Here is a 56286-nt window from a genome sequence, read left to right on the forward strand (position 1 = left end):
GGGAAGCTGGAGTGGGCGCGCGAGGAGTTCGCGGCCGTGCTCAACACCCCGCCGCCGGTGCCGCGGTCCGACCCGTGGCGGCGTACGTCGGGCACCGCGCGCTCCGGCCGCCCGATCCCCGGCGTCCCGTCCTACGACCAGTACACCTACGCCCGGGTACGGGCCGCCGAGCTGGACGCGGCGCTCGCCAAACTGCACGCGGCCGCCCTGGACCTGTCCGAACGCCGGCTGCGCGCCCAGTACGCCCGCACGGCCGGCCCCGGCGCGCCCCCCTTCGAGCAGGTACGCGACAACCTCAGGCGGCAGCTCGTCATCGACGGCTACGAACGGGCCCTCCAGGCGAGAGCCGCGTCATGAAGGCCCACACGGGGGACATACAACGCTCTTCCGGCTCGTACCATCGACTTCGAAGGTCATGGGGAACTGGTTCCAGAGCAACATCGTCGCCACGGGACGGCTGCCGCTGTTCTGCTACTTCGTCATGCTCATCGTGGCCTTCATCGCCACCCGCATCAACGTCCGCCTGATCAGGGCCAAGCTCGGCTGGTTCCGCAACGTCAACGTGGGCGAGATGCACATCCACCACGTCGTGTTCGGCGTCGTGCTCATGCTCGTCGGGGGCGTGGCGGGGCTCATCGTCAACGGCGCCTCGCAGGCCGGGCAGGTGGTCGCCGCCTGCGTGTTCGGCGTCGGCTCGGCCCTGGTGCTCGACGAGTTCGCGCTGATCCTGCACCTGCACGACGTCTACTGGGAGGAGGAAGGGCGCACCTCGGTGGACGCCGTCTTCATCGCCGTCGCCGTGACCGGCCTGCTCCTCATCGGCCTGCGCCCCCTGACCTGGGACTACGGCACGCCCGTCAACCCGGCGGTGCTGATCGTGGGCAACCTCGCGCTGGCGGTGATCACGCTGCTCAAGGGCAAGATCTGGACCGGGATGGCGGGGCTGTTCCTGCCCTTGCTGCTCCTGGTGGGCGCCGTCCGCCTGGCGCGACCCGGCTCCCCGTGGGCCCGCTGGTTCTTCCGCGGCGGACGCTCGCCCCGCAAGCTCGCCACCGCCGTCCACCGTGAGGAACGCTGGCGGCGGCCGGTCATCAGGGCCAAGATCGCGTTCCAGGAGTTCCTGTCGGGGCGGCACGACCTGCCCTCCACCCGGCGCGGCCGTCGGCATACTTGATCCATGACACCGCGTGCGCCCCGGACTCCGCTCTGATGCGTTTACCGCCGTTCCCCGAGCGCCTGCTGCGGGCCCTGTCGCCGGCCGGCGAGCGGCACGGGCTGCTGCTCGCGGGCGGCCACGCCCTGCGCGCCCTCGGCTTCACCGACCGCCTGGTCGAGCGGATCGAGCTGGTGACCGCCGCCGGACATCCGCTCCCGGCCGTCGCCGACGACGTCGTGGCCGCGCTGCGCGCCGGCGGCCTGCTCGCGGAGGTCGCCGAGAGCACCCCGTGGGCGGCCCGCCTGACCGTCGAGGACGCCTCCACCGGCCGGAACGGCGAGATCGTCCTCACCCGCGAGGCGCTGCGCGAGCCCCCGGTCGTGTGCGACGGCCTGCCGGTGGCGGGCGCGGCGGACGTGATCGGGCTGCGGGTGCGCGACCTGCACGAGAGAGGGCTCCCGGCCGACGTCGCCGACGCGGCGGCGGCGGCACAGGAGTTCTCCTTCCGCGACCTCGAACGCCTGGCCGCCGCCCACCTCGACGACTTCTCCCCTCGGGAGCTGCTCATGCGGCTGGAGTTCGTCGAGCTCATGAGCGACGAACGCTTCGAGGCCCACGGCCTGGACGAACGGCACATCGCCGACGTCCGTGCCTGCTCGCGGGCATGGGCCGAGGACATCAAGCTGCGCAGGGCCGACGACGGCGACGCCGACTACGACGACCCCGACCTGCCCGAGATCGACTGATCCGGCACGGGCGCGAGCCCCGGACGCTTGCACACCCGGCCGTCGCCCGACGAACGCCCCCGCATCCGCCGGGCGATCCACGGGCCCGCGAACGAGCCCAGCCAGCGCACCTCCGCCGCCGCCGTGCGCAGCCGGCCGGGCGTGGGCAGCACGGGGAGCGGAAGGTTCCAGGTGTCGTCGCTGCCGGGCAGCTCCAGCGCGTACGCCACCGCCGCGGCGAACCTGGCGTGCCCGGCCGGGCTGGCGTGCAGCCGGTCGGAGCTCCACAGCCGCGCGTCGGTCACCGCCGTGTCGGGGAAGGTGTCCACCAGCGTCACGCCGTGCCGGGCGGCGGCCTCGCGGACACGGGCGTTGAGGTCGAGCACGCGCGGCAGCAGCGGCCTGGCCAAGGGCGCGATCCTGCCGATGTCGGGGAACGTCACCGTCACCACCCGGGCGCCCGCCCCGGTCAGCGCCGCGAACATGTGCTCCAGGTCGGCCGCGACGCGGGTAGCGTCGAAACCGGGACGGATGACGTCGTTCATGCCCGCCATGACCGTGGCCAGATCGGGACGGAGCTCCAGCGCGACGGGGAGTTGCTCGGCCCGGATCTGGGCGGCCACCCGGCCGCGCACGGCGAGGTTGGCGTAGAGCAGGGCGGGATTGTCGCGGGCCAGGTGCTCGGCGAGCCGGTCGGCCCAGCCGCGATGGCCGAGGACGTCGTCGCCGTCGCCGAGGCCCTCGGTCTGGCTGTCGCCGAGCGCGACATAACGGGTGTAGGTCACGGCATCTCCTCTGTGGTGCGGGCGGCGCGCTCGCCGAGCGTCCTGGCGGTGCTCAGGCACCAGTCGCGCATCTCCCGCTCCAGGCGGCAGCCGCCCAGGCAGGACAGGTACGGGCCGACGTGCTCGCCCTCGCGCAGAAACGACTCCTCGTCCAGGTCGCCGCGCAGGCGCAGCAGGGTCTTCTCGAAGAACGCGAGCTTGGCGGCGGCCTCCTCGGCGCGGTCGAGGAGCTGGGCGATCAGCGGCGCCGGGTCGAGCCGGTCGGCCGCGTGGACCTTGACGGCCAGCTCGTCGCGGAGGAGCAACGGCTTGGCCGGGGACGCGGCGAAGGCGGCCAGCTCGTCGAGGCCCGCCTGCGTGACCGAGAACAGGCGTTTGTTCGGACGGCCGCGCTGGACCACCTCCCGGCCGGTGACCAGGCCGTCGGACTCCAGCTTCGTCAGCTCGGCGTAGAGCTGCTGGGGGGCGGCGTACCAGAAGTTGGAGACGCCCACGTCGAAGACCTTGGTGAGCTGGTAGCCGCTGTACTCGCCGTCGAGCAGCGCCGCCAGCACGGCGTGCCGCAGCGCCATCAGGAATGCTCAAGACGATGACTACTCATGGACATGACTATAGAGCTGCCCGGCCGCCGACGCCAGAGGAGGACGAACGGCCGCAAGGCGGCCCAGGGTTCATCCGGCGCCGAACAACCGCCGAACGAGCCCGGCCCCCACCAAGCCGCCATGCCGCCGGACAACCCCGGGCCTCGTTCTGTGGAGGTCGGGTTCTTCTCCTTCTCAAGGAGGAGGCGTCAACGAAAGTTGACATACTTAGGTCGTCAATCTAAGTTGACCCTGTCGCGGCGGTGCGGATTGCGTCGTCCCGTTCGTTGGGAAATTTCGAGAAATGTCGTGAGGGGAGTTGGGGTGCTCAAGGAGCTGCTGGCCTACCTTCGGCCGCACCGGAAAGTCCTGGTCGCGGGCGGCCTGCTCGGGTTGATCGGCTCGGTGGCGGGGCTCGCGATGCCCCTGCTGGCCAAGTACGTCGTGGACGCCTTCGGCGAGGACCAGTCGCTGGCCGCGCCGCTGTTAGGCCTGACCGTGGCGGTGCTGGTCGGGGCCGTCGTCTCGGCCGGGGGCACCTACCTGATGGAACGCACCGGCGAGGGCGTCGTCCTCGGGGCCCGGCGCAGGCTCGTCGACCGGATGCTCCGGCTCAGGGTGGCCGACGTCGACCGGCTCAAGCCCGGCGACCTGATGTCGCGGGTGACGAGCGACACCACGCTGCTGCGCGCGGTGCTGACCAACGGGATCGTGGAGTCGGTCAGCGCGGTGTTCATGCTGGTCGGCGCGATCATCATGATGGCCACCATGGACGGCGTGCTGCTGCTGGTCACGCTGCTCGTCGTGGTGGTGATCGGCGGCCTGGTCGCGCTCATCATGCCGAAGATCCAGCGGGCGCAGACGCAGGCACAGGAGGCCGTCGGCGAGATGGGGGCCGTGCTGGACCGGGCGCTTCAGGCGTACCGGACGGTCAAGGCCAGCGGCGCGGAGGAACGGGAGATCGCCGTCGTCGGCGAGGCGGCCGAGCGCGCCCGCGACCGCGGGCTCCAGGTGGCCGGATGGACGTCGCTGGCCGGCGTGGCGACCTGGATGGCCGTGCAGATCGCCTTCCTGTGCGTGCTGGCCGTCGGCGGGTCGCGGGTCGCGTCGGGCGTGCTGGAGGTCTCGTCCCTGATCGCGTTCCTGCTCTACCTGTTCTACCTGGTGCCGCCGATCGGGCAGCTCGTCCAGGGCGCGGTCCAGCTCCAGAACGGGCTGGCCGCCATGCGGCGCATCAAGGAGATCGAGGACCTGCCCGGCGAGCCGGTCGGCGTCACCGTCCCGGCCGACAGCACGCCGGTGGGGGTCCGCTTCGAGGACGTCGTCTTCCGGTACGGCGACGACCGTCCCACCGTGCACGACGGCGTCACCTTCGACGTTCCCGCGGGCGGGCTGACGGCGCTGGTCGGGCCGTCGGGCGCGGGCAAGTCCACAGTGTTCGCCCTGCTCGAACGCTTCTACGAGCACCAGGACGGCCTGATCGCGATCGGCGGCCGCGACATCCGCGACTGGCCGCTCGGCGAGCTGCGGGCCGCGCTCGGCTACGTCGAGCAGGACGCCCCCGTCCTGGCCGGCACGCTGCGGGAGAACCTGCTCTTCGCCGCCCAGGACGCCACCGAGGACGAGCTGCGCCGCGCCATCACCCGCACCCGGCTCGACGACCTGGTCGCCCGGCTGCCCGAAGGGCTCGACACGGCGGTGGGCCACCGCGGCGTGCTGCTGTCCGGCGGCGAGCGGCAGCGGGTCGCCATCGCCAGGGCGCTGCTGCGCAGGCCCAGGCTGCTGCTGCTCGACGAGGCCACCTCGCAGCTCGACGCGGTCAACGAGCTGCGGCTGCGCGAGGTCATCGCCGAGGTGGCGGCCGAGACGACGGTGCTGGTCATCGCCCACCGGCTGTCCACCGTGACGAACGCCGACCGGATCGTGGTGATGGAGGCGGGCGGCGTACGGGCGATCGGCACCCACGCAGAACTGGTGGCAGGCGACGACCTCTACCGCGAACTCGCCGCCACCCAGTTCCTCGTGAGCTAGGGGTACGCGCAAAGTCCGCTGCCTGCGGTGGACCGCTGGACGGAGGGACCGTAGGCGCAGACTCCGCTGCCTGCGGTGGACCGCTGGACGCGGTCCACCGTAGTCTTCGGGTGACAAAGGTGAATGTGTTCATTCAGGAGGGTCACCATGAGCCGCAGCGTGCGCGCACCGCGAGGCACCACGATCACCGCGAAGGGGTGGCCGCAGGAGGCGGCGCTCCGCATGCTCCAGAACAACCTGGACCCCGAGGTCGCCGAGCACCCCGAGCAGCTGGTCGTCTACGGCGGCTCGGGCAGGGCCGCCCGCGACTGGCCCTCCTTCGACGCGATGGTCAGGACCCTGACCACCCTGGAGGGCGACGAGACGCTGCTGGTCCAGTCGGGCCGCCCGGTAGGCGTGTTCCGCACCCACGAATGGGCCCCCCGGGTGCTCATCGCCAACTCCAACCTGGTCCCCGACTGGGCCAACTGGGAGGAGTTCCGCCGCCTGGAGGCCGCCGGCCTCACCATGTACGGCCAGATGACCGCCGGTTCGTGGATCTACATCGGCACCCAGGGCATCCTCCAGGGCACGTACGAGACGTTCGCCGCGGTGGCCGCGAAGCGGTTCGGCGGCACGCTGGCCGGCACGATCACCCTCACGGCCGGCCTCGGCGGCATGGGCGGCGCCCAGCCGCTGGCCGTCACCATGAACGGCGGCGTCGCGATCTGCATCGACTGCGACCCCCGCTCGGTCACCCGCCGCATCGAGCACCGCTACCTCGACGTGCAGGCCGACAGCCTGGAGGAGGCGCTGCGACTGGCCTACGAGGCCCGCGACGCGCGCCGCCCGCTGTCCATCGGCGTCGTGGCCAACGCCGCCGAGGCGCTGCCCGAGCTGCTGGCCGCGGGCGCCGAGATCGACATCGTCACCGACCAGACGTCCGCGCACGACCCGCTGATGTACCTGCCGCTCGGCGTCGCCTTCGAGGACATGTCCGCCGAACGGGACAAGGACCCGGCCGGTTTCACCGAGCGGGCGCGCACGTCGATGGCCCGGCACGTCGAGGCCATGGTCGGCTTCAAGGACGCCGGCGCCGAGGTGTTCGACTACGGCAACTCCATCCGCGGCGAGGCCCAGCTCGCCGGCTACTCGCGGGCCTTCGACTTCCCCGGGTTCGTGCCGGCGTACATCAGGCCGCTGTTCTGCGAGGGCAAGGGGCCGTTCCGGTGGGCCGCGCTGAGCGGCGACCCGGCCGACATCGCCGCCACCGACCGCGCGATCCTGGAGCTGTTCCCCGACAACGAGCCGCTGGCCAGGTGGATCGCGCAGGCCGGCGAGAAGGTGCACTTCCAGGGGCTGCCCGCGCGCATCTGCTGGCTCGGCTACGGCGAGCGCAACGTCGCGGGCGAGCGGTTCAACGACATGGTGGCCTCCGGTGAGCTCCAGGCGCCGATCGTGATCGGCCGCGACCACCTCGACAGCGGGTCGGTGGCCTCGCCGTACCGGGAGACCGAGGCCATGGCCGACGGCTCGGACGCGATCGCCGACTGGCCGCTGCTCAACGCCATGCTCAACACCGCCTCCGGCGCGGCCTGGGTGTCCATCCACCACGGCGGCGGCGTGGGGATCGGGCGTTCCATCCACGCCGGTCAGGTCACGGTCGCCGACGGCACCGCGCTGGCCGGGGAGAAGCTCAACCGCGTGCTCACCAACGACCCCGGCACGGGCGTGATGCGGCACGTGGACGCGGGCTACGACGAGGCCGCCCAGGTGGCCGAGGCCCGCGGCGTGCGCATCCCGATGCGCGAGTCCTGACGGCCCGCCGTCCCGTCCCCCATGGGGTACGGGGGATGAGAATGCGGGTCGGGGAACGTTGGAGGTGGCGTGGCTGACGGATATCACGGTGGGCTCGGCGTGCTGCTCGACGGCCGGAGGTTGTCGCCGGTGCAGCGCAGGATCGCCCATTACCTGGGCGAGCACCTCGACGAGGCCATCTTCCTGTCCAGCGTCGAGCTGGCCGAGCGGGCCGGGGTCAGCCAGCCGTCGGTGACCAGGTTCGCCATGGTGCTCGGCTTCGCCGGCTACCCCGAGCTGCGTCAGGCGCTGCGCCCGCTGGTGCTCGGCGGCGGCGTGGTCGCGCCGCAGGAGAGCCTGCTGCGGAACGCGATCGACAGCGAGATCCGCAACCTCGCCGTGGTGCGCGAGCGGCTGGCCGCGCTCCCGCTCAAGGAGCTGGGCGAGCAGCTCGCCGCCACCGAGCCGCTGCCGGTACTGGGCCTGCGGGTCTCCTGCGGCCTGGCCACCACCTTCGCCTACTACGCCAGGCGCATCCACCCCGACGTGCGCCTGCTCACCCATGGCGGCTCGGAGCTGGTCGAGGGGCTGCACGCGGCGCGGCGGGCGGGCGCGGAGTGGGTGGTGGCCGTGGTGCTCCCGCGCTATCCGGCCGAGGTCGTCCAGGCGCTGGAGTACGCGGAGAAGCTCGGCCTGCGCGTCGCCGCGATCACCGACAAGCCGGGCTTCCCGGCCGAGGTGGTGCTCGACGGCCCGGTCGGCGACCGTCTGGTGTTCGACTCCCACGCGGCCCCTCTGGCGCTGGCCATGGCCCTGGTGGAGGCCATGGCCGACGCCGCGCCGCTGCGTACCCGGGCCAGGCTGGAGGAGTACGAGCGGATGACCGACGAGGCCGGCACCTTCCTACCCGGCGATCCTGCGTAGCGACCGCATCGACCAGATCGTCGTGAGCACCGCGAGCACGATGAACAGCGCGAACGCGATCGGGATCGACGGGTCGCCGAGCCGCCCGGCGAACAATGCCCGCCCGGCCTCGACCGCGTGGTACAGCGGGTTGACCGGCGCGATCGCCCGCATCCAGCCGGGTGCGAACGAGATCGGGATGAACAGCCCGGCCAGCAGCATGATCGGCAGCATGAACAGGTTGAGCGTCTGCGACATGCCGTTCTCGTCGCGTACGGTCAGCGCCAGCCCCTGCGACAGCCCGGAGGCGAACAGCCCCGTGGCCGCCATGAGCGCCAGCACCAGCACCAGCTCGACGCCGCCGATCCGCACGCCCATGGCCACGGCCACGACCAGCACCAGGATGGCCTGGCAGACCAGCACGACCATGTCCTTGGCCACCCGTCCGAGCACGATGGCCGGCCGCCAGGCGGGGCTGACGGCGTACCGTTCGAGCGAGCCGTTGCGCAGCTCGGCGATCAGGCCGAACCCCGAGAACAGCGAGCCGAACACGGCGATCATCATCATCGACGCGGGCGTGAACATGCGCAGGGCGTCGACCGTGCTGCCGCCCGGCGTCAGGTCCTTGAGCAGCGGCGCGAACATCAGCAGGTAGAGCACCGGCTGCAGGATGCCGAACAGCGGCCAGACCGGGTTGCTGAAGGACTTCTTCAGCTCGTAGCCGGTGAACAGGACGAGGTGGCGGATCATGCGGCGGCTCCCGTGTCGCGGAGGGATCGGCCGGTCTTGGCCAGGAAGACGTCGTCGAGCGTGGAGCGGTCGAGCGCGATCGAGCGCAGGGCGATGCCGTGCTCCTCAAGCAGGCGCAGCAGCGCGGGCAGCGTGTGCTCGCCGTCGTCGACGTAGACGCGCAGGGCGTCCTCGTCCACGCGGACCTCGCGGGCCAGGGGCCTGAGCGCCTCGGCGGCCCGCTCGGGCTCGTCCAGCCGCAGCGTGACGACGTCGCCGGAGACCTCGCGCTTGAGCTCGCCGGGCGTGCCCTCGGCCACGATCCGCCCGTGGTCCACGATCACCAGCCGGTCGCAGAGCACGTCGGCCTCGTCGAGGTAGTGGGTGCTGAGCAGCACGCTCGTGCCGGCCTCGCGGAGCTGCCTGATGCGGTCCCAGAGGTTCGCGTGGTTCTGCGGGTCGAGGCCGGTGGTGGGTTCGTCGAGGAAGAGCAGCGGCGGCGCGTGCACCAGCCCGAGCGCGATGGCCACCCGCCGCTTCTGGCCGCCGGAGAGCGTGCGGCCGGGCCGGTCGGCCATCTCGGTGAGGTCGAAACGTTCGAGGACGTCGGCCGTGGCCTGCCTTGGGTCGGCCACGTCGTGGATCCTGGCGGCCATCATGATCTGGGCGCGGGCGCTCGTGGTGTCCTCCACGCCGCCCGCCTGGCTGACGTAGCCGAGCTTGCGGCGCACGGCCCCGGGCTCCGCGCGCAGGTCGTGCCCGGCGATGACGGCGGTGCCGGAGTCGGGCGTGATCAGCGTGGCCAGCATGCGGATCGTCGTGGTCTTGCCGGCGCCGTTGGGGCCGAGGACGCCGAAGATCTCGCCTTTTTCGACGTCGAGGTCGATGCCGCGCACGGCCTCGACGGTCTGGGAGCCCTTGCGGCTCCTGGTGGTGAACGTCTTGCGTAACTCGCGTGCTTCTATGATCACCGTTCTCCTCAGGGCAGTTCGTCCTTCTCGACCCGTGTGATCGCGCCTTCGACCCAGTCGAGCTGGGCCTGGAGCACGGCCTGGGTCAGGCGGAGGTTCTCGTCGAGGTGCCTGGGCTCGCCGTAGCGCTGCTTGGTGCCGTACGCGTGGTCGATCGTCTCGATGTTCAGTCGCAGTTGTCGGATCCTGCCATGCAGGGCGTCGAGAATCTCCTGCTTTTCCAGCCGGTTCATGAACGTCAGCGCGACCTGGAAGGGGTCCACGACGGGCCGCACCTCCGACCAGCTCTGCATGAGCAGCCGGTGGAACTCGTAGCGGCCGGCGTCGGTCAGCTCGTAGACGACCTTGCCGCCCTTCCCGGCCTCGACGACCGCGAGCAGACCCTCGTCGGCCATCTTGCCCAGGCCGTGGTAGATCGAGCCGAAGGCGACGTTCGCCCAGGCGTCGGCGCCCATCATCTCCAGCCGGCGGCGGACGCCGTAGCCGTTCATGGGGGCGTCGAGCAGGGAACCGAGGATCAGGATGCGCGTTGACACCGACATGACTCAATTTTGTACTCAAATTTGAGGGATCGTCAAGGTCATAAACTCGGCGGCATGACTGAACGACCGATCGCGCTGGTCACCGGCGCTTCCCGTGGTGTGGGCGAGGCCGTGGCGCGGGCTCTGGGCCCCACGCATCACCTCATCCTCGGCGGCAGGGACGAGTCCGCGCTCGCGAAGCTGGCCGCCGAACTGCCCGACGCGCGGCCCTGGCCCGTCGAGCTGACCCGGCTCACCGAGGCCGACGTCGCCGACGTCGAGCGGCTCGACGTGCTCGTGCACAGCGCCGGGGTCGCGATGCTCGGCCGGATCGCCGACCAGCCGGCCGACAACTGGCGCACGACGATGGAGCTCAACGTCGTGGCGGTCGCCGAGCTGACCCGGCTGCTGCTGCCCGCGCTGCGCCGCGCCCGGGGGCACGTCGTCTGCGTGAACTCCGGGTCGGGGCAGCGGGCCAACCCCGAATGGGCCTCGTACGCGGCCAGCAAGTTCGCCCTGCGCGCCTTCGCCGACGCGCTGCGCCTGGAGGAGCCCGAGCTGCGGGTCACCACCGTCTACCCGGGCCGGGTGGCCACCGACATGCAGCGCGGCGTACGCGCCCAGGAAGGCGGCGCGTACGAACCGGACAAGTACCTCACCCCGGAGAGCGTGGCGCGGGCCGTGCTCGCCACGATCAACGCCGGACCCGACGCCCACCTCACCGAACTGACCATCAGACCGAGCGCGGGCCCGGTCAACTGACATCTGAATGAATCCATTCACTACAGTGGACCCATGCTTGAACCACTCGCGCACATAGGACGAGATCCCCGCTCCGGCGGATACGTGAGAGACGCCTGGTCGGCCGCCGACATGGAGCTACGCGGGTGGTTCGCGGGCGAGGCCGCGCGCCGCGGGCTCGACCTGCGGGAAGACCGCAACGGCAACCTCTGGGCCTGGTGGGGCGACCCGTCGGGCCGTCCGGGCGTCGTCACCGGCAGCCACCTCGACTCGGTGCGTCACGGCGGCGCCTTCGACGGCCCGCTCGGCGTGGTGTCCGCCTTCGCCGCCCTCGACCTGCTGCGCGAACGGCAGGTCACCCCGGGCAGGCCGGTCGGCGTCGCCTGCTTCACCGACGAGGAGGGGGCCAGGTTCGGCATGCCGTGCATGGGCTCCCGGCTGCTCACCGGCGCGCTCACGCCGGAACGCGCGCTCGCGCTCACCGACGACGAGGGTGACACGCTGGCCGACGTCATGGCGCGGGCCGGCCGCAAGCCGGAGGCCATCGGGCGCGACGCCGAGACCCTGGCCACCGTCGGCACGTTCGTCGAGCTCCACGTCGAGCAGGGCCGCGGCCTGGTGCACGAGGGCCGGCCGGTGGGCGTGGCCAGCGCCATCTGGCCGCACGGCCGGTGGCGCTTCGACTTCCACGGCAGGGCCGACCACGCGGGCACCACCCGGCTGGCCGACCGCGACGACCCGATGCTGCCCTTCGCCCGCCTGGTGCTGGCCGCCCGCGAGGCGGCCGAGCGGCACGACGTGGTGGCCACGGTCGGCAAGACCCGCGTCTCGCCCGGCAACGCGAACGCCGTCCCCGGCCTGGTCTCGGCCTGGCTGGACGCCCGCGGTCCGGCGGAGCCCGCGGTCCGCGCCCTGGTCGAGGAGCTTTCCGCGGCGGCCGGGGCGGACGTGCGCGAGGAGTCGTGGACCCCCGAGGTCGCCTTCGGCGCCGCGCTGAGGGACCGGCTGGCCCGCGTGGCCGGCGGCGACACGCCCGCGCCGATCCTGCCGACCGGAGCGGGTCACGACGCCGGGATCCTCGCCACGGCGGGCGTCCCGAGCGCGATGTTGTTCGTACGCAACCCCACCGGCGTGTCCCATTCACCCGAGGAGCACGCCGACCAGGCAGACTGCCATGCGGGAGTGGTGGCACTCGCGGACGTGCTGGAGGATCTGTGTCGCTGACCTACTGGTGCGAGCAGGCCTGGTTGCCCGACGGGGTCGCCCATGGCGTCCTCATCGAGGTCGAGGGCACCCGGATCGCCCGGATCGCCCGCGGCGAGCCCGGCTCGGCCGAGCGGCTGCCGGGCCTGACCATCCCCGGCCTGGCCAACGCCCATTCCCACGCCTTCCACCGGGCCCTGCGCGGCGCCACCCAGCGCGGCAAGGGCGACTTCTGGACCTGGCGCGACCAGATGTACGAGGTCGCGGGCAAGCTCGACCCCGACACCTACTTCCAGCTCGCCAGGGCGGTCTACGCCGAGATGGCGCTGGCCGGGGTGACCTGCGTGGGCGAGTTCCACTACCTGCACCACGCCCCCGACGGCCGCCCGTACGAGGACAGGAACGTGATGAGCCACGCGCTCATCCAGGCCGCCCGCGAGGCCGGGCTGCGCATCACGCTGCTCGACACCTGCTACCTGTCGGGCGGCATCGGCGTGCCGCTGTCGGGCACCCAGCTGCGCTTCAGCGACGGCAGCGCCCACGGCTGGGCCGCCCGCGCCGACGAGCTGGCCGCCGCCTACGAAGGGCAGCACGACGTCGAGATCGGGGCCGCCGTCCACTCGGTGCGCGCGGTGCCGCCCGACCAGATGCCGGTGGTGGCCGAGTTCTCCCACCGGCACGCCGCCCCGCTGCACGCGCACGTCTCCGAGCAGCGCGCCGAGAACGCGGCCTGCGCCGAGACGTACGCCGCCACGCCGGTCCAGATCCTGCACGAGCGCGGCGTGCTCGGCCCTCGCTCGACCGCCGTGCACGCCACCCATCTGACCGACTCCGACGTGGAGCTGCTCGGCCAGTCGGGCACGTACATCTGCATGTGCCCCACCACCGAGCGCGACCTGGCCGACGGCGTCGGCCCGGCCAGGGCGGCGGCCGACCGGGGCACGCAGATCACGCTCGGCTCCGACGGCCACGCCGTGATCGACCTGTTCGAGGAGGCCCGCGCGGTCGAGCTCGACGAGCGGCTGACCAGCGAGCGGCGCGGCCACTGGAGCGCCGCCGACCTGCTCACCGCCGCCACCGGCACCGGGCACACCTCGCTCGGCTTCGCCGACGCGGGCCGGCTCATCCCCGGGGCGTGGGCCGACCTGGTGTCGGTCCGGCTCGACTCGGTGCGCACGGCGGGCGCCGGCGGGCTGGAGGCGGTGGTGTTCGCGGCCACGGCCTCCGACGTGCACTCGGTGGTCTCCGGCGGCCGCAGGGTGGTCGCGCAGGGCCGCCACGAACTGGGCGACGTCGGACACATGCTCTCCGAGGCGATAGGAAAAGTGCGATGACCACACCGACCACACCGACCACGCTGACCACGCTGATCGACGGGATCGGGCTGCTCTACACCGGCGACCCCGAGCGCGAGGAGATCACCGACGCGGCGCTGGTCGTCGAGGACGGCGTGGTGGCCTGGCTGGGCCCCGCCGCCCAGGCGCCCGACGCCGACGAGCGCGTGCACGTCGGCGGCCGGGCCGTGCTGCCCGGGTTCGTGGACAGTCACGCCCACCTGATCTTCGCCGGCGACCGCACGGCCGAGTTCCAGGCCCGCATGTCGGGGCAGCCGTACACCGGCGGGGGCATCAGGACGACCGTCGCCGCCACCCGCGCGGCGAGCGACGCCGACCTGGCCACGCACGCCCGCGCCCTGGTGGAGGAGATGCTCGCCCAGGGCACCACCACCGTGGAGATCAAGAGCGGCTACGGCCTGTCCGCCGAGCACGAGCGCCGCTCCCTGGAGATCGCCACCACCCTCACCGACGAGACCACCTACCTCGGCGCGCACGTCGTGCCCGAGGGCGCCGACGCCGACGACTACGTCCGCCTGGTGACGGGCGAGATGCTCGACGCCTGCGCCCCCTACGCCAAATGGGTGGACGTCTTCTGCGAGCGCGGCGCGTTCGACGGCGACCAGACCAGGGAGATCCTGAACGCCGGGATCAAGGCCGGGCTCCAGGCCCGCGTGCACGCCAACCAGCTCACCGAGGGGCCCGGCGTGCGCATCGCCTGCGAGCTGGGCGCGGCCTCGGCCGACCACTGCACCCACCTGTCGGCGGCCGACGTCGACGCGCTGGCCTCCAGCGGGACGGTCGCGACGCTGCTGCCGGGGGCCGAGTTCTCCACGCGGTCGCCGTACCCGGACGCGCGGCGGCTCATCGACGCGGGCGTCACGGTCGCGCTGGCCACCGACTGCAACCCGGGCTCGTCGTTCACCTCGTCGATGCCGTTCTGCGTGGCGCTGGCCGTACGGGAGATGGGGATGACGCCGTTGGAGGCGGTGCGGGCGGCCACGTACGGCGGGGCCCGCGCGCTGCGCCGCACGGACGTAGGGTGGTTGCGTCAGGGAGCCCGCGCGGACCTCGTCGTGCTCGACGCCCCCTCCTATGTCCACCTGGCGTACCGACCCGGCGTTCCCCTTGTCCACCAGGTGTTTCAGGCCGGTCTCCTCCTTTAGGAGGACGTCCAAGACCCTCCCTCTGGCGTAGCTGTTTAGGGAATCTTTGCTTCCGGCCGGACGTTGGCGGGATATAGGAAGCAGCTGCGGAACGAGGTGCCAGGGGATGGCAAGGCCTACGGGGAGTCGCACGCAGGAGCAGCACGTCGCTGACCGCGACCTGCTGGGGACGTATCTGGCCGAGATAGGCCGGGTCCCGCTGCTCACGGCGGAGGAAGAGGTGGAGCTCGCCAAGAGGATCGAGGCGGGCCTGTTCGCCGAGCAGCTTCTTGACAGCGGAGGCTCCGAGCCGCGGATCGGGGACGCGGCCGACGAGGAGCTGGAACGCCTGGCCGTCTCGGGCCAGCGGGCGAAGGACGAGTTCATCCAGGCCAACCTGCGGCTGGTGGTGGCGGTGGCCCGGAAGTACTCGGGTCGGGGGATGCCGCTCATCGACCTGGTCCAGGAGGGGAACCTGGGCCTGGTGCGAGCGGTCGAGAAGTTCGACTACCGGCGGGGGTACAAGTTCTCCACCTACGCCACGTGGTGGATCAGGCAGTCGGTCGGACGGGCCATCCACGAGCAGGCCCGTCCGGTCCGTCTGCCGACGCACGCCGGCGAGCAGATGACCAGGCTGATGCGGGTGCGCCGCGACATGCTGGCCGAGTACGACACCGAGCCGACCGACGGCGACCTCGCCGAGATCCTCGACCTGCCGATCGAGCGGGTGCGCGAGCTGCGCCGCTGGGCCTCCGACCCGGTGTCGCTGCAGCTCGGCGTGGGCGACGAGGACGAGACCGAGCTGGGTGACATGATCGCCGACGAGACGTGGGCCGATCCCGAGCAGCAGGCCATCGACATCCTTGAGCGCGAGCGGCTCGACCAGTGGCTCACCGACCTGGAGGGCGACACCAGCGAGATGCTGCGGTGGCGCTACGGGCTGGTCGACGGGCGCGAGCACACGCTGACCGAGGTGGGGGAGCGCTACGGCATCGGCCGCGACCGAGCCCGCCGCATCGAGCGCGACGCGCTGGCCCGCCTGCGCCGCATGGCCAACGCCGCCGCCTGACCTTCTTCGCGGCTTCCGCCCTTCTGGGCGTCTTCGGCGCCGCCGCCCGCATCCGGGCGGCGGCGCCGCCGCATCCGGACGCCTCCGGCGTCCCAGGGGCCCGCGGTGTGACGAAGGCCCACGGGCGGCGACCCGTTCCAGGGGCCTGTGACGTCACCAGGGCCCGCTCGTTCCAGGGCTGTGGTTGTTCTGAGGCCCGCTTGTTCCAGGGGGCCTGTCACGGTCTGAGGACGCGGCGCAGGAACTCCTCGACGGCGGACTCCGCCGTGGCCGTGTCGCCGCCTCTGGCGACCAGCAGGGCGCTCTCGTTGATGGCGGCCAGCAGCATGTGGGCGTGCAGGTCGACGAACTCGTCGGGCACCGCCCCGGTCGCCTGGAGGGCCGCCTTCAGCATGCCGAACGAGTAACGCTCCTCCATCGCCCGCCAGCTCTCCCACCCGAGCACGGCGGGCGCGTCGATGAGCACGATGCGCCGGATCACCGGATCGCCCGCGAGCCTCACCCAGGCCAGCGCCCCCGCCCGCAGCGCCGCCGCGGGGTCGTCGATGCCGCGCACCGCCTTGGCGATCTTGACGCCGACGGCCGACTCCGTGGCCTCCAGCACCGCCTCGAACAGCGCGTCCTTGCCCGCGTAGTGGTGGTAGAGCGCCCCGCGGCTCAGCCCCGACTCCTGCAGCACGGTCTCGATCGACGTGTCGTCGTAGCCCCGCTCGGCGAACAGCCGCGTGGCGATGGCGAGGACCTTGTCGCGGGTGGCCGCGCCGCGCTCCGCCTTGAGGTTCATGCCCCCACTCTAGACAGACCGACCGACGGTCGGTAATTTTCTAGACCGACAGTCGGTCTGTAATCCCAAGGAGTGGACGTGGACGGCATCACCTACATGGACGTCGGCCGGGGCCCGGTCGCCTTGTTCGTGCACGGCGTGGGCACCAGCTCGTACCTGTGGCGCAACGTCGTCGCCGAGCTGCGCGACGAACGCCGCTGCGTGGCCATCGACCTGCCCCTGCACGGCGGCAGCGACCCGCGCGACGACCTGTCCATCCCCGCGCTGGCAGAGGCCGTGGAGGAGCTGTGCGCCGGGCTCGGCCTGGAGGAGGTGGACCTCGTGGCCAACGACACCGGCGGCGCCGTGGCCCAGGTGTTCGCGGTGCGCCACCCCGCGCGGCTGCGCTCGCTCACCCTCACCAACTGCGACGTGCACACCAACACCCCGCCCGAGGCGTTCAAGGACACCGTCGCGCTGGCCGTCAGGGGCGAGCTGGCCGGGCTCGTGGCCGCCGTGCTGGACCATCCCGAGCTGCTGGCCCGGACCGCCCTGGGCGCCGGCTACGAGCGCATCGACGACCCCGCCGCGCTGGTCGACGCCTACCTGCGCCCGATCCTGGCCAAGCCCGGCGGCGGCCGCGCCTTCGAACGCCTGCTGGCCTCGATCGACGCCGCGGACCTGGTCGACATCGAGCCCCAGCTCACCGTGCTCACCGTGCCGACGCTGGTCGTGTGGGGCACCGGCGACACGTTCTTCGACGTGAGCTGGGCCCACTGGCTGCGCGACACGATCCCAGGCGTGAAGGAGGTCGTCGAGATCGAGGGCGGGCGGCTGTTCTTCCCCGACGAGCGGGCCGCCGAGCTGGTCCCCCACCTGCGCCGTTTCTGGGGCCGGCCGTAGGCTCCGGATCATGTACGTCGAAACGTTGCGCCGCTACCCGGTCAAGTCGATGCTGGGCGAGGAGATCGCCGAGAGCGAGGTGACCGAGCGCGGCCTGACCGGCGACCGGGCCAGGGCGGTGCTCGACGTCGCCACGGGGAAGATCGCCAGTGCCAAGAACCCCAGGCTGTGGCGCGACCTGCTGACCGTCGAAGGCGCCCGCGCGCCGGGCGACGAGGAGCTGTCGAAGCTGCTCGGCCGCGAGGTGCGGCTGATCGACGTGCCGCCGGAGGGGGCCGAGCTGGAGCGGTCGGTGCCCGAGCGGGTGCTGGCCGTGGGCATCGAGGCGGAGGTGCCGTACACGGTGGGCACGCTGGGCGGGGCCTCGCCGGAGGGCACGTTCTTCGACTTCGCGCCCCTGCACCTGATCTCCACCGCGACGATCGACCGCATCGGCGAGCTGAGCCCGCGCGGGCATGTCGAAGCCCTCCGCTACCGGCCCAACCTGATCATCAGGACCGACGTGGAGGGCTTCGCCGAGAACGACTGGGTGGGGCGCGAGCTGCACGTCGGGCACGAGGTCGTGCTCCAGGTCATCGTGGCCAGCCCGCGCTGCGCGGTGCCGACGCTGGCCCACGGCGCGCTCGGCCGCGACACCGAGGCGCTGCGCGTGGTCGCCCGGCACAACCGGGTCCCGGTGCTCGACGCCGGGCTCCAGGCGTGCGCGGGCGTCTACGCGCGGGTGCTGCGCCCCGGCCGGATCGTCCAGGGCGACCCGGTCAGGCCAGCGGGCTGAGGTACTTCTCCAGGTCGTCGAGGATCTTGCCGGCGGCGGTGACGCCGATGCCGGTCATCCAGATCTCGTCGTCCACGTCGTGCGCGTGGCCGGCCTTGACCGCGGCCAGGTTCTTCCACAGCAGGCCGCCGGTCACCGTGGCCTGCGACTTGGCGGCGGCCTCGCCGTAGGCGCTGTAGAAGATCGCGTCGCCGTCGGCCTTGGCGATGTTCTCCTGGCTCAGCTTGCCGAAGCGCTTGTCGTCCTGGTCGGCCAGGCGCTGGACCTCCGGCCGCTGGACGCCGGCGTCGCCGACCACGATGCCGCTGAACGACTCGGGGCCGTACATGCGGATCTCGGTGGGCATGAAGCGCACGATGCTCACCGAGAGCTTCGAGAACTTCGCGCCCACCTCCTTGGCCCGCTGCTCGTAGGACGACAGCAGCCCGGACGCCTGCTCCTTCCTGCCCAGGGCCTCGGCGTCCAGCAGGAAGTTCTCCTTCCAGGTGATGCCCACCTTCTCCGTGAACACGGTCGGAGCGATCTTGCTGAGCTTGTCGTAGAAGGCGGCCTGGCGGAACTTCGTGCCGAGGATGAGGTCCGGCTTGAGCGCCATGATCGCCTCGATGTTGGGCTGCTGGAGCGTGCCGACCGGCTTGGTGGCCGACAACGCCGAGCCGAGGTACTCCGGCCAGGTCTGGTTCTCGCCCGCCTGGGCCGCGCCGACGGGGGCCATCCCGAGGGAGACCATCGTGTCCAGCTTGTCGGTGTCGAGCACGACCACCCGCTTGGGGGTCATCGGAACTTTGCTCTCGCCCATGGCGTGCTTGACCGTCCTGGTGGGGCCGGCGTCCTGCGTGCCGGTCGAGGTGCCGCAGGCGGCCAGGGCGAGGACGGGGAGCAGGGCCAGAAGCCGGAGACGCATGAGGGATTCCTTGATCTATTAGGTTAGGCAATCCTAAGTATCTCATGGCCGGTTCGAAGCATGTGAAGGGGCCGAAACGTACCCGAAACACCGTGCCGACGAGATTCACGAACGCGAAACACTCCAGGTCGAGCCACGAAACCCCGGCCGAACACGCTGTGGCGACACGTCACATGTAAGGAGGGTCGCGTCGTGAAGATCGATAGCGGCACCACAGCCTGGATGCTCGCGGCCACCGCGCTGGTGTTGCTGATGACTCCGGGCCTCGCGTTCTTCTACGGGGGCATGACCAGGGCCAAGAGCGTCCTGAACATGATGATGATGTCGTTCGGCGCCATCATCACGGTCACCGTGGCCTGGGTGCTGTTCGGGCACTCGATCGCGTTCACCGACAACGGCAGCACGGTGCTCAACAACATCGTCGGCGGCTTCGACGCCCTGGGCCTGCAGAGCCTGGTCGACACGGCCACCAAGGACGACGGCACCGGCATGCCGAGCCTGGTCTTCTCGGCCTTCCAGCTGACGTTCGCCATCATCACCGTCGCCCTGATCAGCGGCGCGATCGCGGACCGGGCGAAGTTCGGCGCGTGGATCCTGTTCACCGTCGTCTGGGCCACCGTGGTCTACTTCCCGGTCGCCCACTGGGTGTGGGGCACCGGCTGGCTCAACACCATGGGCATCGAGGACTTCGCCGGCGGAACCGTCGTCCACATCAACGCCGGCGCCGCGGCGCTGGCCCTGGCCCTGGTGATCGGCAAGCGCAAGGGCTGGCGCAAGGAGCCGATGCGGCCGCACAACCTCACGCTGGTGCTGCTCGGCGCGGGCCTGCTGTGGTTCGGCTGGTTCGGCTTCAACGCCGGCTCGGAACTGGCCGTGGATGGCACCGCCGGGCTCGCGTTCATGAACACCCAGATCGCCACCGCGGTCGCCGCCGGGGCCTGGCTCGTCGTGGAGAAGCTGCGCGACGGCCACGCCACCAGCCTCGGCGTCGCCTCCGGCGCGGTCGCCGGCCTGGTCGCCATCACGCCGGCCTGCGGTTTCGTGGACCCGTGGGCCGCGATGGTCATCGGGCTGGTGGCCGGGGCCGTCTGCGCCTACGCCGTGGGCCTGAAGTACCGGCTGGGCTTCGACGACTCGCTCGACGTGGTCGGCGTGCACCTGGTCGGCGGGGTCATCGGCGCCGTCTCGCTCGGCTTCCTGGCCGCCTATCCCTTCCTCGACCAGCAGAGCAAGGGCCTGTTCTACGGCGGCGGCCTCGGCCAGCTCGGGCTCCAGGTGCTCGGCCCGGTCGCGATCGGCGGCTACTCGTTCGTCGCCACCTGGATCGTCGGGAAGATCATCGACAGGACGATGGGCTTCCGCATCTCCGCCGAGGACGAGCTCACCGGCATCGACGTCACCACGCACGCCGAGACCGGGTACGACCTGGGCACGGTCTACGCGTCCGGCGTGACCACCCCGAACGGTCCGCTCACCCCGGCCCCGGCTTCGGCTCCGGCTCCCAAGAAGGTGGAGGCATGAGGCTCATCACCGCGATCATCAAGCCGTTCAAGCTCGACGACGTCAAGGCGGCGCTGGAGCAGTTCGGCGTCAAGGGCATGACGGTCAGCGAGGCCAGCGGCTACGGCCGCCAGCGCGGCCACACCGAGGTCTACCGCGGCGCCGAGTACCAGGTGGACCTGGTGCCGAAGGTGCGCCTGGAGGTGCTGGCCGAGGAGGACGACGCCGAGGATGTCCTCGACGTCATCGTCAAGGCGGCCCACACCGGCAAGATCGGCGACGGCAAGGTCTGGTCCGTGCCCGTCGACACGGTCGTGCGCGTACGCACCGGAGAGCGAGGGCCGGAGGCCCTGTGAGAGGAGAGGCGCGCTCGTACGCCGCGGCCCGCAAGGAGCGGACCGCGGACACCGACCGCTGGCTCAAGGACCTCTTCAGGACGGCGAGCGACGGCGACCAGGTCTCCCTGGTCGCCGTCGGCAGCCTCGGGCGCGGCGAGCCGGCCCCGGGCAGCGACCTGGACCTGGTCCTGCTGCACGACGGGCGGGCCGACGTGGCGCGGATCGCCGACCGTATCTGGTACCCCATCTGGGACTCCGCCGTCGGCCTCGACCACTCCGTGCGGACCGTGGCGGAGGCCGTGGCCGTGGCCAGGCAGGACCTCAAGGCCGTGCTCGGACTCATCCAGGCCAGGCACGTCGCCGGCGACCCCGACCTGACCAGGAAGGCCAGGGAGGCGGTGCTGGCCGAGTGGCGGGCCGACTCGCGGCGCAGGCTGGGCGAGCTGCGCGCGTCGGCCGACCACCGGGCGCAGGTCAGCGGCGAGCTGGCCTTCCTCCTCGAACCCGACCTCAAGGACGGCCGCGGCGGGCTCCGCGACGTCCAGGCGATGCAGGCCGTGGCAGCGGCGTGGGTGGCCTCGGCGCCGGGACCGCGGGCGCGCGAGGCGCACGAGTTCATCCTCGACGTGCGGCACGCGCTGCACGTCGTCACCGCGCGCGGCGCCGACCGGCTGGTGCTCCAGGAGCAGGACGCGGTGGCCGGGCTGCTCGGCCTGCTCGACGCCGAGGCCCTCATGCGCAGGCTCGCCGAGGCGGGCCGGACCGTCTCCCACGCCTTCGACGCCACCTGGCGGACGGTTGACAAGCTGCTGTCAGGGCCGGTGCCGCGGGGGCGCCGTCCGCTGGCCGACGGTGTGGTCGAGCACGGTGGGGAGGTGGTGCTCGCCAGGGGCGTCGACCCGCGCAGGGACCCCGTTCTGGTGCTGCGGGCGGCTGCCGCCGCGGCCGGTTCGGGGCTGCCGCTGGCGCCCGCGACGGTGTCCGTCCTGGCCGCTCAGTCGGCTTCGATGCCGGTGCCGTGGCCCGAGGAGGCGCGCGACGCGCTGGTGTCGATCCTCGGCGCCGGACGGGCCGCCGTGCCCGTGTGGGAGGAGCTCGACCAGGCCGGCGTCATTGTCAAGCTGCTTCCTGACTGGGAGCGCGTACGGCATCGTCCGCAGCGCAATCCCATCCACCGCTTCACCGTGGACCGGCACCTGATCGAGGCCGCCGCGAACGCCGCCGGCCTCGCCCGCGAGGTCTCCCGTCCCGACCTGCTGCTGATCGGCGCGCTCCTGCACGACATCGGCAAGGGCTGGCCGGGCGACCACTCGGCGACGGGCGAGGTCGTGGTCCGCGACCTCGCCCGCCGCATGGGGCTGCCCGCGCGCGACGTCGAGACGCTGGCCACCGTCGTACGCCACCACCTGCTGCTGCCCGAGACCGCCACCCGCAGGGACCTGGACGACCCGGTCACGATCGAGAAGGTCGCCGCCACGGTCGGCTCCCGCGAGGTGCTCGACCTGCTGGCCGCGCTGGCCGTCGCCGACGGCAACGCGACCGGGCCCGCCGCCTGGAATACCTGGAAGGCCGGCCTGGTCGCCGACCTCGTCCGCCGGGTCAGGTCCGTGCTGTCGGGCTCGCCGCCGCCCAGGGCGCCCTCGATCTCGCCCGAGCAGGCCGCGCTGGCCCGGCACGGCGGCGGGGCGGTCCGGGTCAACGGCGGGGCGGTCACGGTCGTCGCCCCCGACCGGGCCGGGCTGCTGTGGAGCGCCGCCGGGGTGCTGGCCGCCCACCGGATGGTCGTGCGCTCGGCGTCGGCCGCGTCGGCGGGCGGCACGGCGGTGATCGAGTTCGCCGTCGTGCCCGAGTACGGCTCCCCGCCCGACCCGGCCACGCTGGAGGCCGATCTGCGGCTCGTCCTTGCCGGCCGTCTTGACATCGAGCAGCGGCTGGCCCGCCGCGCCAGGTCCGTACGGCCGCCCCGGGTACCTGTGGCTCCACCTCGCGTGACACTGGTCGACGACGCCTCCGCGACGGCCACCGTGGTGGAAGTCAGGGCCCATGACAGGCCGGGGCTCCTGTGGCGCATCGGACGGGCGTTCGGGGAGTGTGGTCTTGACGTGAGAGCCGCCCGCGTGGAGACTCTCGGCGCGGAGGCGGTGGACGTCTTCTATGTCGTGGACCGCGCCGGTCGCACCCTCAGCGACGGCGCGCAGCGAGTTCAAGTTCACGATCAGGTGCTGGCCGCACTGCGATAACCAACAGTGAACAACTGTCGGTCACATATGTAACGATTGTGTCCGAAATGCCTGTTAAGTCGGATACTGCGGATACCTTGTGGACGGCTTGAACACCCGTCGTTGAACGGGACGATTGAGGGGTAGCGAAAGCAGTGATCACGGGGAATTCCGACAGCGGCCATGCCGCGAGGCGGGACCGCGGGAAGCGGTCGCTGCCTCGCCTGGGCCTGCGCAACTGGCGCGTGAGATGGCGTCTGACGGCGCTCATCCTCGTGCCCACCATCGCCGGCGTCGTGCTCGGGGGAGCACGTGTGGTCGGCTCGGTCCAGAGCATCGGCGACTACGACCGCACGGCCACCGCGGCCGAGCAGGCGGGCCGGATCAGGGACCTGGTGCAGGCACTCGGCCTGGAGCGTGACACGGGGGGCTGGATCGGGGCCTATCCCAAGCTGCGCAAGTCGAAGGCAGGCGAGCTCAACGAGTACAAGGGCGCCGTCGACAAGCTGGTCACGAGCGTCCGCGAGGACCTCGACGCCATCGACGACTCCTACGGCGAACGCGTCGTCAAGGCCGCCGGCCAGGCCAAGTACGACCTCAACCGGCTGGCCAAGATCCGCGCCGAGGGCCAGGCCGACACGATTCGGTACGACTTCCTGACCGACACCCTGCTCAAGCTGCACGACGAGCTGGCCCTGCTGTCGGACGACTCCCAGATCATCGGCCACTTCCGGGCCCTGAGCGCGCTCGCGCAGGCCAAGGAGGAGATGTCCCGCCAGCGCGTGCAGCTGCTGAAGAACTCCTATAACGTCGACGGCGTCGACGCCAAGGAGGTCGAGCGGTTCATCGCCTCCAACGCCCGCGAGCAGAGCGACATCGCCACCGTGGGCGCCGAGGCCGGTGTCGAGATCGGCCTGCAGCTGTCGAAGCTGCTGACCGGCAAGAACGAGTACGTCAACGTCCAGCTCACCAAGGCCCGCGCGGTCACCCTGGCCAGCGGCCGGGCCCCGGGCGTGCGCATCGCCGACAACCTGATCTCCTCCCGGTCCAACGCCCGCGAGCAGTGGTTCGGCGACAACAAGGTCGCGATCGGCGTCCTGCACGAGATCGAGAAGGACCTCGCCGACAAGGTGAACCTGCGCAGCCAGGAGCTGCGCGAGGCCGAGATCCGCAACGCCATCATCGCCGGTGTCCTGATCCTGGCGCTGCTGCTGGTCGTCCTGCTGCTCACCGTGGCCATCGCCCGTTCGATGGTCGGCCCGCTGCGCCGGCTGCGCACGGAGGCCCTGGAGATCGCCGGCTTCCGGCTTCCCGACGTGGTGCGCCAGCTCCGCGTCTCGGGCGAGGCCAGCACCGACGTGCGTCCGATCGAGGTCGAGGGCCAGGACGAGATCGGTGAGGTCGCGCGGGCGTTCGACCAGGTCCACCGGCAGGCCGTGCGCCTGGCGGGCGAGGAGGCCGAGCTCCGCAGCAACATCAGCTCGATGTTCGTCAACCTCTCGCGCCGTACCCAGACGCTGGTCGAGCGGCAGATCTCGCTGATCGACGGCCTGGAGAAGGGCGAGCAGGACGGCGGCCGGCTGTCCGACCTGTTCAAGCTCGACCACCTGGCCACCCGCATGCGGCGCAACTCCGAGAACCTCCTGGTCCTCGCCGGCCACGAGGCCACCCGCCGGCGCAGCCAGCCGGCCAAACTGGTCGACGTCGTGCGCGCCGCGCTGTCGGAGGTCGAGGGCTACGAGCGGGTCCAGGTCAAGGTCCACCGGGCCACGTCCGTCCAGGGCAGCGCCGCCAACGACCTCGTCCACCTGGTGGCCGAGCTGGTGGAGAACGCGATCCAGTTCTCCCCGAGCAACTCCCAGGTCCTGGTCTCCAGCAGTCTCATCGAGGGCGGCGGCGCGCTGCTGTCGGTGAGCGACTCCGGCATCAGCATGACCGAGGAGGAGCTGGCCGAGGCCAACCGCCGCCTGGCCGAGCCGCCGGTCGTGGACGTGTCGGTCTCCCGCCGCATGGGCCTGTTCGTGGTCGGCCGGCTGGCGCTGCGCCACGGCATCCGGGTGCAGCTCAGGAAGGGCGACGGCGCCGGCCTGATCGCCATGGTGCTGCTGCCGCCCACCCTGATCGCCGACGGCACGCAGCAGCCGCTGCCGCAGCGTCCGGCGTTCGGCGGCGGGACGGTGACGCCGCCCTCGCAGAACGGCTCGTTCCGGTCGTTCGGCAGCTTCGACTCGGTCGAGGCGAACGGCTCGCGGCCGGGTCCCGGCGATCCGGCCAGGTTCGGCCCGGGGCCGTCGGGGGCCTTCGGCGGCGCCCCGTCCGGGCCACCCGGGCCCTTCGACAGCGCGCCTTCAGGGCAGCCCGGGCCTTTCGACAGCGCGTCTTCAGGGCCGTCCGGGCCTTTCGACGTGCCTTCCGGGCCGTCGTCCTTCGACAGCCCGGCGCCGAGGCAGGGGCCCGGGGCGTTCAACTCCGACCCGGGCCGCAACGGGTTCAACTCCGACCCGGGCCGTCCGGTCAACGGGTTCACCGCCGACACCGACGGTGGCTCCTACCGGCGGCAGTCGTCGCCGTTCGACTCGGGGGCCTACCCGTCGTTGTCGTCGGGCAACGGCTCGTTCCCGTCGTACCCGGCGAACGGAGGGGCGTTCCCGACGCCGCCGCCGTACGCGACGAACTACGGGACGAACGACGTGCGCCGTCCCGACCCGGCTCCCTCGGTGGACGTCTCGCCGATGGAACCGGAGCAGGAGGAGTTTCTGCCGATCTTCGCGTCGGTGGAGTCCGCGTGGTTCCGCAGGCCGCCGGGGGAGTCGGCGCCCGAGGCGCCCTCGTCCGGCGAAAGCGGCGGTGAGGCGAGGCCCGCGCAAGCCGTACCCTCTGGGGAGGAAGCGTGGCAGACGGCCGCGGACGCCGGTTGGCGTGCGGCGGCCAAAGCCAGCGAGCCCAGCCTCGGCGGCGTGACCGCCGCGGGGCTCCCCAAGCGCACCCCCAAGGCCAATCTGGTCCCCGGCACGGCGAGCCAGCCCGCTCAGCAGCAGGCTCAGCAGTCGCAGCCGCCGGCGCCCCCGGTCTCAGCCGACCGGATGCGCAGCCGCATGGCCAGCTACCAAAAGGGTGTGCGACGGGGCCGCCAGGAAGTACGTGGACAGGAGGAACAGAGTGAGTAAGCGTCCCGCTGGGGAGGATGCGTGACCATGCTGAGCCATGAGGCGAACCGCTTCGACTGGCTGATCACCGACTTCGTGCGCAACACTCCGGGGGTCGCGCACGCCGTGGTCGTCTCCGCCGACGGCCTGTGCCTGGCGGCCTCCGAGGGCTTCCCGCCGGACCGGGCCGACCAGCTCGCGGCGGTCTCCGCCGGCCTGCTGAGCCTGACCGTGGGCGCGTCCAGGGTGTTCGAGGGCGGCTCGGTGTCGCAGACCGTCGTCGAGATGCAGCGCGGGCTGCTCCTGGTCATGGCGATCAGCGACGGCTCCGTGCTGACGGTGCTGGCGGGTCCGGATTGTGACATGGGGCTGGTGGCGTACCAGATGACGCTGCTGGTAGACAGAGCGGGACAGGCGCTCACGCCGGCCCTGCGCGCCGAACTCCAGGCCGCAAGGACCCGGTGATGTGATGGAACTGATGGGAGAGGGCCGTGTACGGCAGTGACGGGACCGGGGACGACGAGCCCCTGTTCCGTCCTTACGCGGTGACCGGCGGCCGTTCCGAGCCGCGGTATCACCTCGCGATGGAGACGTTGATCTCATCGATGTCGATCCCGGACGACGAGATGGCCATGCTCACCCCCGAGCAGGAGGCCATCATGCAGTTGTGCAGGACGTTCCGGTCGGTCGCCGAGATCTCGGCCCTGCTCCGCGTCCCGCTGGGCGTGGCGAGGGTGCTTGTGGCGGACATGTCAGACGAAGGTCTCGTCCGCCTGCACCAGCCACGCCTCAGCCAGGGACAACCAGACCTCAACATGCTCGAAAGGGTGCTCAGTGGACTTCGCAGGCTCTAGCCCCGGGCTCACTTCGACGAAGATCGTCGTCGCTGGTGGGTTCGGCGTCGGCAAGACGACGTTCGTGGGGGCGGTGTCCGAGATCCTCCCGCTCACCACGGAAGCGGTGATGACCGACGCGTCCGCGGGCATCGACGACCTCGGGTTGACGCCGAACAAGCAGACCACGACCGTCGCCATGGACTTCGGCCGCCTCTCGCTCGACCGCGACCTGATCCTGTACCTGTTCGGCACGCCCGGACAGCACCGGTTCTGGTTCATGTGGGACGACCTGGTCCGCGGCGCGATCGGTGCGGTGGTGCTGCTCGACACCCGCCGTCTGGCCGACAGCTTCCCCGCGATCGACTACTTCGAAGAGGCCAAGCTGCCCTTCGTGGTGGGCATCAACGGCTGGGACGGCCAGTTCATGCACACCGACGAAGAGGTGCGCGAGGCGCTGGCTCTGGGCTCGCACGTGCCGATCGTGCGCACCGACGCGCGTAACAGGGAGTCGGTCAAGTCGACGCTGATCTCGCTCGTCGAGCACGTCGTACGGCTGCGCGCGGCCCCCGTCCGCTAGTCGCCGACCGCCCACGGGACGCTCTCCAGCGAGTTGAGCACGGGCACCAGCGCCCGCTCCTCATAGTCGAAATGGGCCTCCAGCTCGGCGGCGACGCGTTCGATCGTCGCCGGGTCGCCGGCCGCGCGCAGCTCCTCGACCAGCGCCGCGATCACCTCGTGCTCGCGGCGCAGCCGGTCCAGCGGCTCCTTCAGCTCCGGGCGCGTCCCCTCCAGGAACGGGAACGCCACCCGGTCCTCGCCGGAGTGGTGGAAGCTCAGCGCGTCGCAGAAGGTCAGGCAGTGGGCCCGCAGGTCGTCGGTCACCGCCTCGCCCGCGCGCAGCTTCGCCAGCTCGCCCCTGAACCATTCGTGCACCTTGACCAGCTCGTCCCCGAAGGCCCGCACCCGCTCGTCCACGTCACTATCCTTTGCCTCAGACCACGACGTTTTTGCTTTGCAAGCAAAGCTAATTTAGACAGCAAGGTATTGGCGATGTCAACCGACGGCTTGAGCGTGGACGAAGGCATCAGGACGCTGCTGCTCCTGATGCCGCGCATGGTGGGCCGGGCCAAGCGGCTCAAGGTGCCCGAGGCGCTGCGGTCGTTGTCGCTGGCCCCCCGGCACCTGTCGTTGCTGGCCTACCTGCTGTTCGACGGCCCGACGACGGTCAACGAGCTGGCCGGGCGGCTGGAGGTGGCGCCGGCCACCGTGAGCCTGATGGTGGGGGAGCTGAGCAGGAAGGGCGTGCTGGAGCGCCGCGAGGACGACGCCGACCGGCGCCGGACGATCGTCAGCATCGCCCCGGCCCATCAGGAGGCGATCACCGAATGGCTCGGCTACGGCGCCACGGCCTGGCGGGCCGCCCTCGACCCGCTGACGCCGCAGGAGCGGCAGACGTTCGTGCGCACCATGCTGGCCTACGAGCAGGCGCTGTCAGGCCGATGACCTGCTGTTGACCAGCACCTCGACGCCGTCGAGCACGCGCTGGAGGCCGAACTCGAAGGCGTGCTCGGGGCTGTAGGGCGCCTGGAGCTCCTCCCCGGCCGCCTGGCCCACGCGCGAGGCCGTGGGGAACAGGACGGGGTCGGAGATCCGGCTGAGGAAGGGCGCGTGCGCGGCCCACCACTGCTGGTCCGTCATGCCGGTCAGGCTCTCGGCCTGGGCGGCCTCCACCGCGCCCCTGGCCGTGCCGTGCACGAAGCCGGTGACCAGTGTGATCACCGAGTCCATCTCCAGGTCGGTCAGGCCGATGCCGTCGATGGCGCGCAGCTCGTAGTCGTACTTGGCGGTGACGTTCGGGCCGAGGACCGGGCGGCTCGATGCCACCTGGAGCAGCCACGGGTGGCGCAGGTAGAGGGCGAAGTTCTCGCGGGCGATGAGCTCCAGCCGGTCGCGCCAGCCGCCGGGCACGTCCTCGGGGCGGGCGGTCTCGCCGTAGACGGTGTCGAGCATGACGTCGAGCAGCTCCGGCTTGCCCGGCACGTACGTGTAGAGCGACATCGTGCCGACGCCCAGCTTCTCCGCCACCCGGCGCATGGACAGCGCCTGCAGCCCTTCGGCGTCGGCCACGTCGATGGCGGCGCGGACGATGCGCCCGACGCCCAGCTCCGGTTTGCCCTTGCGGCTGGCCCGCTCGCTCGTCCGCCACAGCAACGCCAGACTGCGCGCCGGATCGCCCTTGCCCGGGTACTCAACTGTCACCCTCGTACGGTACACCGTACGGTTGCCGACTTCGATCGTATGTTGTACGGTACGCCGTACGATTCAATCGGGAGGTGGCCATGTCCGCAGTGCTCGCCCAGGGCCTGCGCAAGACGTACGGCACGAAGACCGCGCTGGACGGCATCGACCTCGACGTGCCCGCGGGCACGGTCTACGGCCTGCTGGGGCCCAACGGCGCGGGGAAGACCACGACCGTCCGCATCCTCACCACGCTCCTGCGCCCGTCGGACGGCCGGGCCCAGGTGGCCGGGTTCGACGTGACGGCCGAGCCCCGCCGGGTCCGCGCCGCCATCGGCCTGGTCGGCCAGCAGACGGCCGTGGACGAGATCCTGACCGCCCGCCAGAACCTGGAGCTGTTCGGCCGCCTCTACCACCTGAGCGCGTCCGCCGCCCGCGCCAGGGCCGCCGAACTGCTGGAACGCTTCGGCCTGGCCGAGCACGACGGCCCGGCCAAGGAGCTGTCCGGCGGCCTGCGCCGCCGCCTCGACCTGGCCGCGAGCATGATCCTGGCGCCGCCCGTGCTCTTCCTCGACGAGCCCACCACGGGCCTCGACCCGCGCAGCCGCGCCGGGATCTGGAGCGCGGTGCGCGAGCTGGTCGCGGGCGGCACGACCGTGCTGCTGACCACCCAGTACCTGGAGGAGGCCGACCAGCTCGCCGACCGCGTCGCGGTGATCGACTCCGGCCGGGTGGTGGCGGAGGGCACTCCTGAGGCGCTGAAGTCCAAGCTCGGCGGCGATCGGCTCGACGTGGTGATCAACGACCCGGCGCGGCTCGACGAGGCGGCGGCGATCCTCTCGGCGACGGCCTCGGGCGCCGCCGAGCTCGACCGGGACACCCGGCACGTCAGCGCCCCGGTGGCCGACCGCGTGAGCGCGCTCACCCGGGTCCTGCCCGCGCTGGCGGCGGCCGGCATCGAGGCCGAGGACGTCGCGCTGCGCCGGCCGACCCTCGACGAGGTCTTCCTGAACCTGACGACCACCGGAGGCGACCGATGACCGCACTCAGATGGGCGCTGGCCGACGGCTGGACCGTCGCCCGCCGCGACCTGATCCACTGGGCCAACCAGCCCATGACGGTGGTCTTCGGGGTGCTCTTCCCCGTGGTGATCACCCTGGCGTTCGGCTACCTGTTCGGCGGCGCGGTCGAGGTGCCCGCGGGCGCGGACTACTTCGCCTTCCTCATGCCCGGCATGTACGGCATGACGATGCTCTTCGGCCTGAGCTCCACCATGATGGCCGTGTCCGCGGACGTCGCCAAGGGCGTCACCGACCGCTTCCGGTCGATGCCCATGGCGCCGTCGGCCGTGCTGATCGGCCGGGCCGTCGCCGACCTGCTCAACTCGGTCCTGATCCTGGGCGGGCTGCTGCTCTGCGGCCTGGCGGTGGGCTGGCGGCCGGCGAGTGCCGGGGGAGCGCTCGGCGCGGTCGGCCTGCTGCTGCTCCTGCGCTTCTCCCTGTTGTGGGCGGGCATGTACCTGGGCCTGCTCACCCGGGAGCCGGGCGCGGTGGTCGCGATCCAGACGCTGGAGTTCCCGATCGGGTTCCTGTCCAACGCCTTCGTCGCGCCCGGCACCATGCCCGGCTGGCTGGGCGCGATCTCGGAGTGGAACCCGCTCTCCTCCACGGTCGCCGCCGCCAGGGAGCTGTTCGGCAACCCGGGCTGGGGCGGCGACTCGTGGGTGGCCCGGCACGCCGTGCCGATGGCCGTGCTGTGGCCGGTGGCGATCACCGTCGTCTTCTTCGTCCTGTCGGTACGGCTGTACCAGCGCATGGACCGGTGAGGACGGCTCAGGCGCGGCGGTGGAAGTCCACGGGGTCGGGAGACAGGGGAGTGTTGCCGAGGATCAGGTCGGCGGACTTCTCGGCGAGCATCATGACCGGGGCGTAGATGTTGCCGTTGGTGACGTACGGCATGGCGGAGGCGTCCACGACGCGCAGGCCGTCGAGGCCGTGCACGCGCATGGTGCCGGGGTCCAGCACGGCCAGGTCGTCCACGCCCATCTTGCAGGTGCACGACGGGTGGAGGGCCGTCTCGCCGTCCTTGGCGACCCAGGCCAGGATCTCCTCGTCGGTGCTGACGTCCGGGCCGGGGGAGAGCTCGCCGCCGTCCAGGCCGGCCCAGGCGGGCTGGGACAGGATGGCGCGGGCGTGCCTGATGGCCTCCACCCACTCGCGGCGGTCCTGCTCGGTCGAGAGGTAGTTGAAGCGGAGCGCCGGCTTGTCGCGGGGGTCGGCCGACCGGATGCGCACCGAGCCGCGGGCGTCGGAGTACATCGGGCCGATGTGCACCTGGTAGCCGTGGCCGCCGGCCGGGGCCGAGCCGTCGTAGCGCACGGCGATCGGCAGGAAGTGGAACATCAGGTTCGGGTACGCCACGTCGTCGTTCGAGCGGATGAACCCGCCCGCCTCGAAGTGGTTCGTGGCGCCGGGGCCGCGCCGCAGGAACAGCCAGTCGGCGCCGATGAACGGCCGCCGCCACATGGCCAGCGACGGCTGCTGCGAGACCGGCCGGGTGCAGGCGTGCTGGACGTAGACCTCCAGGTGGTCCTGGAGGTTCTCGCCGACGCCCGGCAGGTCGTGCACCACCTTGACGCCCACGGACTCCAGGAGCGCCTTCGGGCCGACCCCCGAGAGCTGGAGCAGCTGGGGGGTGTTGATCGCGCCCCCGCACAGCACGACCTCGCGCGCCTCGATGCGCTCGCCGCCGCACTGGACGCCCACCGCCCGCGTGCCCTCGAAGAGCACCTTCTCCACGTGGGCCCGCGTCCTGACCGTGAGGTTGGGACGGCGGCGCACCGGATGCAGGTAGGCGCGGGCCGCGCTGAGCCGCCGGCCCCGGTGGACGTTGCGGTCGAAGGCGGCGAACCCCTCCTGGCGGTAGCCGTTCACGTCGTCGGTGAGGGGGTGACCGGCCTGCTGGACGGCCTCGAAGAACGCCTCGAACAGCGGGCCGCGGGCCGGGCCGCGCTCCAGCTTCAGCGGGCCGTCGTCGCCCCGGAACGGCGAGCCGGGGTCGGCCAGGCAGTTCTCCATGCGCCTGAAGTAGGGCAGGCAGTGGGCGTAGTCCCAGTTCTCCATGCCGGGATCGGCGGCCCAGCGCTCGTAGTCGAGCGGGTTGCCGCGCTGGAAGATCATCCCGTTGATGCTGCTGGAGCCGCCCAGGACCTTGCCGCGGGCGTGGTAGATGCGCCGGCCGTTCATGTGCGGCTCGGGCTCGGACTCGTACTTCCAGTCGTAGAACCGGCTGCCGATGGGGAACATCAGCGCGGCCGGCATGTGGATGAAGACGTCCCAGAGGTAGTCCGGCCGGCCCGCCTCCAGCACCAGCACGGACACCGACGGATCGGCGCTCAGCCGGTTGGCCAGGGCGCAGCCGGCCGAGCCGCCGCCCACGATGACGAAGTCGAAGCTCAACGCGGGATCCAGTCCTTCCACACGATCTTGTTCTCCTCCACCCACTGCCGGGCGGCCTGCGCGGCGGACTTCCTGCCGTTGAGCATGTCGCTCGCCACGGCGTTCTGGTTGTCGTTGGTCCAGGTGAAGTTGCGCACCAGCTCGTACGCCTTCCCGCCGCGCTCGGCGAACCGCCTGCTGACGATCTTGTCCAGCAGGTACGGCGGGTAGTCGCAGGCGACCTTGGCGGGCACGTCGTCGCAGCCGATCGCGTACGCGGGCAGGTTGACCTTGACCAGTTTGACCCTGGTGAACAGCCATTGCGGCTCGTAGAAATACATGAGCAGGGGCGTGCGATTCTTCGTCGCGGACTGCGCGGCCTTGATCAGGGCGTCCTCGCTGCCGGAGTAGACGACCTTGTAATCGAGGTTGAGGTTCTTGATGAGAGCCTCGTCGTTGGTGACGAATGCCGGATCCCCGTCGAGCACCTGACCCAAATTTCCGGTTTTGGAGGTCCGGAATAGGGGGGCGTACTTGTTCAGGTTCCGATAGTCGGTTATGTCGGGATATTTCTTGGCCATCCACTCGGGGACGTACCAACCGATCACACCTTTGTTGCCGGTGAGGCCGGCCGACAGCGCCACCTTCTTCTGCTCGATGTACTCCTTCTTCAGGTCGTTGTGTCCCCAGTTCTCGACGATCACGTCGACCTTGCCGGATTCGAAATCGCGCCAGGAATCGCTCTCGTTCATCTTGCGCGTGTTGACCTTGTAGCCCAGCTCGTGTTCGAGCAGGTAGGCCAGGACGGCGGCCTGGGCCTCGTACCCGACCCAGGCGTGGACGTCGAGGTTGACCGTCCCCTTGGGCGCGGCCCCGGTCTCGGGGGCGCCCCCGGAGCAGGACGTCAGGAGCAGGGCCGCGAGCAGCGGCCCGATCAGCTTCTTGGTTCGCATGAGAGGTCTCCGCGACCGCGACCCCTCCGGCGCGCGGCCGGAGGGGGCACGGTCAAGAGGGGTCACTTGGGGATCCAGCCCTGCCACTTGGCGGTGTTCGCCTCGACCCACTTCTTGGCGGCCTGCTCGCCGGTCAGGCCGTTGTTGGTCATGTCGTTGGCGACCGCATTCTGGTCCTCGTTGGTCCAGCTGAAGTTCTTGACCAGCTCGTACGCCTTGCCGCCGGTGTCGGCGAACTTCTTGCTGACGATCTTGTCGAGGTCCAGCTCGGCGTAGTCGCAGGCGACCTTCTTGGCGTCGGCGTCACAGCCCTCGGTGTACGGGGGCAGGTTCACCCGGGTCAGCTCGACCTTGTCGAACAGCCAGTGGGGCGTCCAGAAGTAGAACAGCAGCGCCTTCTTCTGCGCCTGCGCCTGCTCGGCCGCCTTGAGCAGGGCCGCCTCGCTGCCGCCGGTCACCACCTTGTAGTTCAGCTTGAGGTTCTTGACCAGGGCCTCGTCGTTGGTGACGTAGCTGGGGTCGCCGTCGAGGAGCTGGCCCTTGCCGCCGGACTCCGACGTCTTGAACAGGTCGGCGTACTTGTTCAGGTTCTTGGAGTCGGTGATGTCCGGGTACTTGTCGGCCATCCACTTGGGCACGTACCAGCCGATGACGCCCTTGTTGCCGGTGGAGCCCGCCGAGAGCGCGACCTTCTTCTCGTCGATGAACTTCTTCTTCAGGTCCGGGTGACCCCAGTTCTCGATGATGACGTCGACGTCGCCCGTCTCGAAGCCCTCCCAGGCGACCTGCTCCTTGATCTCGGGCAGCTCCACGTCGTACTTGAGCTCGTTCTTCAGCAGGTAGGCGACGACGTTCGCGCTGGCCTCGTACCCGACCCACGGGTTGATCGCGATCTTGACGGTGCCCGTCGTCGCCGCGCCGGAGGTGGCGCCGGTCGACGGGGCGGCGGAGCTGGGGGAGGTCTCCACCTTGGCGCCACCGCCGCAACCCACGGCGGTGAGGCCGACAACGAGCAGGCCTGCGAGCAGGCGAATCTTCATGTGCGCTTCCTCTTTCGGGGGGAAGGGCGCCTGTCGGCGCCCTGCGTGATGCGGTCGAGCATGACTCCGAGCAGGACGGTCGCGATGCCCGCCACGAAGCCCATGCCGAAATCCGTGCGCTGGGAGAAGCCGACGACCACGTCGTAGCCGAGCGCGCCCGCCCCGACCAGGCCGCCGACGACGACCATGGCCAGCGTCATCACGATGCCCTGGTTGGCCGCGAGCAGGATGGCCCGTCGCGCCATCGGGAGCTGCACCTTCCACAGGAGCTGGCCAGGGGTCGAGCCCGCCGACGCGGCCGCCTCGACGACCGTGGCGGGCACCCCTCTGATGCCGTCCTCGACCAGGCGCACCACGGGCGGCACCGCGTAGATCACCGAGGCGAAGATCGCGGTGAACCGGGTCGTCTCGAACAGCGCCAGCGCCGGCAGCAGGTAGACGAACGCGGGCATGGTCTGGGCGGCGTCCAGCAGCGGGCGCTGGATCGCCGAGTAACGCGGCGAGCGGGCCGCGGCCACGCCCAGCAGCAGGCCGACGACCAGGGTGACGAACACCGCCACCGCGACCGTGGTCATCGTCTGCATGGCGTGCTCCCACACGCCGAGCAGCGCGATCGCCAGCAGGCAGCCGAGCGCGGTCAGCGCCGGACGCAACCCGCTCACCCGCCAGGCCAGCGCCAGCACCGCGAGGGCGATCAGCCACCACGGTGCCGAGATGAGCAGGCCCTCCAGCGGGTTGAGCAGGACGGCCGAGGTCAGATCCTTGACGAACGTCGTGACCGGGTACCAGGTCGTCTCGGCCCAGCGCACGGCGTCGTTCACCGCGCCGGCGAAGGTGACGGTCAAGCCGTCCGGCCAGCCCGACGGCAGCGCGAACCCGGCCACCACCCCCACGCCGGCCAGCGCCGCCGCGACCACCAGGTCGAGCCGGCCGGCCCTCGCGTGCGCCTGGCGGCGGGCCACCGACATGAGCATGCGGTCGAGCACCACGGCCATGACCACGATCGCCAGGCCGGCCGGGAGCATGATGCCGACCTGGGCCCGCGACAGGCCGCGGATGATGTCGCCGCCCAGGCCGGGGGCCGAGATCAGGTTCGCGATCACCACCATGGACAGCGCCATCATGATGGTCTGGTTCACCGCCAGCGCCATCGTCGAGCGGGCCAGCGGAAGTTGCACCTTGAACAGGGTCTGCCGGCGGGTGGCGCCCAGCGACGCCGACGCCTCGACCGCCGTGGCGGAGACCCCCTCGACGGCCAGCGCCGTGATGCGGATCGCGGGCGGGATCGAGTAGATCATCGTCGCGATCGCCCCGGCCGGAGCGCCGATGTGGAAGAACAGCACGAGCGGCGCCAGGTAGGCGAACGTCGGCATGATCTGCATGACGTCGAGCACCGGCGTCAGCACCCGGCGCACCCGCGCCGACAACCCCGCCCACACGCCGAGCGGCACGCCGACCGCCAGCGACAGCAGCACCGAGGCCGCCACCAGCGCCAGCGTGTCCACGCTCGACTGCCACAGGCCGAGCACCCCGAACGCGCCCACGCCCGCCGCCGCGAGCAGCGCGACGCGCCGGCCACCGGCGAGCCAGCCGAGCGCGCCCAGGACGCCGATCAGCCCCGGCCAGTTCAGGGCCGTGAGGACGGTCTGGAAGAAGGTGTAGACGCCGTCGACGAACAGCCGGATGTAGTTGAGGAAGTACAGGAAGAGCGGGCTCTCGTTCCGGTGGTCGTCGATCCACTCGCGCAGGTCGGTGACCGCCAGGAACTGCGGCGCCTCCTTGTCGTGCGGCAGCGTGCCGGTGTCCCGGAAGAGCAGGTACGCTACGGCGAACAGCACCGCGACCCCGGCCGGACCGGCCCACCTCGGGATCCTGAGCCTGCCGGGGGCGCTGACCGCGGTGGTGCTCACGCGCCTGCCCTAACCGCCGCGTCCTCGCCGGCCAGGAAGGACAGCAGGTCCACGCGGTCCACGACGCCGGCCAGCTCGTCGCCGTCCATCACCCGGATCGGGCGGGAGGAGGCCGAGGCCGCGGCGATGGCGTCCTTGATCAGGGTGGTGACGGGGAGCTGCGGGCCGTCCAGCGGCTCGCCGGGCTCGGGATCGCGGCGGATCCAGCGCAGCGTCAGCACGTGGCTGCGCGGCACGTCCCGGACGAAGTCGGCCACGTAGTCGTCGGCCGGCGCGCCCACCAGCTCCTCGGCCGTGCCGAGCTGCACGATCGAGCCGTCGCGCATGATGGCGATCCGCTCGCCCAGCTTGAGCGCCTCGGACAGGTCGTGGGTGATGAACACCATCGTCTTGCCGACCTCGCGGTGCAGCCGGATCACCTCGGCCTGCATGTCGCGCCGGATCAGTGGGTCGAGCGCGCTGAACGGCTCGTCGAACAGCATCACCTGGGGATCGACGGCCAGCGCGCGGGCCAGGCCGACACGTTGCTGCATGCCGCCGGAGAGCTGGTCGGGATAGGCGTCGGCGTGGCCGTCGAGGCCCACGAGGGAGAGGATCTCGGCGGCCCGCGCGTGCCTGGCCGCCTTGGCGGTGCCCTGGATCTCCAGACCATAGGCAACGTTGTCAAGGACCTTACGGTGCGGCAACAGCCCGAAATGCTGGAAGACCATGCTCACCTGGTGGCGGCGCAGCTCGCGCAGCCGGGCGGGGGAGGCGCGGCCGACGTCCTCGCCGCCGATCCTGATCTCGCCGGCGCTGGGCTCGACGAGCCGGGTCAGGCAGCGTACGAGGGTGGACTTGCCGCTTCCCGACAGGCCCATGACGACGAAGACCTCGCCGGGGCGCACCTCGAAGCTCACGTCGCGGACGGCGGCGGTGCAGCCGGTCCTCTCTCGCATCGCGGCGGGGTCGAGGTGTCTGTCCTCGCTGTCCAGCACCTTTTGCGCCCTGGATCCGAAGATCTTCCAAAGCCCGTCGACGCTGATAGCCGCGCTGTCGGGAGAATCCCGCACCCTCGCCTCCTCGATTGCCGGGGGCTCAACATATGCGGTGAATAACGCAAATCTCAACGCTGTGACCCGTGAGAGACCTGGCCGCTCCTCCGGTGTTATGTGCTTGGAACGCGCTAATCGCCCATATGTGGACATATAAACAGATGGCGGGTTATTTCTGGCCGGACGGAGAGCGAGATGGGGCTCCAGCTTCTCGTCTCACTGGACACAGAAGTTGAATTGCGTCCCGATATGTGCGGGTGGCCACGCCCGCTTAGGATGTGTTCCAATTACCCGCACTTGCTGATTTCTCTCAAGGGGCACAGCCCTGACAAATACGCCGATTCGGGCGAGGTGCGTTCGGTGACAACACAGCTGGGCGAGAGGCAGGCCGCCGAAGGCAACTGGCGCCTGCGCAATTGGCGCGTACGTGCGCGCCTGGTCGCCCTCATCCTGGTGCCGACGGCCGCCGCCGTGCTGCTGGGCGGCGTCCAGGTGCTGTCCTCGACGGGCGCCGCCGCCGACTACGACCGGACGAACCGATTAGCCATGCTCTCGGAGCAGGTGGGCGACCTGACCCACCAGCTCGCCGGCGAGCGGGCCAAGACCGCCTGGTACATCGCCAGGAATCGGCCCGTCGTCGGGATCGGCGCCGTCCAGTCCCAGATGGACCAGGTGGACGTCGCCATCAAAGAGGTACGCGGCACCGCCCAGCAGATCCTCGCCGACGTCGAGGGCCGTACCGCCGACCAGATCGAGAACATGCTCAGCCGCCTGGACGACCTGACCTCGCTGCGTCAGCAGGCCCTGGACGCCAACCTGCTCCCCGGCCCCGCCGTCGACCTCTACACGACGGTGATCAACGAGCTGCTCTCCATCCACACCGAACTCATCAAGGGCAGCTCCGACGACGAGCTGTTCCGCCAGACCCGCATGCTGGACGGCCTGGCCCGGGCGAAGGAGAGCGTCTCCTACCAGCAGGCGCTGCTGACCACCGTCCTCGTCGAGGGCGCCTTCGGCCAGGACCAGCTCAAGCGCTTCCTCGGCGAACTGTCCAGCGAGAACGCCGAGCGCCAGGGCTTCGCCGCAGAGGCCACCGCCGACGAGCGCCGCTTCTTCGACGAGACCGTGAACGGCCGCAGCGCCGACCGCATGCTGTTCCTGCGCGAGCTCGTGCTCATCAGGGCGTCGGCCTCGCTGCCGCTGCGCGGGCTGGACCTGGCCAAGCGCGACGACGCGAAGGAGTGGTTCGACGCCTCCAACGTCGTCGTGGACTCCATGCGCACGGTCGAGCAGCGTCAGGCCGCCGGGATCGTGGCGCGCAGCCGTACGCTCAGCGGCGAGGAGCAGCAGCGGGCGCTGGTCATCGCGGGCGCGGTGCTCGCGTTGCTCGTCGCCGTCCTGCTGATCACCACCGGCGTGGCCAGGTCGCTGGTCCGGCCGCTGCGCAGGCTGCGCGGCGAGGCGCTGGAGATCGCCGGGCACCGGCTGCCGGACTTCGTCCAGCATCTGCGCGAGTCGCGCGACGGCGCGGTCAACGCCGAGGTGCCGCCCATCGGCATCTTCTCCAAGGACGAGGTGGGCGAGGTCGCCCGCGCCTTCGACGAGGTGCACCGCGAGGCCGTGCGGCTGGCGGGCGACGAGGCGCGGCTGCGCTCCAACGTCAACGCCATGTTCGTCAACCTGTCGCGGCGCAGCCAGACCCTGGTCGAACGGCAGCTCACCCTGATCGAGCGCCTGGAGCGCGGCGAGCGCGACGACGAGCGCCTGGGCGACCTGTTCAAGCTCGACCACCTGGCCACCCGCATGCGCCGCAACAGTGAGAACCTGCTGGTCCTGGCCGGCCAGGAGGCCGCGCGCAAGTGGAGCGAGCCGGTCGAGCTCATGGACATCGTGCGCGCGGCGCTCGGCGAGGTCGAGAGCTACGACCGGGTCAGCGTCCAGGTGCAGTCGGACGTCGCCATCGCCGGTCAGGCCGTCACCGACGTGGTGCACCTGCTGGCCGAGCTGGTCGAGAACTCGGTCTCCTTCTCCTCCAGGGACACCAAGGTGATCATCTCCAGCAGCCGCATCGACGGCGGCGGGCTGATGGTCTCGGTGACCGACAACGGCATCGGCATGACCCCCGAGGAGCTGGCCGAGGCCAACTGGCGGCTGGCCAACCCGCCGGTGGTGGACGTGTCCGTGTCGCGGCGGATGGGCCTGTTCGTGGTCGGGCGGCTCGCGCTGCGGCACAGCATCAAGGTGCAGCTCCGCCGCCAGGACATCGGCGGCCTGACCGCGATGGTGCTGATCCCGGAGATGCTGCTCACCGCCGTCCCGGGCGCGACGGCCGGGCCCCTGCACGGCTCGATGGCGGCGCACGGCTCGATGGCCGGCGGCGTCCAGGCCGCCATGACGGGCGCGGGACGGCCGGAGCGCGGACGGGCCGAACCCTTCCACAATGCCGAGCCCTTCCAGAGCGCGGAGTCCTTCCACAGCGCCGAGCCCTTCCAGAGCGCGGAGCCCTTCCAGAGTCCCGAGCCGTATGCGCCGCCCACGGCCCCGATGCCCGCCTACGGGCACCCGTCGTTCGACGCCATGCCGTTCCCGTCCGCGTCGCCGGCCGAGTCGTCGCCGTCCCCGTCCGGGGCGGCGTCGGAGTCGTCGTGGTTCACCTCGACCGCGACGCACTCGGTCGAGCTGCCGCAGCCGGACGCGCAGGGCACGTCGTACCCGTCGTTCGCCACGGGCCCCGAACCGGCCGAGCCGGCGGCCACGAACGAGTTCCTGCCGATCTTCGCCTCGGTCGAGGAGAGCAGCTGGTTCAGCAAGGCCGCGCCGACCGCCGACCGGCGGGACCCGTCCTGGTCATCGCCCGCCGACCAGGGCTGGCAGGCGGCGAACACGACCGCCGAGCCCGCCAGGAGCGGCACCACGAACTCCGGCTTGCCCAGGCGCACGCCGCGAGCGAATCTGGTGCCGGGCACCGCTGTCCCCCAGCCGCCGCCCGCACCAGTTCCTCCGCTGTCCCCTGACCGGCTGCGCAACAGGCTGGCCAGCTACCAGCAGGGCGTGCGCAAGGGCCGCGCCGAGCTAGAGGAGGACTGATGAAGGAGCTGAGCCAGGGGGCCAGGGACATCAACTGGCTGGTGAGCGCGTTCGTCGAGGAGGTGCCCGGCGTGGCCCACGCCGTGGTCGTCTCCGCCGACGGGCTGCCGATGGCCTTCTCCCGCGGCTTCCCCAAGGACCGGGCCGACCAGCTCGCCGCCATCGCGGCCGGGCTGGTCAGCCTCACGCAGGGGTCGGCGCGGGTCTTCGAGGGCGGCGGCGTCACCCAGACCCTGGTGGAGATGGAACGCGGGCTGCTGCTGGTGATGTCCATCAGCGACGGCTCGTGCCTGGCGGTACTGGCCGCGCCCGACTGTGACATGGGCCTGGTGGCGTACCAGATGACGATTCTGGTGGAACGCACGGGGCAGGTGCTGACCCCTGCCGTACGGGCGGAGTTGTCATCCGCGCGCCCCTGGTGATGGGAGTGGACGTTGGCATCGTGGCATGACCGTGAGCCGGAGCCCGAGCGCAGCTCGCTGGTGCGCATGTACGCCGTCACCGGCGGCAGGACGGCGCCACGCACCGGCCTGGCCATGGAGGCGCTGGTCTCGTCGGCGACCTCCGCGCGGCTCGGCATGACCTACACCCGCGAGTTTCGCGCCATCAGCGAGCTGTGCCGCCAGGTGCGCTCGGTGGCCGAGATCTCCGCGCTGCTGGCCGTCCCGCTCGGCGTCGCGCGGGTGCTGGTCGCCGACATGGAGGCCGACGGGCTGGTCAAGATCTACCAGCCGCAGCTTGAGGCCGGCCTGCCGGACAGGAGGCTGCTCGAAAGGGTCCTGAGCGGGCTCCGCCGCCTCTGACGCCCGTGTCTACTGGGCGTTCCACCAGTGCGCGGCCACCAGTTCGGCCACCAGCGTCTCGGTGAGCAGCGCCACGTCGGGGTCGTCGTCGTGCGCGTAGCGGATCGCCGCCGCGGCGTCCTTCACCTCGCCGCCCACGGAGATCACCGTGGAGCCGCGCTCGCGCACCCAGTCCATGGCCTGCCCGTCGTAGCGGGAGCCGGGGAAGAGCAGCGCCCGGTAGTCGAGGGTCTTGGTGAGGTAGACGTCCACGTGCGACCAGTCGCCCGCCTCGCAGGCGTCGGCCGCGCGGCGCGGGCCTTCGCGGAGCATCAGCGCCGACTGCTCGGCCGACGACAGCCGCTCGGCCGGGGCGATCGTGTAGACGCCGTCGGGGCCGTCGAGCAGCTCCAGGGTCGGCGGGAGCCAGTCGTCGCGGCGGTCCAGCAGGTCGCCGGTGGACTCCGCGGCCCGGTCGAGCAGTGCGGGCAGGTCGCGTCCGGTTCCGGTGAGGCGGGCTTCGAGCGCCAGCAGCAGGGCCAGCGTGTGCTGGAACGTCCGGCAGGCCACGCCGCCGCGCTCCTCGCCCGCGCTCATGGGGACCACCAGGTCGGCCGCCTCGGTGACGGGCGAGCCGGGCACGTTGGTGATCGCGGCCACGTACGACGGGCCCCCGGCGTAGCGGGCGAGCGCGTCGAGGGTCTCGCGGCTGCCGCCGGTGGCCGAGATCGGCACGACCAGCGTGCCGGGACCGGCCGGGTAGGTCGCCGCGGCCGAGGCGTAGTCGGCGTAGGCGTCCACGCCGGCCGCGCGCAGGCGCAGGGCCGCCACCCCGGCGGCGTACCGGGAGCTGCCCATGCCGAGGAACAGCACCCGGCGCACCCCTTCCGGCAGCCCGGCGAAGGGGTCGGCCGCGCGCAGCCCGTCGGCGAGGGCGGCCAGGGCGGCGGGCTTGGCCTCCAGGTCGGCCAGGTAGAGCTCGGAATTCACGGCAGGTTCTCCTCGGGGTACCAGGTGCGCAGCACGCCCATGGGGGCGTAGCGCCAGCGGGGCAGGTGGCGGGCGGCGTAGATCAGCTCGCGGCACTCCTGCTCGACCTCGAACGGGCGCAGCAGCGTCTCGTCCAGGAGGTCGGGCCGGCCCTTGTCGGACAGGCGGCGGCGGTAGGCGGCCAGCAGGCCGGCGCGGGCCTTCGCCGCCCAGGCCGCGGCGTGGGCGGACGGGGTGCCCCGGCGGACGATCGCGACCTGGGCCACGTGCTCCAGGCTGGTGGTGAGCTGGGCGACGTCCCTGGCGGCCGGCTGACGGGCGGCGGTGTCGGCCACGGTGGGGTTGCCGTCGAAGTCGATCACGGCGTACCCGTCGCGCCACCGCAGGATCTGGCCCACGTGCAGGTCGCCGTGGATCCTGATCGACGGGCCCGTGACGCCCGCCCGCAGCGGCTCCAGCTCGCGGGCCAGATCGGCGGCCCGCGCGGCCAGCCACTCGCCGTCGGCGCCGTCGGTGAGGGCCAGGGCCTCGGCCAGCGCGTCCGCGGCGCGCGCCGCCGGGTCCGCCTGCCGCCCGGACGAACCGCCGGGCAGGGTGGCCAGCGCCACGTGCAGGTCGGCGGCCAGGCGGCCGAGCTCGCCGGCGAACTCCGTGCCGCCCGACTCGGCCTCGTCCACGCACCACTCCCAGCCGTCGCGCGCCTCGGGCAGGTAGCCCGTCACCAGCGCCAGCAGTTCCTCGCCGGCGTCCGACGCGCGGGTCAGGGCCAGGTAGGGAGGCGCGGTGCCGGCGAAGCCGACCTCGACGAGATGGGCGAAGATCTCGGGCGTCGGGTGGGGGAGCGGGACCGGCGGGGTCAGCCACTTCACGACCACCCGCTCGTCCACCACGACCGAGTGGTTGGTCTGGTCGACGTGCGGCCCGAAACCGCGCTCGGCGGCCGTCGCCGCGAGGGCGGGAAGGTCATGGAACCGGCGGACGGCGAACGGGGACGGCGGGTCGTGCGCCAGCGCGCGCAGGAGGCTCGTGGACAGGCCGTGGTCCCGGTCGGAGACGGGCTCCTCCGCGAGGGCAGCGAGCCGACGCGCAATTGAATCCCAGTTCAACAGATTGCCCATGGTTCCCGATCGACGTGTGGGTAGGAAGTCTCGCTCATGTTGATATCGGCTGCAACTTGGTCCGGCCGCCGGTAATCGGAGCGGGTCATCGCATTAGCGCAAATGCCGCCTCGCCAGGCAGGAGGGTACTGTCCTGATCGAGGTGGTCACTCCGGATTTCCGGAGGAGGGCGCCTGCGGGCGGACGGCTCGTCCCGACCGGTCCGACGGGGACCGTGGCGGCGAAGTCGATCGGACCGGCCCGGCCCGGCGGCGCCCCTCATCCCGCCCTGGGCAGATCCTGATCCTTCGCCCGATTCCTGAGCCCCCGCCAGGTACCGCACGCTCCCGAACCGCTAGATTACGGCTGGGAGAGATGGCGCGAAGAGCGCGGCCCAAAGGCGGTCCGTACGCGAGGTGAGAGGCCCCTCACGGACCGGGATGAGGCGACTCCGTTATTGAATCCAGATTCAACACTCTGATCAAACTTCCTGGTAGCAATGTCGGGAAAAGTCTTGCTCATGTTGATTTCTGCTGCAACACTCCTGCTCTGGTCTGCCGTGTCCAGTAAGGTCGCGCGACCCCTCAATCCTCAGCACCAGAAGGAGTAGCGGCCGTGTCCCGTAACCGGTTCACCCGTCGTCTTCCGGCCGCCGTGGCGGTGGCCGGCCTCGCGCTAGCCGTCGCGGCGTGCGGCGGTGAGTCGTCGACCAGCTCAGACGGCACGACCGCGGCCAAGGCAGAGCAGCTCCAGCCCAACGCCGACCTGACCAAGCAGTCGCTCAAGGTGACGGTCTGGCCGGGTTACACGCCCGAGGAGCTGCCCGAGAAGGTCAAGCAGCAGCTCAAGGTCAAAGAGATGGCGATCACCAACCACGACACCAACGAGCTGGCGATGGCCAAGCTGACCGCCTCCGGCGACAGCGGCATCGACGTCGCGTTCGTGTCCGGTCAGTACGCCCAGGCGCTCAACGCCCAGGGCCTGCTGGAGCCCATCCACGCCGAGCTGATCCCCAACCTGGCCAATCTCTACCCCGAGGCCACCCAGCTCTCCTACGACAAGGGCAACAAGTACTCGGTGCCCTACACCTGGGGCACCACCGGCATCTGCTACCGCAGCGACCTGGTGAAGACGCCGCCGACGAGCTGGAACGACATCCTCAAGCCCGCGTCCTGGGCCGAGAAGAAGGTCACCATGATGACCACCGAGCGCTGGCTGGTCCTGCCCGCGCTCAAGTCGCTCGGCTACTCGGTCAACACCGAGAAGGACGAGGAGATCGCCAAGGCCAAGGAGCTCCTGGTCTCGCAGAAGCCGCACCTGCTCTCCTATGACGACACCACCTTCGGCGACAAGCTGAAGTCCGGCGAGGCGATCATGGTCGAGGCGTGGGACGGCTGGTGCCCCACCACGGACGAGAAGCAGAACATCAAGTTCGTGGTGCCGAAGGAGGGCAGCGACCTCTGGGTGGACACCATGGTGATCATGAAGTCCTCCAAGAACAAGGAGGCGGCCCACGCCTTCATCAACATGATCCTCGACCCGGAGATCCACCGCTGGGCGGCCGAGAACATCAACTACAAGGTCCCCAACAAGGCCGCCATGGACAAGGTGACCATCGCCAAGGGCTCGCTGCTGGACATCAAGCCGGCGGAGCTGCTCAACGGTGAGTCGATCATCGACCTGGGGCAGGCGTCGACCAAGTTCAGCCGCCTGTCGCAGGAAGTCACGGCCGGATAGTCGTTGGTGCAGTGAGATCCGAGGTCAAGGCCCGGCCGGTGTCCCGTAAGCGGGGTCGCCGGCTGGGCGCGTTCGTTTTCCTTTCGCCAGGTCTGACGTACCTGGTCGTGCTCCTCCTCGTGCCGCTGGGGCTGGTGCTCAGCTACACGGTCTTCCAGCGGGGGCGCTTCGGCGGCATCTTCTACGAGTTCACGCTGGAGAACTTCCAGCGCCTGTTCGACTCCCTCTACCTGGGGGTCGTCGGCGACTCGCTGAAGATGGCGGCGATCGCCACGCTGATCGCGTTGCTGCTCGGCTACCCGACGGCGTACCTGATCGCCCAGCTCCCGCCGAAGTGGAAGACGATCGCCCTGGTGGCGATCGTGCTGCCCTTCTGGACGAACTTCATCATCCGCGTCTACGCGTGGATCATCATGCTCAGCGGCCCGGGGCTGATCAACTCCCTGCTGGGCACGAAGCTGGAGCTGCTCTACACCCAGGGCACGATCGTCGTCGGCCTGCTCTACTCGTACCTGCCGCTCATGGTGCTGCCGCTGTACTCCTCGATCGAGAAGCTCGACCCGCAACTGCGCGAGGCGTCGGCGAACCTCGGGGCCTCGGCGTTCACCACGTTCAGGAAGGTGACGCTGCCGCTCACGCTGCCCGGCGCGCTGACCGGGGCGATGTTCGTGTTCGTGCCGAGCTTCGGCAACTTCGTCATCCCCGAGATGCTCGGCGGCAGCAAGTCGATCATGGTGGGCAACCTGATCCGCAACCAGTTCCTGACCGCGCGCGACTGGCCGTTCGGCTCGGCGCTGGTGCTGGCGCTGATCGCCCTGCTGGTCCTGCTGCTGCTCGTCCAGGCGTGGGCGGCCCGCCGTGCGTAGGCCCAAGCTGCTGTACGTGCCCTTCTGGGCGACCTACGTCTTCATGTACGTGCCGATCATCGTCCTGGTCGTCATGTCCTTCAACTCCGGCAAGTCGGCCTACACCTTCGAGGGCTTCAGCCTGAAGTGGTACGGCGAGCTGGCCGCCGACGAGAAGGTCCGGGACAGCCTGGTCAACACGCTGATCGTGGCCCTGGGCTCGACGGCGATCGCCACCGTGCTCGGCACGCTGCTGGCCGTCGGCCTGGCCCGGTACACCAGGTCCAAGATCCTCGACGCGGTCGCGCTCATGCCGGCCGTGCTGCCCGACCTGGTGCTCGGGATCGGCCTGCTGGTCCTGTACGCCCTGATCAACAACTTCCTGGCCCAGTGGGACGCCCAGTTCGCGCTCGGGCTGCCCACGGTGACCCTCGCGCACGCCCTGTTCTCCATGGCGTTCGTCGCGGCCGTGGTGCGCACCCGGCTCACCGGCGCCGACCCCTCGCTGGAGGAGGCCTCGCGCGACCTGGGGGCCGGGCCGGTGGTCACGTTCATGAAGATCACGCTGCCGCAGCTCCTGCCCGGGATCGTCGCCGGGGCGCTGCTGGCGTTCACGCTGTCGCTGGACGAGTTCGTGATCGCCTTCTTCACGATCGGCAACGCCGAGCCGACGCTGCCGATCGTCATCTACTCAATGGTTCGTTTCGGGGTGACCCCGAAGATCAACGCGCTGGCCGCGATCCTGCTCCTCGTGAGCTTCACGGCAGTGATCGCCGGGCAGCGGATGACCAAGATCGGGAGATCGCGTGCTCAGGATTGACGGGATCACCCGCAGGTTCGGCGACGTCACCGCGCTCGACGACGTCTCGCTGGAGATCGAGCAGGGCGAGTTCTTCGCCCTGCTCGGGCCGTCCGGCTGCGGGAAGACCACTTTGCTGCGCATCATCGCCGGGTTCGAGTCGCCCGACGCCGGCACGGTCACGCTCGACGACGAGGACCTGCTGGCCAAGCAGCCCAACCGGCGGCCGATCAGCCTCATGTTCCAGTCGTACGCGCTGTTCCCGCACATGACCGTGGCCAAGAACGTGGCCTACGGCCTGGAGCGCGAGAAGCTGCCCCGGGCGGAGATCAAGCAGCGCGTCGGCGAGGTGCTGGAGACCGTGGGCCTGTCGGCGCACGCCTCGCGCAAGCCCGCCCAGCTGTCCGGCGGACAGCGGCAGCGGGTCGCGCTGGCGCGTTCCATCGTCAAGCGGCCGCGTCTGCTGCTGCTCGACGAGCCGCTGTCGGCCCTGGACAAGAAGGTCCGCGCGGACATGCAGCTGGAGCTCAAGCGGCTCCAGCACGAGGTCGGCATCACCTTCGTGGTCGTCACGCACGACCAGGAGGAGGCCATGTCGCTGGCCGACCGCATCGCGGTCTTCGACAGCGGCACCGTGCGCCAGGTGGACGCCCCCGTCGCCCTGTACGAGCGCCCGCGCTCGCCGTTCGTGGCCGACTTCGTCGGGGCGAACAACCTCTTCGAGGGCGTCTACACCGGCCTGGACGGGATCAAGAGCGACGAGTTCGGCATGCTGGCCGGAACGCCGCTCGACGAGCTCGCCGCCGACACCAAGGCGCTGCTCGCGGTCCGTCCCGAGAAGATCGAGCTGGCCGACGAGAACGCGGCCAGGGGCCTGAAGGGCAGCGTCCTGGACGTCAGCTTCTACGGCGGCGTCTCACACATCTCCGTGGACGTGCCGGGACGGGCCAAACCCGTGCTCGCCGCCGTTCAGGGAGCGAGCACGGTGCAGCCCGGCGCCAAGGTGAAGGTGCGCTGGGAGACCCAGGACGCCGTCATCATGACGGTCGATCAATGAGCCAGGTCGTTGCCCGTCGCCGCCCGCGCGTACGACAGGATCAGCTCGGCCGCCTCGTCGGGCCCGATCAGCGGGTGGCGGGCGGTGATGCGGTAGCCGTAGGCATCCTCCAGGGCCACCAGGTTGCGCGCGACGGTCACGGAGTCGGCCGTCAGCCGGAAGACCCCGAGCGCGGCCCCCGTGTCCAGGATCGCCTGGTACATCGACACCTGGCGGTCGTACAGCGACGTGAGCAGCACGCCGTAGACCCGGTGCCGGCCCGCGGCGCCGCCCAGCTCGTTGAGCAGTCGCACGTCGGGGTCGAGCGGCCCGGTCGGCAACCCCGACCGGATCGTGACGACCAGCTTCTCGACCGGGTCGGTGAAGTCGGCCAGGCGGCGCATGCGCAGCTCGTAGAAACGTTCCATGCCCGCGTGCTGCGCCTCGACCAGGAGTTCGCCCAGGTCGGGGTAGTGGTAGAGCACGGCTCCGGAGGTCAGGCCGGCCTCCTCGGCGACGTGCGAGAGCTGTACTCCGTCGATTCCATGACGGATGATGGCTCGGCGCGCGGCCTCGATCAAGTCGATGCGCCGGTCACTACGGCTTTTGCGCTGGGCCACGACCACCACCCCCCGTGCGTTTGGTCACCATTCAGATCGGCCGTGACCATAGTGCACTTAACTTGCGCTTCACGCTAGATGAGTATTTGAATTCCTCTTCAATTTGACGAGTTCCCCCGGAGTTCACGATGTCCCTCACCATCCTGTTCATGCCAGAGAGCGCGTACGGCCCCACGAACAACAGCATCGGCATCGGCGACATTCTCCGTCGTCGCGGGCACCGCGTCGTCTTCGCCGCCGAATCCTCCTGGAAGGGCAAGCTCGAAGCGCTCGGCTTCGAGGAGGACCTCGTCGACCTCGCCCCGCCGGCCGAGAACGCCGAGGAGCAGGACGCCGGTCAGTTCTGGAAGGACTTCATCCGCGAGACCGCGCCGGAGTACCGCAAGAGCACGCTGGAGCAGCTCGACACCGTCACCAAGCCGATCTGGGACTCCCTCATCGACGGCGCCAAGTACTGCGAGCCGCAGCTCAAGGCCATCATCGAGCGCGTGAACCCGGACGTGATCGTCGAGGACAACGTGATCACGTTCCCGGCGCTGCTCACGGCCGGCAAGAAGTTCGTCCGCATCGTCTCCTGCAACCCGCTGGAGGTGCGCGGCGAGAACGTCGCGCCGGTCTTCTCCGGCCTGCCCGCCGACGACCGCTCCGAGTGGGACGCCTTCCGCGCCGAGTACGACCGCACCCACCGCGAGATCTGGACGGCCTTCAACGCGTGGTGCGTCGAGCAGGGCACGGCCCCGCTGCCCGACCTGGACTTCATCCACGAGGGCGACCTGAACCTCTACGTCTTCCCCGAGATCCTCGACTACACCGACGCCCGCCCGCTCGGCCCGAGCTGGCAGCGGCTCGACTCCTCGGTGCGCGAGACCGACGAGGACTTCACGCTGCCCTTCGAGCGCAGGAGCTCGCGACGAGAGAGCGACGGAGGAGCCAACGAGGAGCGAAGCGGGCGCGACGATGAGCACGAGCGTAACGACGGCTCGCTGATCTACTTCTCGCTCGGCTCGCTCGGCTCCTCCGACGTGGAGCTGATGCAGCGCGTGATCGACATCCTGGCCGGCACGCGCCACCAGTACATCGTCTCCAAGGGCCCGCTGCACGAGGAGATCAGGCTCGCCGACAACATGTACGGCGCCGAGTTCCTGCCGCAGACGAAGATCATCCCGCTGTGCGACCTGGTCATCACGCACGGCGGCAACAACACCACCACCGAGGCGGTGCACTTCGGCAAGCCGATGATCGTGCTCCCGCTGTTCTGGGACCAGTACGACAACGCCCAGCGCGTGGACGAACTGGGCTACGGTGTCAGGCTCTCCACCTACACCTTCACCGACGAGGAGCTGACAGGCGCCGTGGAGCGCCTGCTCGGCGACACCGAGATGCGCGCGAGGCTCGCCGCCGCGGGCGAGGAGATCCGCGGCCGTGACGGCCTGCGCAAGGCCGCCGACCTGATCGAACAGCTCGGCCAGTAGGGATTTCGAGGACATTCCATGCGTGAACTGATCAACCCCGCCACCGGCCTCCCGTGCGCCGAGATCCCGGACACGCCGGTGGCGGACGTGGCGGCGGCCGTCCGGACCGCCAGGGGCGCGTACGAGGAGTGGGCGCAGACCACTCCCGCCGAGCGCCAGCGGCTGCTGCTGCGCCTGGCCGACCTGGTGGAGGCCGACGCCGAGGAGCTGACCAGGCTGGAGGTGGAGGAGACCGGCAAGCCGGCGGCCGTGTTCAGGGACGGCGAGCTGCCCTTCGCCGTCGACAACCTGCGCTTCTTCGCCGGCGCCGCCCGCTCTCTCGAAGGGTCGGGCGCCGGGGTGTTCAGCGCCGGTTACACCTCGGTGCTGCTGCGCCGGCCCGTCGGGGTGGTGGGGTCGATCGCGCCATGGAACTTCCCGTTCGTCATGGCGGTGTGGAAGGTCGGCCCGGCCGTGGCCGCCGGCAACGCCGTGGTCATCAAGCCGGCGCCGCAGACGCCGCGCACGACGCTGCGCCTGGCCGAGCTGTTCGCCAAGGCGGGCGCGCCCGAGGGGCTCGTCCAGGCGGTCACCGGCGACGCCGAGGTCGGCCAGGCGCTGGTGACCGACCCGGGCGTGGACATGGTGAGCGTCACCGGCTCGACCGGCACTGGCCGGGCGGTCATGACCGGCGCGGCGGCCACGCTCAAGCGGGTGCACCTCGAACTCGGCGGCAAGGCGCCCGCCCTGGTCTTCCAGGACGCCGACCTGGCCGAGATGGCCCGCGGCGTGGCCATGGGCGCCACGTACAACACCGGCCAGGACTGCACCGCGGCCACCCGCGTGTACGTGGCCCGCGAGATCTACGACGACGCCGTCGAGGCCATCCGGGCGACGCTCGTCGAGATCACCGTGGGCGACCCCTGGGACCCGGCGACGGACATCGGCCCGCTGATCTCGGCCGCCCACCGCGAGCGCGTGCACGGCTTCGTCTCACGCTCGGGCGGGCGGATCGTGCATGGCGGCGCGCCCGTCGAGGGGCCCGGGTTCTTCTACCCGCCCACGCTTGTGACCGATGTCGCACAGGAGAGCGAGATCGTCCAGGGAGAACTTTTCGGACCGGTCCTTGTGGCGCTGCCGTTCGACGGCGAGGACGAGGCCGTCCGGCTGGCCAACGACACCCCGTACGGGCTCGCCTCGTCGGTGTGGTCGCGCGACGTCGCGCGGGCGATGCGCGTGTCCCACCGGCTGGACGTGGGCGTGACCTGGGTGAACGATCATCTCCCGATCGCCAGCGAGGCGCCGCACGGCGGCGTGAAAGGCAGCGGGTTCGGTAAGGACATGAGCCAGGAGGCGGTGCAGGAGTATTCGGTGACGCGTCACCTGATGGTCAAGCACGCGGCACCCGTGGAGCGGGATTCGTTCCGGCCCGCCTGAAAACGTGTACGGCGATATGTCGCCCAAAGTGTCGCTTTGGGTGCATTTAGTGGGAAATGTGCGGTTGGCCGTCTGGTACGGACTGTGTTCCAATTACCCAGCCGGACAGAATCCCATGCGCCACACGCGTGTCTGATTTTCTTTCGAGCACGTACCGGCGAGAGGTAGCGAGAGTCAGTGAGGACGGAAAACCCCAGGCACACGAGGTCAGGGGAGTACACAGGCGGAAGGTTCCGGCTGGGGAACTGGCGTGTGCGCTCAAGGTTGATCGCGCTGATCCTCATCCCCACCATCGTGGGCGTGCTCCTCGCGGGTGTGCAGCTCGCCAACGCGATCGGGACGAGCTCCGAGTACCGCCGGCTGACCCAGGTCGCCGAGCTGGTGCAGCGCATCGGCGGACTCAACCACGAGCTGGCCAAGGAACGCACGCTCACCGCGTGGTACGTCACCGACCAGTCGAAGTCCGGACGGTTCGTTCAGCTCAAGACCCAGCGCGCGGCCGTCGACGCGGCCAAGAAGCGGGTGCTGGCCTCGGCGAACGCCATCGACGCCGCGCACTCGGCCCGTATCCGCGAGGGCGTGGAGAACATGCGCCGGTGGCTGGCCGGCCTCGACAGCCTCCGGGCGTCGATGGTGGCCGACGGCGCGCCCTCGCGAGCCGCGATCACCACGTACACGACGATGATCGGCGTCTTCTCCGGCATCCTGGGCGACCTGGGCGACGGCGTGAACGACGACGACCTCCAGGGTGACGTGGCCGCCCTCGGCTCGCTGGAGCGGGTCAAGGAAGAAGTCTCCAGGCAGCAGACCATTCTCATGATCGCGCTCCTTGAGCGTAAGCTCGACTACGACGATCCGTCGGAGTTGCTCGGCTCGTGGAGCCGCCAGCAGGCCGAGCTCGCCGCCTTCGAGCGGGAGGCCGACCCGGCCGACCTGAAGGCGTACCAGAAGGGCATGCGCGGCTCGGACATCGACCGCGCCGACGCGATGCGGCAGCGCGCCCTGGCCCAGATCCGTGAGTACAACCAGATCAAGGACCTCGACGTCACCTCCGCCCGCGACCTGAGCCGCTGGTACGACAGCACCACGCTGGCCGGCAACGCCATGCGCAAGGTCGAGGACTCCCTGGCCACCAAGATCGTGACCAGGGCCCGTGAGCTGAGCGACACCGAGCAGCGCAACGCCATCATCAGCGGCGCGACCATCCTCGTCCTGCTGCTGCTCGTCCTGATCATCACCACCCGGGTGGCCGGTTCGCTGGTCCGCCCGCTGCGCCGGCTGCGCGCCGAGGCGCTCCAGGTGGCCACCACCCGGCTGCCCGAGACCGTCCGCATCCTGCGCGAGTCCGGTGAGGGCGCGCAGGTGCCCGAGGTGCCCTCGGTCGGCGTCAACACCCGTGACGAGATCGGTGAAGTGGCCCGGGCCTTCGACGAGGTCCACCGCGAGGCGCTCCGGCTGGCCGGTGACGAGGCCAAGCTGCGCGCCAACGTCAACGCCATGTTCGTCAACCTCTCCCGCCGCAGCCAGACGCTGGTCGAACGGCAGCTCCAGCTCATCGAGGGCCTGGAGCAGGGCGAGGAGGACGAGCAGCGGCTCGCGAACCTGTTCCGCCTCGACCACCTGGCCACCCGCATGCGCCGCAACAGCGAGAACCTCCTGGTCCTCGCCGGCCAGGAGGCCGCGCGCAAGTGGAGCGAGCCGGTGCCGCTGGTCGACATCGCCCGCGCCTCGCTGTCGGAGGTCGAGAACTACGAGCGGGTCCAGATCAAGATCCCGTCCGGCACGCTGATCGTCGGCCCGGCCGTCACCGACGCCGTCCACCTGCTCGCCGAGCTGATCGAGAACGCGATCTCCTTCTCGCCCCGCGAGAGCAAGGTCGAGGTCAGCAGCGTGGCCGCCGACGGCGGCGTCATGATCTCCATCAACGACCTGGGCATCGGCATGAGCCCCGAAGAGCTCGCCGAGGCCAACTGGCGCCTGGCCAACCCGCCCGTCGTGGACGTCGGCGTCTCCCGCCGCATGGGCCTGTTCGTGGTCGGCCGCCTGGCGCTGCGCCACGGCATCCGCGTCCAGCTCAGCATGCGGGAGACCGGCGGCCTGAGCGCGCTGGTGATGATGCCCGACATGCTCATCAGCGGGGGCGCGGGCATGCCGCAGCAGGCCGGCAGCCAGTACGAGGCGTTCACCACGTTCGACCCGAGCCAGTTCGGCGTGCCCGCCCAGCCCGACGAGGCGAGCCAGAACGGCGGCCACGCCTCCGCGCCGGCCTCGGCCGACCGGGTGCTGGACACGCAGTGGCCGGGCTCGCTGCCCGCGCCGGGCACCGGCAACTGGCCGTCCTTCGCCGACGAGTCCGCGCAGGAGGAGACCCGCTGGGGATCCTTCGGCGAGGAGCCCGGCCGGGACGAGCCGCGCTGGCCCTCGTTCGCCGAGGACCCCAAGCCGTCCTTCGGCGACGAGCCCAAGCCCTTCTTCGCCGACGAGCCCAAGCCGTTCTACTCCGACGAGCCCAAGCCGTTCTTCGCGGAGGAGCCGCCGGCGGCCCAGCCCGAGCCGCAGCCGCAGGCCCAGTCCCCGTGGGGCGAGCAGCGCTGGCCCTCCTTCGCCGAGCAGCCGCCGCCGATGCAGGACGACGAGCCCCGCTGGCCGTCCTTCGCCACCGAGCCGCCGCAGGCCGGGAAGGAGGAGCCCCGCTGGTCCTCCTTCGGCTCGCCGTCCTTCGGGGACACCTCGCTCGGCCAGTCGGCCTTCGGCGAGGAGCCGCGGCGGTCCCTGTTCGAGTCGGTCGACCGGCCGAGCCCCCCGCCGTACGGCGAGGAGCCCTACCGCTCGGCGTTCGGCGACCTCCAGGGGTTCGGCGCGGAGGAGCCCAAGCCCGCCGACCAGTACGAGCAGAGCAGTCCGGGCGCTTTCGGCCCGTTCGGCCAGGGCGACTACTCCTCGCAGGACATGACCGGCCCGCTCCCCGTGGTGCGCACCTCGCCCCTGGAGGAGCAGGGCGAGGAGTTCCTGCCGATCTTCTCGTCCGTCGGCTCGGACTGGTTCCGCAGGCCCGACCCCGAGCAGCTGCGCCAGGACCAGGAGTCCGAGCACGAGATCACCGCCGTGCACCCGGCTGTGCCCGCCGAGCCCCCGGCGTCCGCGCCGCCCGCGGCGCCGCCCGCCGCCCCGGCGACCGGCCGGTCCGGGCTGCCGCAGCGCAAGCCCGGCCAGTCCGGCGCCGGCGCGTCGTGGTCCTCGCCCGCCGACTCGGGTTTCCAGGCGGCCCAGGCCGCGGCGCAGCCCGCCCAGTCCGGCATCACGGCCTCGGGCCTGCCGCGCCGCGTGCCCAAGGCCAACCTCGTGCCCGGTACGGCCAGTCTCGCCGAGCCGCAGCCCACGTCACCGCCGCCGCAGATCTCGCCCGAGCGGTTGCGCAGCAGGCTCTCCAGCTTCCAGCAGGGAGTGCGGCAAGGCCGCGCGTTCACCCGCGGAGAAGAGAATGAGGAGGACAAATGAGAGAGATGAGCCAGGGAGCGCGTGGCATCAGCTGGCTGATCACCGACTTCGTGAACAACGTGCCAGGCGTCGCGCACACCGTCGTGGTGTCGTCCGACGGCCTGCCGCTGGCCTTCTCGGAGGGTTTCCCCAAGGACCGGGCCGACCAGCTCGCCGCGGTCGCCTCGGGTGTGATCAGTTTGACGCAGGGCGCCGCGCGGGTCTTCGAGGGCGGCATGGTGACCCAGACCGTCATCGAGATGCAGCGCGGGCTCTTGATGATCATGTCCATCAGCGACGGGTCCTGTCTGGCCGTCCTCGCGGCTCCCGACTGTGACATGGGCCTCGTGGCGTACCAGATGACGCTGCTGGTCGAGCGGGCAGGTCAGGTGCTCACCCCGGCCGTACGCGCTGAGCTGCAAGCGGCCCGCCCCCGCTAGCGGGCGGTGACAGGAGATCATGGTGTCAGGTCAGGGTTGGGCTGGTGATAGCACTCCGCCGCATCCGGCGGCCCCTCGTCCGCAGAAGCCGAGCTCCCTGGTACGGCCCTATGCCGTGACCGGGGGGCGCACCGCGCCGCGGATGAAGTTCGCCATGGAGGCTTTGGTGTCCTCCGTGACGTCGGAATACCAAGACATTTCCCTACTGAGTCCGGAGTATCAGGCGATCATTCAGCTGACCCGGAACGTCCGGTCGGTTGCCGAGATCTCCGCCCTTTTACGCCAGCCCCTTGGTGTGGTCCGGGTGCTGATCGCCGACATGGCGTCGGAGGGCCTGATCCGCGTGCACCAGCCTGCGCTGGACGCGGGAAAGCCGGACCTCAACTTGCTCGAAAGGGTGCTCAGTGGACTTCGCAGGCTCTAGCCCCGGTCTGACCTCGACGAAGATCGTCGTGGCCGGGGGCTTCGGCGTGGGGAAGACGACGTTCGTGGGAGCGGTCTCGGAGATCCTGCCGCTCACCACGGAAGCGGTCATGACGGACGCATCGGCACACGTCGACGACGTCTCGCTCACGCCGAACAAGACGACCACCACCGTGGCGATGGACTTCGGACGTGTGTCGCTGGATCGCGATCTGATCCTTTATCTGTTCGGCACCCCCGGACAGCACCGCTTCTGGTTCATGTGGGACGACCTCGTGCGCGGTGCGATCGGCGCCGTCGTCCTGGTGGACACGCGCCGTCTCGCGGACAGTTTCCCCGCGATCGACTACTTCGAAGAGGCCAAGCTGCCCTTCGTGATCGGCATCAACGGCTGGGACG

At 70.8% G+C, this 56286-nt stretch carries 53 protein-coding genes (1 of these 53 only partly in view); 36 read left to right on the forward strand and 17 right to left on the reverse strand.

The window, feature by feature from the left end; genetic code table 11:
- The 3 genes from AB0J97_RS45505 to AB0J97_RS45515 all read left to right on the forward strand — a co-directional run.
- Window positions 1-357, forward strand: a 357-nt coding sequence (locus tag AB0J97_RS45505; RefSeq protein ID WP_364101847.1) for a hypothetical protein, incomplete at its 5' end; no start/stop codon positions are given.
- Window positions 358-415: 58 nt separating this feature from the next.
- Entirely contained in the window at window positions 416-1174 is a 759-nt protein-coding gene (locus AB0J97_RS45510) for a hypothetical protein (RefSeq protein ID WP_364101849.1), read from the forward strand.
- A gap of 35 nt (window positions 1175-1209) precedes the next feature.
- Window positions 1210-1902, forward strand: coding sequence for a hypothetical protein (locus tag AB0J97_RS45515; RefSeq protein WP_364101852.1), 693 nt, complete (start codon window positions 1210-1212; stop codon window positions 1900-1902).
- Here AB0J97_RS45515 and AB0J97_RS45520 read toward each other — a convergent pair.
- Window positions 1869-2666, reverse strand: a complete 798-nt coding sequence (locus tag AB0J97_RS45520) for an SGNH/GDSL hydrolase family protein (RefSeq protein ID WP_364101855.1) — start codon at window positions 2664-2666, stop codon at window positions 1869-1871. The two genes, AB0J97_RS45515 and AB0J97_RS45520, sit on opposite strands and share 34 nt — an antisense overlap.
- Window positions 2663-3238 carry a PadR family transcriptional regulator gene (locus AB0J97_RS45525; protein ID WP_364101858.1) on the reverse strand — a complete coding sequence of 192 codons (576 nt, stop codon included), beginning with the start codon at window positions 3236-3238 and terminating at the stop codon, window positions 2663-2665. The genes AB0J97_RS45520 and AB0J97_RS45525 overlap by 4 nt, the downstream gene beginning before the upstream one ends.
- A 333-nt stretch (window positions 3239-3571) precedes the next feature.
- On the opposite strand from AB0J97_RS45525, the gene AB0J97_RS45530 reads away from it, so the two are divergent.
- The 3 genes from AB0J97_RS45530 to AB0J97_RS45540 all read left to right on the forward strand — a co-directional run bounded on the left by AB0J97_RS45530 (window position 3572) and on the right by AB0J97_RS45540 (window position 7978).
- Window positions 3572-5278 (forward strand): ABC transporter ATP-binding protein, encoded by a 1707-nt coding sequence (locus tag AB0J97_RS45530; protein ID WP_364101860.1) that lies wholly within the window; start codon window positions 3572-3574, stop codon window positions 5276-5278.
- Between the two features lie 147 nt (window positions 5279-5425).
- Window positions 5426-7075, forward strand: a complete 1650-nt coding sequence (gene hutU, locus AB0J97_RS45535) for a urocanate hydratase (RefSeq protein ID WP_364101863.1) — start codon at window positions 5426-5428, stop codon at window positions 7073-7075.
- 69 nt (window positions 7076-7144) lie between these two features.
- Window positions 7145-7978 (forward strand): MurR/RpiR family transcriptional regulator, encoded by an 834-nt coding sequence (locus AB0J97_RS45540; protein WP_364101866.1) that lies wholly within the window; start codon window positions 7145-7147, stop codon window positions 7976-7978.
- Here AB0J97_RS45540 and AB0J97_RS45545 read toward each other — a convergent pair.
- The 3 genes from AB0J97_RS45545 to AB0J97_RS45555 are packed head-to-tail and all read right to left on the reverse strand — an operon-like array spanning window position 7958 to window position 10199.
- Window positions 7958-8707 carry an ABC transporter permease gene (locus AB0J97_RS45545; RefSeq protein WP_364101869.1) on the reverse strand — a complete coding sequence of 250 codons (750 nt, stop codon included), beginning with the start codon at window positions 8705-8707 and terminating at the stop codon, window positions 7958-7960. The genes AB0J97_RS45540 and AB0J97_RS45545 overlap by 21 nt on opposite strands.
- Complete coding sequence (locus AB0J97_RS45550; RefSeq protein WP_364101872.1) at window positions 8704-9657, reverse strand: ATP-binding cassette domain-containing protein; 954 nt, start codon at window positions 9655-9657, stop codon at window positions 8704-8706. Before AB0J97_RS45550 ends, AB0J97_RS45545 begins: the two co-directional genes overlap by 4 nt.
- Window positions 9658-9665: 8 nt before the next feature.
- Window positions 9666-10199, reverse strand: coding sequence for a PadR family transcriptional regulator (locus tag AB0J97_RS45555; protein WP_364101875.1), 534 nt, complete (start codon window positions 10197-10199; stop codon window positions 9666-9668).
- Window positions 10200-10253: 54 nt separating this feature from the next.
- Here AB0J97_RS45555 and AB0J97_RS45560 point away from each other — a divergent pair, with 54 nt between their 5' ends.
- The 5 genes from AB0J97_RS45560 to AB0J97_RS45580 all read left to right on the forward strand — a co-directional run bounded on the left by AB0J97_RS45560 (window position 10254) and on the right by AB0J97_RS45580 (window position 15670).
- A complete protein-coding gene (locus AB0J97_RS45560; protein WP_364101878.1) occupies window positions 10254-10940 on the forward strand; it encodes an SDR family oxidoreductase in 687 nt (228 codons plus the stop codon).
- Between the two features lie 33 nt (window positions 10941-10973).
- Window positions 10974-12143: an allantoate amidohydrolase gene (locus AB0J97_RS45565; protein WP_357695303.1), complete on the forward strand. Its 1170-nt coding sequence runs from the start codon at window positions 10974-10976 to the stop codon at window positions 12141-12143.
- On the forward strand, window positions 12134-13456 hold the full coding sequence (locus tag AB0J97_RS45570; RefSeq protein WP_364101881.1) for a formimidoylglutamate deiminase: 1323 nt from the start codon (window positions 12134-12136) through the stop codon (window positions 13454-13456). The genes AB0J97_RS45565 and AB0J97_RS45570 overlap by 10 nt, the downstream gene beginning before the upstream one ends.
- Complete coding sequence (hutI, locus tag AB0J97_RS45575; RefSeq protein ID WP_364101884.1) at window positions 13453-14622, forward strand: imidazolonepropionase; 1170 nt, start codon at window positions 13453-13455, stop codon at window positions 14620-14622. Before AB0J97_RS45570 ends, hutI begins: the two co-directional genes overlap by 4 nt.
- Before the next feature lie 106 nt (window positions 14623-14728).
- A complete protein-coding gene (locus tag AB0J97_RS45580) occupies window positions 14729-15670 on the forward strand; it encodes a sigma-70 family RNA polymerase sigma factor (RefSeq protein ID WP_364101887.1) in 942 nt (313 codons plus the stop codon).
- A 217-nt stretch (window positions 15671-15887) separates the two neighbouring features.
- On the opposite strand, the gene AB0J97_RS45585 is transcribed toward AB0J97_RS45580, so the two are convergent.
- The gene (locus AB0J97_RS45585; RefSeq protein ID WP_364101890.1) at window positions 15888-16454 is read right to left on the reverse strand and encodes a TetR/AcrR family transcriptional regulator; all 567 of its coding nucleotides are present in this window, start codon (window positions 16452-16454) and stop codon (window positions 15888-15890) included.
- A gap of 78 nt (window positions 16455-16532) precedes the next feature.
- On the opposite strand from AB0J97_RS45585, the gene AB0J97_RS45590 reads away from it, so the two are divergent.
- Window positions 16533-17336, forward strand: a complete 804-nt coding sequence (locus tag AB0J97_RS45590) for an alpha/beta hydrolase (protein WP_364101893.1) — start codon at window positions 16533-16535, stop codon at window positions 17334-17336.
- A 10-nt stretch (window positions 17337-17346) separates the two neighbouring features.
- The gene (locus tag AB0J97_RS45595; protein WP_364101896.1) at window positions 17347-18111 is read left to right on the forward strand and encodes an MOSC domain-containing protein; all 765 of its coding nucleotides are present in this window, start codon (window positions 17347-17349) and stop codon (window positions 18109-18111) included.
- On the opposite strand, the gene AB0J97_RS45600 is transcribed toward AB0J97_RS45595, so the two are convergent.
- Window positions 18095-19015: an iron-siderophore ABC transporter substrate-binding protein gene (locus AB0J97_RS45600; RefSeq protein WP_364101899.1), complete on the reverse strand. Its 921-nt coding sequence runs from the start codon at window positions 19013-19015 to the stop codon at window positions 18095-18097. The genes AB0J97_RS45595 and AB0J97_RS45600 overlap by 17 nt on opposite strands.
- Window positions 19016-19207: 192 nt before the next feature.
- Here AB0J97_RS45600 and AB0J97_RS45605 point away from each other — a divergent pair, with 192 nt between their 5' ends.
- The 7 genes from AB0J97_RS45605 (at window position 19208) to AB0J97_RS45635 (ending at window position 27631) form a co-directional block, all read left to right on the forward strand.
- The gene (locus tag AB0J97_RS45605; protein WP_364101902.1) at window positions 19208-20536 is read left to right on the forward strand and encodes an ammonium transporter; all 1329 of its coding nucleotides are present in this window, start codon (window positions 19208-19210) and stop codon (window positions 20534-20536) included.
- Window positions 20533-20871, forward strand: a complete 339-nt coding sequence (locus AB0J97_RS45610; protein WP_357695321.1) for a P-II family nitrogen regulator — start codon at window positions 20533-20535, stop codon at window positions 20869-20871. The genes AB0J97_RS45605 and AB0J97_RS45610 overlap by 4 nt, the downstream gene beginning before the upstream one ends.
- Entirely contained in the window at window positions 20868-23093 is a 2226-nt protein-coding gene (locus AB0J97_RS45615) for a [protein-PII] uridylyltransferase (RefSeq protein ID WP_364101905.1), read from the forward strand. Before AB0J97_RS45610 ends, AB0J97_RS45615 begins: the two co-directional genes overlap by 4 nt.
- A gap of 224 nt (window positions 23094-23317) precedes the next feature.
- Window positions 23318-26239, forward strand: a complete 2922-nt coding sequence (locus AB0J97_RS45620) for a nitrate- and nitrite sensing domain-containing protein (RefSeq protein WP_364101908.1) — start codon at window positions 23318-23320, stop codon at window positions 26237-26239.
- Window positions 26240-26266: 27 nt separating this feature from the next.
- Window positions 26267-26683 (forward strand): roadblock/LC7 domain-containing protein, encoded by a 417-nt coding sequence (locus tag AB0J97_RS45625; protein WP_357695326.1) that lies wholly within the window; start codon window positions 26267-26269, stop codon window positions 26681-26683.
- Between the two features lie 26 nt (window positions 26684-26709).
- Window positions 26710-27072, forward strand: a complete 363-nt coding sequence (locus tag AB0J97_RS45630) for a DUF742 domain-containing protein (RefSeq protein ID WP_125631446.1) — start codon at window positions 26710-26712, stop codon at window positions 27070-27072.
- Window positions 27053-27631, forward strand: coding sequence for an ATP/GTP-binding protein (locus AB0J97_RS45635; protein WP_357695329.1), 579 nt, complete (start codon window positions 27053-27055; stop codon window positions 27629-27631). Before AB0J97_RS45630 ends, AB0J97_RS45635 begins: the two co-directional genes overlap by 20 nt.
- Here AB0J97_RS45635 and AB0J97_RS45640 read toward each other — a convergent pair.
- Window positions 27628-28029, reverse strand: coding sequence for a hemerythrin domain-containing protein (locus tag AB0J97_RS45640; protein ID WP_364101913.1), 402 nt, complete (start codon window positions 28027-28029; stop codon window positions 27628-27630). The two genes, AB0J97_RS45635 and AB0J97_RS45640, sit on opposite strands and share 4 nt — an antisense overlap.
- 75 nt (window positions 28030-28104) lie before the next feature.
- Between AB0J97_RS45640 and AB0J97_RS45645 the strand changes: the two genes are divergently transcribed.
- Window positions 28105-28557, forward strand: coding sequence for a MarR family winged helix-turn-helix transcriptional regulator (locus AB0J97_RS45645; RefSeq protein ID WP_364101916.1), 453 nt, complete (start codon window positions 28105-28107; stop codon window positions 28555-28557).
- On the opposite strand, the gene AB0J97_RS45650 is transcribed toward AB0J97_RS45645, so the two are convergent.
- The gene (locus tag AB0J97_RS45650) at window positions 28546-29313 is read right to left on the reverse strand and encodes a TetR/AcrR family transcriptional regulator (protein ID WP_364101919.1); all 768 of its coding nucleotides are present in this window, start codon (window positions 29311-29313) and stop codon (window positions 28546-28548) included. The genes AB0J97_RS45645 and AB0J97_RS45650 overlap by 12 nt on opposite strands.
- Window positions 29314-29393: 80 nt before the next feature.
- On the opposite strand from AB0J97_RS45650, the gene AB0J97_RS45655 reads away from it, so the two are divergent.
- Together AB0J97_RS45655 and AB0J97_RS45660 are read left to right on the forward strand one after the other, a co-directional pair.
- Window positions 29394-30332, forward strand: a complete 939-nt coding sequence (locus tag AB0J97_RS45655; RefSeq protein WP_357695337.1) for an ATP-binding cassette domain-containing protein — start codon at window positions 29394-29396, stop codon at window positions 30330-30332.
- Window positions 30329-31117: an ABC transporter permease gene (locus AB0J97_RS45660; RefSeq protein WP_364101923.1), complete on the forward strand. Its 789-nt coding sequence runs from the start codon at window positions 30329-30331 to the stop codon at window positions 31115-31117. Before AB0J97_RS45655 ends, AB0J97_RS45660 begins: the two co-directional genes overlap by 4 nt.
- A 7-nt stretch (window positions 31118-31124) precedes the next feature.
- Here AB0J97_RS45660 and betA read toward each other — a convergent pair whose 3' ends face one another.
- The 5 genes from betA to AB0J97_RS45685 form a co-directional block, all read right to left on the reverse strand.
- Window positions 31125-32771 carry a choline dehydrogenase gene (betA, locus tag AB0J97_RS45665; protein ID WP_364101926.1) on the reverse strand — a complete coding sequence of 549 codons (1647 nt, stop codon included), beginning with the start codon at window positions 32769-32771 and terminating at the stop codon, window positions 31125-31127.
- Window positions 32747-33682: an ABC transporter substrate-binding protein gene (locus tag AB0J97_RS45670; RefSeq protein WP_364101929.1), complete on the reverse strand. Its 936-nt coding sequence runs from the start codon at window positions 33680-33682 to the stop codon at window positions 32747-32749. Before AB0J97_RS45670 ends, betA begins: the two co-directional genes overlap by 25 nt.
- Before the next feature lie 62 nt (window positions 33683-33744).
- Window positions 33745-34722, reverse strand: a complete 978-nt coding sequence (locus AB0J97_RS45675) for an ABC transporter substrate-binding protein (RefSeq protein WP_364101932.1) — start codon at window positions 34720-34722, stop codon at window positions 33745-33747.
- Window positions 34719-36632 (reverse strand): ABC transporter permease subunit, encoded by a 1914-nt coding sequence (locus AB0J97_RS45680; protein WP_364101935.1) that lies wholly within the window; start codon window positions 36630-36632, stop codon window positions 34719-34721. The genes AB0J97_RS45675 and AB0J97_RS45680 overlap by 4 nt, the downstream gene beginning before the upstream one ends.
- Window positions 36629-37609 carry a betaine/proline/choline family ABC transporter ATP-binding protein gene (locus AB0J97_RS45685; protein ID WP_364101938.1) on the reverse strand — a complete coding sequence of 327 codons (981 nt, stop codon included), beginning with the start codon at window positions 37607-37609 and terminating at the stop codon, window positions 36629-36631. The genes AB0J97_RS45680 and AB0J97_RS45685 overlap by 4 nt, the downstream gene beginning before the upstream one ends.
- Window positions 37610-38026: 417 nt before the next feature.
- On the opposite strand from AB0J97_RS45685, the gene AB0J97_RS45690 reads away from it, so the two are divergent.
- From AB0J97_RS45690 to AB0J97_RS45700, 3 genes are read left to right on the forward strand one after another with little or no spacing between them, the layout of a single operon-like run.
- Window positions 38027-40753 carry a nitrate- and nitrite sensing domain-containing protein gene (locus AB0J97_RS45690; protein ID WP_364101941.1) on the forward strand — a complete coding sequence of 909 codons (2727 nt, stop codon included), beginning with the start codon at window positions 38027-38029 and terminating at the stop codon, window positions 40751-40753.
- Complete coding sequence (locus AB0J97_RS45695) at window positions 40753-41175, forward strand: roadblock/LC7 domain-containing protein (RefSeq protein WP_352321436.1); 423 nt, start codon at window positions 40753-40755, stop codon at window positions 41173-41175. The genes AB0J97_RS45690 and AB0J97_RS45695 overlap by 1 nt, the downstream gene beginning before the upstream one ends.
- Before the next feature lie 12 nt (window positions 41176-41187).
- A complete protein-coding gene (locus tag AB0J97_RS45700; RefSeq protein ID WP_364101944.1) occupies window positions 41188-41556 on the forward strand; it encodes a DUF742 domain-containing protein in 369 nt (122 codons plus the stop codon).
- A 9-nt stretch (window positions 41557-41565) separates the two neighbouring features.
- On the opposite strand, the gene AB0J97_RS45705 is transcribed toward AB0J97_RS45700, so the two are convergent.
- Window positions 41566-42525, reverse strand: a complete 960-nt coding sequence (locus tag AB0J97_RS45705) for an SIS domain-containing protein (protein ID WP_364101947.1) — start codon at window positions 42523-42525, stop codon at window positions 41566-41568.
- Complete coding sequence (locus AB0J97_RS45710; protein WP_364101950.1) at window positions 42522-43643, reverse strand: hypothetical protein; 1122 nt, start codon at window positions 43641-43643, stop codon at window positions 42522-42524. Before AB0J97_RS45710 ends, AB0J97_RS45705 begins: the two co-directional genes overlap by 4 nt.
- A gap of 594 nt (window positions 43644-44237) precedes the next feature.
- On the opposite strand from AB0J97_RS45710, the gene AB0J97_RS45715 reads away from it, so the two are divergent.
- The 4 genes from AB0J97_RS45715 to AB0J97_RS45730 all read left to right on the forward strand — a co-directional run bounded on the left by AB0J97_RS45715 (window position 44238) and on the right by AB0J97_RS45730 (window position 48060).
- Window positions 44238-45359, forward strand: coding sequence for a spermidine/putrescine ABC transporter substrate-binding protein (locus AB0J97_RS45715; RefSeq protein WP_357695358.1), 1122 nt, complete (start codon window positions 44238-44240; stop codon window positions 45357-45359).
- 107 nt (window positions 45360-45466) lie between these two features.
- A complete protein-coding gene (locus AB0J97_RS45720) occupies window positions 45467-46225 on the forward strand; it encodes an ABC transporter permease (RefSeq protein ID WP_364101953.1) in 759 nt (252 codons plus the stop codon).
- On the forward strand, window positions 46218-47024 hold the full coding sequence (locus AB0J97_RS45725; RefSeq protein ID WP_357695362.1) for an ABC transporter permease: 807 nt from the start codon (window positions 46218-46220) through the stop codon (window positions 47022-47024). The genes AB0J97_RS45720 and AB0J97_RS45725 overlap by 8 nt, the downstream gene beginning before the upstream one ends.
- Entirely contained in the window at window positions 47011-48060 is a 1050-nt protein-coding gene (locus AB0J97_RS45730) for an ABC transporter ATP-binding protein (RefSeq protein ID WP_364101957.1), read from the forward strand. The genes AB0J97_RS45725 and AB0J97_RS45730 overlap by 14 nt, the downstream gene beginning before the upstream one ends.
- On the opposite strand, the gene AB0J97_RS45735 is transcribed toward AB0J97_RS45730, so the two are convergent.
- Window positions 48054-48659, reverse strand: a complete 606-nt coding sequence (locus tag AB0J97_RS45735; RefSeq protein WP_357695366.1) for a TetR family transcriptional regulator — start codon at window positions 48657-48659, stop codon at window positions 48054-48056. The two genes, AB0J97_RS45730 and AB0J97_RS45735, sit on opposite strands and share 7 nt — an antisense overlap.
- Before the next feature lie 128 nt (window positions 48660-48787).
- Between AB0J97_RS45735 and AB0J97_RS45740 the strand changes: the two genes are divergently transcribed.
- The 6 genes from AB0J97_RS45740 to AB0J97_RS45765 form a co-directional block, all read left to right on the forward strand.
- On the forward strand, window positions 48788-50131 hold the full coding sequence (locus AB0J97_RS45740; RefSeq protein ID WP_364101961.1) for a glycosyltransferase: 1344 nt from the start codon (window positions 48788-48790) through the stop codon (window positions 50129-50131).
- Window positions 50132-50149: 18 nt separating this feature from the next.
- Window positions 50150-51547, forward strand: coding sequence for an aminobutyraldehyde dehydrogenase (locus AB0J97_RS45745; RefSeq protein WP_364101964.1), 1398 nt, complete (start codon window positions 50150-50152; stop codon window positions 51545-51547).
- Window positions 51548-51799: 252 nt separating this feature from the next.
- Window positions 51800-55045: a nitrate- and nitrite sensing domain-containing protein gene (locus AB0J97_RS45750; RefSeq protein ID WP_357695372.1), complete on the forward strand. Its 3246-nt coding sequence runs from the start codon at window positions 51800-51802 to the stop codon at window positions 55043-55045.
- Between the two features lie 5 nt (window positions 55046-55050).
- Complete coding sequence (locus AB0J97_RS45755) at window positions 55051-55464, forward strand: roadblock/LC7 domain-containing protein (RefSeq protein ID WP_201760494.1); 414 nt, start codon at window positions 55051-55053, stop codon at window positions 55462-55464.
- A 19-nt stretch (window positions 55465-55483) separates the two neighbouring features.
- Window positions 55484-55888: a DUF742 domain-containing protein gene (locus tag AB0J97_RS45760; RefSeq protein ID WP_055507219.1), complete on the forward strand. Its 405-nt coding sequence runs from the start codon at window positions 55484-55486 to the stop codon at window positions 55886-55888.
- Window positions 55889-55916: 28 nt separating this feature from the next.
- Window positions 55917-56286: the 5' portion of an ATP/GTP-binding protein gene (locus AB0J97_RS45765; RefSeq protein ID WP_364101967.1), read on the forward strand. The gene runs 161 nt beyond the window's last position; 370 of the gene's 531 nt are visible here — the first part of the coding sequence; it begins with the start codon at window positions 55917-55919; its stop codon lies off the right edge, out of view.

The organism is Nonomuraea sp. NPDC049607, from assembly GCF_040675375.1.
In the GTDB taxonomy this organism is placed as follows: domain Bacteria; phylum Actinomycetota; class Actinomycetes; order Streptosporangiales; family Streptosporangiaceae; genus Nonomuraea.

Bases quoted from the DNA above. Each gene is read 5' to 3' on its own strand.
- AB0J97_RS45740 (WP_364101961.1), top strand. From the start codon at position 48,788: ATGTCCCTCACCATCCTGTTCATGCCAGAGAGCGCGTACGGCCCCACG.
- AB0J97_RS45600 (WP_364101899.1), bottom strand. From the start codon at position 19,015: ATGCGTCTCCGGCTTCTGGCCCTGCTCCCCGTCCTCGCCCTGGCCGCC.
- AB0J97_RS45515 (WP_364101852.1), top strand. From the start codon at position 1,210: ATGCGTTTACCGCCGTTCCCCGAGCGCCTGCTGCGGGCCCTGTCGCCG.
- hutU (WP_364101863.1), top strand. From the start codon at position 5,426: ATGAGCCGCAGCGTGCGCGCACCGCGAGGCACCACGATCACCGCGAAG.
- AB0J97_RS45760 (WP_055507219.1), top strand. From the start codon at position 55,484: ATGGTGTCAGGTCAGGGTTGGGCTGGTGATAGCACTCCGCCGCATCCG.
- AB0J97_RS45580 (WP_364101887.1), top strand. From the start codon at position 14,729: ATGGCAAGGCCTACGGGGAGTCGCACGCAGGAGCAGCACGTCGCTGAC.
- AB0J97_RS45670 (WP_364101929.1), bottom strand. From the start codon at position 33,682: ATGCGAACCAAGAAGCTGATCGGGCCGCTGCTCGCGGCCCTGCTCCTG.
- AB0J97_RS45745 (WP_364101964.1), top strand. From the start codon at position 50,150: ATGCGTGAACTGATCAACCCCGCCACCGGCCTCCCGTGCGCCGAGATC.
- AB0J97_RS45595 (WP_364101896.1), top strand. From the start codon at position 17,347: ATGTACGTCGAAACGTTGCGCCGCTACCCGGTCAAGTCGATGCTGGGC.
- AB0J97_RS45755 (WP_201760494.1), top strand. From the start codon at position 55,051: ATGAGCCAGGGAGCGCGTGGCATCAGCTGGCTGATCACCGACTTCGTG.
- hutI (WP_364101884.1), top strand. From the start codon at position 13,453: ATGACCACACCGACCACACCGACCACGCTGACCACGCTGATCGACGGG.
- AB0J97_RS45610 (WP_357695321.1), top strand. From the start codon at position 20,533: ATGAGGCTCATCACCGCGATCATCAAGCCGTTCAAGCTCGACGACGTC.
- AB0J97_RS45510 (WP_364101849.1), top strand. From the start codon at position 416: ATGGGGAACTGGTTCCAGAGCAACATCGTCGCCACGGGACGGCTGCCG.
- AB0J97_RS45625 (WP_357695326.1), top strand. From the start codon at position 26,267: ATGCTGAGCCATGAGGCGAACCGCTTCGACTGGCTGATCACCGACTTC.
- AB0J97_RS45710 (WP_364101950.1), bottom strand. From the start codon at position 43,643: ATGGGCAATCTGTTGAACTGGGATTCAATTGCGCGTCGGCTCGCTGCC.
- AB0J97_RS45645 (WP_364101916.1), top strand. From the start codon at position 28,105: ATGTCAACCGACGGCTTGAGCGTGGACGAAGGCATCAGGACGCTGCTG.
- AB0J97_RS45565 (WP_357695303.1), top strand. From the start codon at position 10,974: ATGCTTGAACCACTCGCGCACATAGGACGAGATCCCCGCTCCGGCGGA.
- AB0J97_RS45660 (WP_364101923.1), top strand. From the start codon at position 30,329: ATGACCGCACTCAGATGGGCGCTGGCCGACGGCTGGACCGTCGCCCGC.
- AB0J97_RS45545 (WP_364101869.1), bottom strand. From the start codon at position 8,707: ATGATCCGCCACCTCGTCCTGTTCACCGGCTACGAGCTGAAGAAGTCC.
- AB0J97_RS45560 (WP_364101878.1), top strand. From the start codon at position 10,254: ATGACTGAACGACCGATCGCGCTGGTCACCGGCGCTTCCCGTGGTGTG.
- AB0J97_RS45525 (WP_364101858.1), bottom strand. From the start codon at position 3,238: ATGGCGCTGCGGCACGCCGTGCTGGCGGCGCTGCTCGACGGCGAGTAC.
- AB0J97_RS45655 (WP_357695337.1), top strand. From the start codon at position 29,394: ATGTCCGCAGTGCTCGCCCAGGGCCTGCGCAAGACGTACGGCACGAAG.
- AB0J97_RS45675 (WP_364101932.1), bottom strand. From the start codon at position 34,722: ATGAAGATTCGCCTGCTCGCAGGCCTGCTCGTTGTCGGCCTCACCGCC.
- AB0J97_RS45695 (WP_352321436.1), top strand. From the start codon at position 40,753: ATGAAGGAGCTGAGCCAGGGGGCCAGGGACATCAACTGGCTGGTGAGC.
- AB0J97_RS45555 (WP_364101875.1), bottom strand. From the start codon at position 10,199: ATGTCGGTGTCAACGCGCATCCTGATCCTCGGTTCCCTGCTCGACGCC.
- AB0J97_RS45585 (WP_364101890.1), bottom strand. From the start codon at position 16,454: ATGAACCTCAAGGCGGAGCGCGGCGCGGCCACCCGCGACAAGGTCCTC.